56 protein-coding genes are annotated in these 56034 nt (G+C 66.4%); 32 read left to right on the top strand and 24 right to left on the bottom strand.

Translation table 11 applies throughout. The features are described from left to right. Positions 1-76: 76 nt before the first annotated feature. The 9 genes from flgJ to flgB all read right to left on the bottom strand — a co-directional run bounded on the left by flgJ (position 77) and on the right by flgB (position 7423). Complete coding sequence (gene flgJ, locus HUK68_RS17420; protein WP_434082446.1) at positions 77-1027, bottom strand: flagellar assembly peptidoglycan hydrolase FlgJ; 951 nt, start codon at positions 1025-1027, stop codon at positions 77-79. Then, on the bottom strand, positions 1024-2169 hold the full coding sequence (locus tag HUK68_RS17415; protein ID WP_175505326.1) for a flagellar basal body P-ring protein FlgI: 1146 nt from the start codon (positions 2167-2169) through the stop codon (positions 1024-1026). The genes flgJ and HUK68_RS17415 overlap by 4 nt, the downstream gene beginning before the upstream one ends. A 21-nt stretch (positions 2170-2190) precedes the next feature. After that, the gene (locus tag HUK68_RS17410) at positions 2191-2907 is read right to left on the bottom strand and encodes a flagellar basal body L-ring protein FlgH (protein WP_175505325.1); all 717 of its coding nucleotides are present in this window, start codon (positions 2905-2907) and stop codon (positions 2191-2193) included. Positions 2908-3071: 164 nt separating this feature from the next. Then, positions 3072-3854: a flagellar basal-body rod protein FlgG gene (flgG, locus tag HUK68_RS17405; protein ID WP_175505324.1), complete on the bottom strand. Its 783-nt coding sequence runs from the start codon at positions 3852-3854 to the stop codon at positions 3072-3074. A 10-nt stretch (positions 3855-3864) separates the two neighbouring features. After that, positions 3865-4605: a flagellar basal body rod protein FlgF gene (locus HUK68_RS17400; protein WP_175505323.1), complete on the bottom strand. Its 741-nt coding sequence runs from the start codon at positions 4603-4605 to the stop codon at positions 3865-3867. Between the two features lie 28 nt (positions 4606-4633). After that, positions 4634-5884, bottom strand: coding sequence for a flagellar hook protein FlgE (gene flgE / locus HUK68_RS17395; RefSeq protein ID WP_175505322.1), 1251 nt, complete (start codon positions 5882-5884; stop codon positions 4634-4636). A 33-nt stretch (positions 5885-5917) separates the two neighbouring features. Continuing rightward, positions 5918-6574, bottom strand: coding sequence for a flagellar hook assembly protein FlgD (locus HUK68_RS17390; RefSeq protein ID WP_175505321.1), 657 nt, complete (start codon positions 6572-6574; stop codon positions 5918-5920). 3 nt (positions 6575-6577) lie between these two features. Then, positions 6578-6982 carry a flagellar basal body rod protein FlgC gene (gene flgC / locus HUK68_RS17385; RefSeq protein ID WP_175505320.1) on the bottom strand — a complete coding sequence of 135 codons (405 nt, stop codon included), beginning with the start codon at positions 6980-6982 and terminating at the stop codon, positions 6578-6580. Between the two features lie 30 nt (positions 6983-7012). Next, entirely contained in the window at positions 7013-7423 is a 411-nt protein-coding gene (gene flgB / locus HUK68_RS17380; protein WP_175505319.1) for a flagellar basal body rod protein FlgB, read from the bottom strand. A 234-nt stretch (positions 7424-7657) separates the two neighbouring features. On the opposite strand from flgB, the gene flgA reads away from it, so the two are divergent. From flgA to HUK68_RS17365, 3 genes are all read left to right on the top strand, one after another. After that, positions 7658-8407 carry a flagellar basal body P-ring formation chaperone FlgA gene (flgA, locus tag HUK68_RS17375; RefSeq protein WP_390887841.1) on the top strand — a complete coding sequence of 250 codons (750 nt, stop codon included), beginning with the start codon at positions 7658-7660 and terminating at the stop codon, positions 8405-8407. A gap of 93 nt (positions 8408-8500) precedes the next feature. After that, on the top strand, positions 8501-8827 hold the full coding sequence (flgM, locus tag HUK68_RS17370; protein WP_175505317.1) for a flagellar biosynthesis anti-sigma factor FlgM: 327 nt from the start codon (positions 8501-8503) through the stop codon (positions 8825-8827). A gap of 11 nt (positions 8828-8838) precedes the next feature. Further along, entirely contained in the window at positions 8839-9210 is a 372-nt protein-coding gene (locus HUK68_RS17365) for a hypothetical protein (RefSeq protein ID WP_175505316.1), read from the top strand. A gap of 254 nt (positions 9211-9464) precedes the next feature. Here the strand turns inward: HUK68_RS17365 and HUK68_RS17360 are convergent, their stop codons facing one another. The 10 genes from HUK68_RS17360 to HUK68_RS23440 all read right to left on the bottom strand — a co-directional run bounded on the left by HUK68_RS17360 (position 9465) and on the right by HUK68_RS23440 (position 20693). Beyond that, a complete protein-coding gene (locus tag HUK68_RS17360; RefSeq protein ID WP_175505884.1) occupies positions 9465-10178 on the bottom strand; it encodes an RNA polymerase sigma factor FliA in 714 nt (237 codons plus the stop codon). Positions 10179-10183: 5 nt separating this feature from the next. Continuing rightward, positions 10184-10975 (bottom strand): hypothetical protein, encoded by a 792-nt coding sequence (locus HUK68_RS17355; RefSeq protein ID WP_175505315.1) that lies wholly within the window; start codon positions 10973-10975, stop codon positions 10184-10186. Beyond that, on the bottom strand, positions 10968-12521 hold the full coding sequence (gene flhF, locus HUK68_RS17350) for a flagellar biosynthesis GTPase FlhF (protein WP_175505314.1): 1554 nt from the start codon (positions 12519-12521) through the stop codon (positions 10968-10970). Before flhF ends, HUK68_RS17355 begins: the two co-directional genes overlap by 8 nt. Beyond that, entirely contained in the window at positions 12518-14620 is a 2103-nt protein-coding gene (gene flhA, locus HUK68_RS17345) for a flagellar biosynthesis protein FlhA (protein ID WP_175505313.1), read from the bottom strand. The genes flhF and flhA overlap by 4 nt, the downstream gene beginning before the upstream one ends. After that, positions 14617-15771, bottom strand: coding sequence for an EscU/YscU/HrcU family type III secretion system export apparatus switch protein (locus HUK68_RS17340; RefSeq protein ID WP_175505312.1), 1155 nt, complete (start codon positions 15769-15771; stop codon positions 14617-14619). Before HUK68_RS17340 ends, flhA begins: the two co-directional genes overlap by 4 nt. A gap of 294 nt (positions 15772-16065) precedes the next feature. Continuing rightward, positions 16066-16710 carry a protein phosphatase CheZ gene (locus HUK68_RS17335; RefSeq protein ID WP_175505311.1) on the bottom strand — a complete coding sequence of 215 codons (645 nt, stop codon included), beginning with the start codon at positions 16708-16710 and terminating at the stop codon, positions 16066-16068. Between the two features lie 3 nt (positions 16711-16713). After that, the gene (gene cheY / locus HUK68_RS17330; protein WP_175505310.1) at positions 16714-17100 is read right to left on the bottom strand and encodes a chemotaxis response regulator CheY; all 387 of its coding nucleotides are present in this window, start codon (positions 17098-17100) and stop codon (positions 16714-16716) included. A 71-nt stretch (positions 17101-17171) separates the two neighbouring features. Continuing rightward, the gene (gene motB, locus HUK68_RS17325) at positions 17172-18095 is read right to left on the bottom strand and encodes a flagellar motor protein MotB (RefSeq protein WP_175505309.1); all 924 of its coding nucleotides are present in this window, start codon (positions 18093-18095) and stop codon (positions 17172-17174) included. Between the two features lie 12 nt (positions 18096-18107). Next, the gene (gene motA / locus HUK68_RS17320; protein ID WP_175505308.1) at positions 18108-18968 is read right to left on the bottom strand and encodes a flagellar motor stator protein MotA; all 861 of its coding nucleotides are present in this window, start codon (positions 18966-18968) and stop codon (positions 18108-18110) included. 147 nt (positions 18969-19115) lie between these two features. After that, positions 19116-20693, bottom strand: coding sequence for a flagellin N-terminal helical domain-containing protein (locus HUK68_RS23440; protein ID WP_175505307.1), 1578 nt, complete (start codon positions 20691-20693; stop codon positions 19116-19118). Positions 20694-20999: 306 nt separating this feature from the next. Between HUK68_RS23440 and HUK68_RS17310 the strand changes: the two genes are divergently transcribed. The 9 genes from HUK68_RS17310 (at position 21000) to HUK68_RS17270 (ending at position 31555) form a co-directional block, all read left to right on the top strand. Then, complete coding sequence (locus HUK68_RS17310) at positions 21000-22181, top strand: flagellin (RefSeq protein ID WP_175505306.1); 1182 nt, start codon at positions 21000-21002, stop codon at positions 22179-22181. Between the two features lie 244 nt (positions 22182-22425). Further along, entirely contained in the window at positions 22426-23640 is a 1215-nt protein-coding gene (locus HUK68_RS17305) for a flagellin N-terminal helical domain-containing protein (protein WP_175505305.1), read from the top strand. Between the two features lie 265 nt (positions 23641-23905). Continuing rightward, positions 23906-25231, top strand: a complete 1326-nt coding sequence (locus HUK68_RS17300) for a flagellin N-terminal helical domain-containing protein (protein WP_175505304.1) — start codon at positions 23906-23908, stop codon at positions 25229-25231. A 91-nt stretch (positions 25232-25322) separates the two neighbouring features. Further along, positions 25323-26543 (top strand): flagellin N-terminal helical domain-containing protein, encoded by a 1221-nt coding sequence (locus tag HUK68_RS17295; protein ID WP_175505303.1) that lies wholly within the window; start codon positions 25323-25325, stop codon positions 26541-26543. A 66-nt stretch (positions 26544-26609) separates the two neighbouring features. Next, complete coding sequence (locus HUK68_RS17290) at positions 26610-27794, top strand: flagellin (protein WP_175505302.1); 1185 nt, start codon at positions 26610-26612, stop codon at positions 27792-27794. A gap of 65 nt (positions 27795-27859) precedes the next feature. Further along, positions 27860-29014 (top strand): flagellin, encoded by a 1155-nt coding sequence (locus tag HUK68_RS17285; RefSeq protein WP_175505301.1) that lies wholly within the window; start codon positions 27860-27862, stop codon positions 29012-29014. Between the two features lie 289 nt (positions 29015-29303). Beyond that, a complete protein-coding gene (fliD, locus tag HUK68_RS17280; protein ID WP_175505300.1) occupies positions 29304-30698 on the top strand; it encodes a flagellar filament capping protein FliD in 1395 nt (464 codons plus the stop codon). A 132-nt stretch (positions 30699-30830) separates the two neighbouring features. Further along, complete coding sequence (fliS, locus tag HUK68_RS17275) at positions 30831-31253, top strand: flagellar export chaperone FliS (RefSeq protein WP_175505299.1); 423 nt, start codon at positions 30831-30833, stop codon at positions 31251-31253. A 2-nt stretch (positions 31254-31255) separates the two neighbouring features. Next, positions 31256-31555 carry a flagellar protein FliT gene (locus tag HUK68_RS17270; RefSeq protein ID WP_175505298.1) on the top strand — a complete coding sequence of 100 codons (300 nt, stop codon included), beginning with the start codon at positions 31256-31258 and terminating at the stop codon, positions 31553-31555. Positions 31556-31791: 236 nt separating this feature from the next. Here HUK68_RS17270 and fliE read toward each other — a convergent pair whose 3' ends face one another. Beyond that, positions 31792-32109 carry a flagellar hook-basal body complex protein FliE gene (gene fliE / locus HUK68_RS17265; RefSeq protein WP_175505297.1) on the bottom strand — a complete coding sequence of 106 codons (318 nt, stop codon included), beginning with the start codon at positions 32107-32109 and terminating at the stop codon, positions 31792-31794. Between the two features lie 174 nt (positions 32110-32283). On the opposite strand from fliE, the gene fliF reads away from it, so the two are divergent. The 13 genes from fliF to fliR all read left to right on the top strand — a co-directional run bounded on the left by fliF (position 32284) and on the right by fliR (position 43458). Further along, positions 32284-33945 carry a flagellar basal-body MS-ring/collar protein FliF gene (fliF, locus tag HUK68_RS17260; protein ID WP_175505296.1) on the top strand — a complete coding sequence of 554 codons (1662 nt, stop codon included), beginning with the start codon at positions 32284-32286 and terminating at the stop codon, positions 33943-33945. A gap of 28 nt (positions 33946-33973) precedes the next feature. After that, positions 33974-34969: a flagellar motor switch protein FliG gene (fliG, locus tag HUK68_RS17255; RefSeq protein ID WP_175505295.1), complete on the top strand. Its 996-nt coding sequence runs from the start codon at positions 33974-33976 to the stop codon at positions 34967-34969. Continuing rightward, positions 34962-35726, top strand: a complete 765-nt coding sequence (locus tag HUK68_RS17250; RefSeq protein ID WP_175505294.1) for a FliH/SctL family protein — start codon at positions 34962-34964, stop codon at positions 35724-35726. Before fliG ends, HUK68_RS17250 begins: the two co-directional genes overlap by 8 nt. Next, complete coding sequence (gene fliI / locus HUK68_RS17245; protein ID WP_175505293.1) at positions 35716-37116, top strand: flagellar protein export ATPase FliI; 1401 nt, start codon at positions 35716-35718, stop codon at positions 37114-37116. The genes HUK68_RS17250 and fliI overlap by 11 nt, the downstream gene beginning before the upstream one ends. Before the next feature lie 15 nt (positions 37117-37131). Beyond that, positions 37132-37596, top strand: a complete 465-nt coding sequence (locus HUK68_RS17240; RefSeq protein WP_175505292.1) for a flagellar export protein FliJ — start codon at positions 37132-37134, stop codon at positions 37594-37596. A 2-nt stretch (positions 37597-37598) separates the two neighbouring features. Then, a complete protein-coding gene (locus HUK68_RS23310; RefSeq protein ID WP_244146197.1) occupies positions 37599-38822 on the top strand; it encodes a flagellar hook-length control protein FliK in 1224 nt (407 codons plus the stop codon). A gap of 467 nt (positions 38823-39289) precedes the next feature. After that, positions 39290-39856 carry a flagellar basal body-associated FliL family protein gene (locus HUK68_RS17230; RefSeq protein WP_175505291.1) on the top strand — a complete coding sequence of 189 codons (567 nt, stop codon included), beginning with the start codon at positions 39290-39292 and terminating at the stop codon, positions 39854-39856. A gap of 18 nt (positions 39857-39874) precedes the next feature. Continuing rightward, positions 39875-40867, top strand: coding sequence for a flagellar motor switch protein FliM (gene fliM, locus HUK68_RS17225; protein ID WP_175505290.1), 993 nt, complete (start codon positions 39875-39877; stop codon positions 40865-40867). A gap of 2 nt (positions 40868-40869) precedes the next feature. Beyond that, positions 40870-41289, top strand: coding sequence for a flagellar motor switch protein FliN (gene fliN / locus HUK68_RS17220; protein WP_175505289.1), 420 nt, complete (start codon positions 40870-40872; stop codon positions 41287-41289). Further along, positions 41282-41650 (top strand): FliO/MopB family protein, encoded by a 369-nt coding sequence (locus HUK68_RS17215; protein WP_244146196.1) that lies wholly within the window; start codon positions 41282-41284, stop codon positions 41648-41650. The genes fliN and HUK68_RS17215 overlap by 8 nt, the downstream gene beginning before the upstream one ends. After that, positions 41640-42386, top strand: coding sequence for a flagellar type III secretion system pore protein FliP (gene fliP / locus HUK68_RS17210; protein ID WP_175505288.1), 747 nt, complete (start codon positions 41640-41642; stop codon positions 42384-42386). Before HUK68_RS17215 ends, fliP begins: the two co-directional genes overlap by 11 nt. Before the next feature lie 9 nt (positions 42387-42395). Continuing rightward, a complete protein-coding gene (gene fliQ / locus HUK68_RS17205) occupies positions 42396-42665 on the top strand; it encodes a flagellar biosynthesis protein FliQ (protein ID WP_175505287.1) in 270 nt (89 codons plus the stop codon). A gap of 22 nt (positions 42666-42687) precedes the next feature. Next, positions 42688-43458, top strand: coding sequence for a flagellar biosynthetic protein FliR (gene fliR / locus HUK68_RS17200; RefSeq protein WP_175505286.1), 771 nt, complete (start codon positions 42688-42690; stop codon positions 43456-43458). Here fliR and HUK68_RS17195 read toward each other — a convergent pair. From HUK68_RS17195 to HUK68_RS17185, 3 genes are all read right to left on the bottom strand, one after another. Beyond that, entirely contained in the window at positions 43455-45506 is a 2052-nt protein-coding gene (locus tag HUK68_RS17195; protein ID WP_175505285.1) for an ankyrin repeat domain-containing protein, read from the bottom strand. The genes fliR and HUK68_RS17195 overlap by 4 nt on opposite strands. A gap of 104 nt (positions 45507-45610) precedes the next feature. Next, positions 45611-46240: a response regulator gene (locus HUK68_RS17190; protein ID WP_175505284.1), complete on the bottom strand. Its 630-nt coding sequence runs from the start codon at positions 46238-46240 to the stop codon at positions 45611-45613. A gap of 33 nt (positions 46241-46273) precedes the next feature. Next, positions 46274-47359, bottom strand: coding sequence for a hybrid sensor histidine kinase/response regulator (locus HUK68_RS17185; protein WP_175505283.1), 1086 nt, complete (start codon positions 47357-47359; stop codon positions 46274-46276). A gap of 198 nt (positions 47360-47557) precedes the next feature. On the opposite strand from HUK68_RS17185, the gene HUK68_RS17180 reads away from it, so the two are divergent. From HUK68_RS17180 to HUK68_RS17150, 7 genes are all read left to right on the top strand, one after another. Next, positions 47558-48004 (top strand): hypothetical protein, encoded by a 447-nt coding sequence (locus HUK68_RS17180; protein ID WP_175505282.1) that lies wholly within the window; start codon positions 47558-47560, stop codon positions 48002-48004. A gap of 38 nt (positions 48005-48042) precedes the next feature. Then, entirely contained in the window at positions 48043-48405 is a 363-nt protein-coding gene (locus HUK68_RS17175) for a response regulator (protein WP_175505281.1), read from the top strand. Positions 48406-48446: 41 nt separating this feature from the next. After that, on the top strand, positions 48447-50588 hold the full coding sequence (locus tag HUK68_RS17170; protein WP_175505280.1) for a chemotaxis protein CheW: 2142 nt from the start codon (positions 48447-48449) through the stop codon (positions 50586-50588). Positions 50589-50661: 73 nt separating this feature from the next. Further along, on the top strand, positions 50662-51141 hold the full coding sequence (locus tag HUK68_RS17165) for a chemotaxis protein CheW (RefSeq protein WP_175505279.1): 480 nt from the start codon (positions 50662-50664) through the stop codon (positions 51139-51141). 82 nt (positions 51142-51223) lie between these two features. Next, on the top strand, positions 51224-52066 hold the full coding sequence (locus HUK68_RS17160; protein WP_244146364.1) for a CheR family methyltransferase: 843 nt from the start codon (positions 51224-51226) through the stop codon (positions 52064-52066). Further along, positions 52053-52748: a chemoreceptor glutamine deamidase CheD gene (gene cheD, locus HUK68_RS17155; protein ID WP_175505277.1), complete on the top strand. Its 696-nt coding sequence runs from the start codon at positions 52053-52055 to the stop codon at positions 52746-52748. The genes HUK68_RS17160 and cheD overlap by 14 nt, the downstream gene beginning before the upstream one ends. A 14-nt stretch (positions 52749-52762) precedes the next feature. Then, positions 52763-53860: a protein-glutamate methylesterase/protein-glutamine glutaminase gene (locus tag HUK68_RS17150; RefSeq protein ID WP_175505276.1), complete on the top strand. Its 1098-nt coding sequence runs from the start codon at positions 52763-52765 to the stop codon at positions 53858-53860. A 127-nt stretch (positions 53861-53987) separates the two neighbouring features. Here HUK68_RS17150 and HUK68_RS17145 read toward each other — a convergent pair whose 3' ends face one another. Beyond that, positions 53988-55886: an ATP-binding cassette domain-containing protein gene (locus HUK68_RS17145; protein ID WP_175505275.1), complete on the bottom strand. Its 1899-nt coding sequence runs from the start codon at positions 55884-55886 to the stop codon at positions 53988-53990. Positions 55887-56034 lie beyond the last annotated feature (148 nt).

Raw genomic sequence — 56034 nt, 5'->3', positions numbered from 1 at the left:
GCACCGAGGCTGTCGTCCCCCTCCACCGAAGGATGAGAGGGGGAAGCGTCGAAGACGCTCAGGGGGTGCTTCATGTTTATGCTTGGGTATTCTGGACGCGCTGGGTGCTCTGGATGGCGCGGTTGAGCTTGTTGGCGTATTGCGGATCGGTGGCGTAGCCGGCCTTCTGCAGCTCGCTGGCATAGGCCAGCGCCGAGCCGGTGCTGGCGCGCGCCTTCTCGTAGCGCGGGTTGCCGTTGATCAGCTGGGCGTAGTCGCGAAACGATTCCTCGAAGGAGTTGTAGGCGCGGAACTTGGCCGTGACCTTGCGCGGCGCGCCGTCGATGTATTCGGTGGTGGTGATCTCGGCGACCTTGCCGGTCCAGCCCTTGCCGGCCTTGATGCCGAACAGGTTGAACGAGTTGCTGCCGTCGGCGTTGCGGATCTCGCTCTTGCCCCAGCCGGTCTCATGGCCGGCCTGGCCCAGCATGTAGGCCGCGGGAATGCCGCTGGCCTGGGCCACGCGCTCGGCGGCCTGCGCATGCGAGCGCACGAAATTGTCGAGGCCCTGGGGCGAGGGGGCATTGGCCGAGTAGGCCTCGGTGCGGCCCACGCCGCCCTTGGCGGCAAAGCCGCCGTAGCGCGCATAGCCGCCGGTGCGGCCGGCGAAGCTCAGCGTCGAGGGCATGGCGTCGTCGCCGGCGTCATCGCCATCGGCGACACCGCCCATGGCCTTGGACAGCTGGCGCGCGATCGCATCGGCCAGTCCGCCGGGCTGGCCCGACATGGTCACCGACAGCTGCTGATCGAGCAGGTCGGCGCCCAGGTCGCCCTGCGCACCGTCGAGCAGGCCCGACTTCATGGTGGCCTCGCGCATGCTCTTGATCATTTCGCGCATGAACAGCGACTCGAGCTGCTTGGCGGTCTCGCGCACGGCCTCGGGATTGTTCTGCCCGGCCTGGAACTTGAGCGAATTGAGCGCGCGCGCGTCGACCGCGAGCGCGTTGGACGTGCCCATGGACACGGTGGAGTTGAGCGACATGCTCATATCACCTCCAGTTCGGCATTGAGGGCGCCCGCGGCCTTTATGGCCTGCAGGATGGCCAGCAGGTCCTGCGGCGTCGCGCCCAGGGAGTTGAGTGCGCGCACCACGTCGGTGAGCTGCGGCGAGGAGGGCACCTGGATCACGTTGCCCGGTTCCTGGCGCACCTGGATGCTGGTGCGCTCGGCGACCACGGTCTGGCCCTGCGACAGCGGCGCGGGCTGGCTGATCACCGGCGTCGAGCTGATGGTGATCGACAGGTTGCCGTGCGCGATCGCGCAGTTGCCCAGCGTCACCGCCTGGTTGAGCACGATGGAGCCGGTGCGGGCGTTGATCACGACCTTGGCCGCGGGCGTCGATTTCTCGATCTGCAACTCCTCGAGCTGGGCGATGAAGCGCACGCGCGCGCCCGGGTTGCTGGGCGCATTGACCTGCACGGTGCGGCCGTCAAGCGCGGTCGCCGTGCCCTGGCCAAGGTTGCGGTTGATCGACTGAACGACCTTGTCGGCGGTCTGGAAATCGGTGGCATTGAGGCTCAGCTGGATGGTCTGGCCTTCGTGCAGCGGCGTTGGCACCGCGCGCTCGACCTGCGCGCCCTGGGGAATGCGCCCCGCGCTCAGGTGGTTGATCTGGACCTTGGAGCCGCCTTGCGAGGCTCCCGCGCCGCCGACCACGATGTTGCCCTGGGCCAGCGCGTAGATCTCGCCGTCGGCGCCACGCAGCGGCGTGGTCACCAGCGTGCCGCCCTTGAGCGACTTGGCGTTGCCCATCGAGGAGACATTGACGTCGATCATCTGCCCGGGCTGGGCGAACGCCGGCAGCTCGGCGGTGATGATCACCGCGGCCACGTTCTTGAGTTGCAGCTGGGCCGCATTGCCGGTCGCGGGCAGGGCGATGCCCATCTGCTGCAGGTAGTTGGCCAGTGCCTGCTTGGTATAGGGCATCTGCGTGGTCTGGTCGCCCGTGCCATCGAGGCCGACGATCAGGCCGTAGCCAGTGAGCTGGTTGCTGCGCACGCCCTGGACGGCGGCAACTTCCTTGATACGCGCGGCCTGCGCTGGCAGTGCCAGCACGGCCGCGCCCGTGGCGAGCGCCCAGAACGCAAGGTGGGCAGGGCGCAATTTGAGGAGCGTGGACAGTGCTTTCATAGCTGTCCATTCTCGGGAAAATCAGAACGGCATAACGTTCAAAAAGAAGCGTGACAACCATCCAATTGACTGGGCTTCGGCCTGCTGGCCACGGCCGCGCGACTCGACGCGCACGTTGGCCACCTGGGTCGAGCTCACAACGCTGCCGGGCTGCAGGTTGCGCGGATCGACGGTGCCCGAAAAGCGCAGCACATCGACGTTGTGGTTCACGCCGATCTGCTTTTCGCCCGTGACCACCAGGTGGCCGTTGGGCAGCACTTCCGCCACGGTGGTGGTGATCGAGCCGGTGAAGGTGTTGCTGTTGGCGGTCTGGCCCTTGCCCGAGAACCCGGTGTCGCTGCCGAAGCCGATGTTCGAGCGGCCGATGATGTTCGCGGCGTTGGCGGCCTTGAAGATCGGCAGCGCGGTGAGGCCGGCATTGAGTTCGTTCTCGCGGTCGATGCTCGACGAGGAGCTTTGCGTCGCCGTGACGCGCTCGACGATCATCACCGTGACCATGTCGCCGACCAGGCGCGCGCGCTGGTCCTCGAACATCGGGCGGTAGCGCGCCGCCTGGAACAGCCCGCCCGTGGGCGCGGCCGGCGCCATTGCCGCAGGTGCGGGCATGGGCAGCGGCGCCGTCGGCAGGATGTCGACCGGCGGCGGCGGGTTCAGCGTCGCGCAGCCGCTGAGAATCAGCGTGGCAAGCGTGACGCCGCCGAGGCCAAGGCGGGAGAGAAGGGGGGGAAGATGGGTCATGGCGGGGGTTCCTGGGAGGGTGCGCATCCGCGCACGGGGTTTGGGGGCATCCACACCCTTCGACAAGCTCAGGGTGAGCGGGTCCAAGCCGTTCGCCCTGAGCTTGTCGAAGGGTGACGGGCCAGCCCTCATGTTCTTGCCTGGAAGTCTCAGGCAGGCTTTGCTTACAACTGCGCCAGTTTCGCCAGCATCTGGTCCGAAGTCTGGATCGCCTTGGAATTCATCTCATAGGCGCGCTGGGTCTGGATCATGGTCACCAGCTCCTGCACCACGTTGACGTTCGAGGCTTCGAGGTAGCCTTGCTGGATCGTGCCCAGGCCGTTGGTGCCGGGCGTGCCCTGCTGGGGCTGGCCCGAGGCCGCGGTCTCGATGTAGAGGTTCTGCCCGCGCGGCTCGAGGCCGGCCGGGTTGATGAAGGACGACATCGGCAGGTTGCCGACCTGCTGGGGCGTGGCCGCGCCGGGCATGACCGCGCTCACCACGCCGTCGGCGCTGATGCTGACGCTGGTCGCGCCCGTGGGAATGGTGATGCCGCCGCCCACGGGCAGGCCGCTGGAGGTCACCAGCTGGCCCTGGGCGTTGACCTGGAACGAGCCGTCGCGCGTATAGGCCGTGGTGCCGTCGGGCTGCGTGACTTCGAAGAAGCCGTTGCCGTTGATGGCCACGTCCAGGGCGTTGTTCGATTGCTGCAGGCTGCCCTGCAGGAAGTTGCGGCTGGTCGCCGCGGCGCGCACGCCCAGGCCCAGGTGCAGGCCCGTGGGCAGCTGGTTTTCCTCGGTGGTCTGGGCACCGACCTGGCGCAGGTTCTGGTAGATCAGGTCTTCGAAAACCGCATTGGCGCGCTTGTAGCCCGTGGTCGAGACGTTGGCCAGGTTGTGCGAGATGACGTCCAGCTGGGTCTGCTGGGCTTCCATGCCGGTCTTGGAAATGAAAAGCGAATTGATCATGGCAAGGTCCTTATCCGTTCATGCTGAGCAGCTGCGCGGCGGTTTTATCGTTGGTTTCGGCCGTCTGCATCAGGCGCATCTGGGTCTCGAACTGGCGCGAGGCGGCAATCATTCCCACCATGCTTTCGACGGCGTTGACGTTCGAGCCCTCGATCGAGCCCGAGAGCAGGCGCGCATTCGGGTCCTGGGGCAGCGGGTCGCCGTTGGCGCCGCGAAACAGGCCGTCGTTGCCGCGCTTGACCGGGTTCTCGGCGTCGGGCGTGGCCAGCTTGACGCGGCCCGCGATCAGCGGCGGCTGGCCGGCGAGCTTGGCGGTCACGGTGCCGTCGGCGGCCAGCGAGACTTCGGCGCCTTGCGGCACTTCGAGCGGCGCGCCGCCGTCGGACAGCACGGGCAGGCCGCCGCTGGTCAGCAGCGCGCCTTCGGGCGAGACCTCGAACGCGCCACTGCGCGTATAGGCTTCAAGGCCGTCCAGGCCCTGCACGCCGAACCAGGCATTGCCCATGGCCATCGCGTCGAGCGCGCGGCCGGTGCGCTGGGCCGGGCCCGCGGTCTCGAGGTGGCCCGAGGTGGCTTCGAGCGCGAACACGCGGGTCGACGAGCCGCTGCCCTGCACGGGCACGGAGCGGAAGGTCGACATCTCGGCGCGGAAGCCGTTGGTGCCGGCGTTCGCCAGGTTGTTGGACAGCACCGACTGCCGCTGCGCGGCGGCGTTGGCGCCGGTCATGGCGGTGTAGATGATGCGGTCCATGGCGCGGTTCCTTGGCTAGTCGGTGGGCTCAGCGCAGGTTCACCAGGGTCGAGAACACCTGGTCTTGCGTCTTGATGGTCTGGGCATTGGCCTGGTAGGCGCGCTGGGCGGTCATCATGTTGACCAGCTCGGCCGTGAGGTCGACGTTGGAGCTCTCGAGCGCACCCGACACCAGCGAGCCGAAGCTGCCGCTCTTGGCGGTGCCGAACACCGGCGGGCCCGATTCGGAGGTCGCGACCCAGTTGTTGCCGCCCACGGCCGACAGGCCCTGGACGTTGCTGAACTTGGCCAGGGCCAACTGGCTCTCGGCGCGCGTCACGCCGTTCGAGTAGTTGGCCATGATGGTGCCGTCGTTGCCGATGGAGATGCCGGTCAGCTCGCCCGCGGCATAGCCGTTGTGGTTGAGCTTGGAGACCGCGAAGTCGCTGCCGAACTGCGTCACGCCGCTCAGGTCCAGCGTCAGGGCCAGGTCGCCCACGGGATTGGCGCCCGTGGCATTCGGGTTGGCCAGGTCTGCGGCGGCGATCGTCATGTTGATCGGGCTGCCCGAGACCAGCGTGCCGCTGCCGTCGAACACCAGCTGGCCGATGGAGGGCGCGTTCGCATCGAGCGAGTTGTAGACGTTCCAGGTATTGCCCGCGCCCTTCTCGAAGTACATCGTGACCGGCGTGGCCAGGCCCTGGCTGTCATAGACCTCGAGCGAGGTGCCGTAGGTGGCGCGCGGCGTGGCGGCCACGGGCGGCGTGGCCGTGGCATCGCCGGCGGCGTTGGTCGCGCGCGCATCCAGGTTCAGCAGCGCCGTGACCTGCGTGGTCTGCTTGGCGGGAATCGGCTGGCCGGTGGGGAACTTGAGCGCCTGCACGGTCGTGCTGTTGGTGAGGCCCGTGGCAGGGTCGATGGCGTAACCCATGACGCTCGCGCCATCGGTCGTGATCATGTTGCCGGCCTTGTCGAGCTGGAAGTTGCCCGAGCGGGTATAGGCCTGCGTGCCGTCGGGCAGGCTCACGCGGAAGAAGCCGTCGCCGTTGACCGCCAGGTCCAGGCTGTTGCCGGTGGAGTTGATCGCGCCCTGGGTGAACTGCTGCGAGACCGCGGCGATGTTCACGCCGATGCCCGAGTTCGCGCCGGTCGAGGTGACGATCGCGCTGGCGATGGCCTCGGCGAAGTCGGTGCGCGACGACTTGAAGCCGGTCGTGCTCGAGTTGGCAACGTTGTGGCCGATCACGTCGAGGTTCTTGCTCGCCGCGTTGAGGCCCGAAAGTCCTTGTTGGAATGACATGGTGTGCTCCTGTTCGGTGGGTGCCCGGCGGGCTTAGAAGACGGCCTTGACCTTGTTGTAGGCCAGGCTCTCGCCGTTTTCGAGTTCCAGCGTCAGCGCGCCGTCGGTGGTGGTGGTGGCCACGACCAGGCTCGGCGACAGCGGCGTGTTGGCGACCTTGGCCGTGCCGTTCGTCGATGCGACCTCGAAGCGCAGGCCGCTGACATCGCCCGTGTACTTGCTGCTGTCCCAGGCAAAGTAGTGCCGGCCGGCATCGAGCGAGCCCAGGGTCACGGTATCGACCACGGTGCCCGCGGCGGTCTTGATGTTGACCTTGACGTCGGCGGCGGTGCCGCTCAGGTCGAAGGCCGCGGTGCTGATCTTGTCGACCGGCGTGCCCAGGGTGTTGCCTTCGGACAGCACGGTGCGGCCGATCATCGACGTGCCTTGCAGCACCTGCATGGCGGTGAACTGCGAGGACATCGCGGCCATGGTGCTGTTGAGCTCGTTGATGCCGACCACGGTGTTGATCTGCGCCATCTGCGTGGTCATCTCGGCGTTGTCCATGGGATTCATCGGATCCTGGTTGTTCAGCTGGGCGACCAGCAGCTTCAGGAAACGGTCTTGCGCGGCCGCGGGATCGGTGGACGATGCCGAGTTCGTGGCGCCGTTGGCGGTGGCGCTGGTGGAGGTGACGTTGGTGGTGAGCATGGCTTACTGGCCCATCTGCAAGGTCTTGAGCAGCAGCGACTTCGCGGTGTTCATGACTTCGACGTTGTTCTGGTAGGAGCGCGAGGCCGAGATCATGTTGACCATCTCGTCCACGGCATTGACGTTGGAGTGGGTCACATAGCCCTGCTCGTCGGCCAGCGGGTGGTTCGGGTCCAGCACCTTGCGGCCCGGCGTCTGGTTCTCGTTGATCGCGCTGACGCGCACGCCCGACGCCGCTTCGGCGCCCAGCGGCGTGGTCTGGAACACGACCTGGCGCGCCTTGTAGGCCTGGCCGTCGGGCCCGGCCACGGCATCGACGTTGGCCAGGTTGCTGGCGACCACGTTGAGGCGCTGCGATTGCGCGCTCACGGCGCTGCCGGAGACGCTGAAGATGGAAAACATGGACATGGGGCTGCCTTTGTGATGCGGTGCGGGTGCTTACTGGCCCTGGATGGCGCTGAGCATTCCCTTGGCCTGGCCGTTGATGAAGCGCAGCGTGGCTTCGTAGCGCACGGAGTTGTCGACGAAGTTGGCGCGTTCGCGGTCGAGGTCGACGGTGTTGTTGTCGAGGCTGGGCTGGGACTGCACCGAGTAGCCCAGGCTCACGGTGCTGTGGCTGGTCTGCGCCGCGGGCAGCGGGATGTGGCCGGCCTGGGTCACGCCGGTGCCGGCCAGCGGGCTCTTGCCTTCGGTCGCGGCGCGCAGCGCCTGCGAGAAATTGAGGTCGCGTGCCACATAGCCCGGGGTGTCCGCATTGGCAATGTTGCTTGCCAGCAGGCGCTGGCGTTCGGCGCGCAGCAGCAGGGCGTTGCTATGGAAATCCAGGCGGCTGGTCATTTTGTCGAGCATGTGGGCCTCGCGCTTGTGGCTTCGGGAGATAACTGGGGACACGGTGCAGGACGCACCGCGACAGGCCCTGATTATGGAAATCGCCCGGTTTTCCTAAAGCGTGAAGAAAGCGTGGATTGCTGCGCAGTTTCGTGCTTTGCCGCCAGCCCGATGGCACTACAGTCTGGACCAGGCCATGCTGGCGGCCGCGCGCTGTGCGCCGCCGGCCGGCATGCCCCGAATGAGGAGTTTCACTTGACATCCAGCCCCCGGATCCTGGCCGCACCCGTTCCCGCCGCCCCGCGCCTGCGCGGCCTGGCAGGCGCCGTGCTGGCCGGCGTGGGCCTGTGGTTCGGTGGCGCGCAGGCTCAGACCAATGCCGACCTCGAGGCGCTGTCGCAGCGCTGGGCCGATGCCGCGCTGCAGGGCGACGCGCCGGCCGGCATGCCGCTGCGTCTGCAGGTGCAGGTGGGCAAGCTCGATGCGCGCCTGCAGCTCGCGGCCTGCGCCAAGGTCGAGCCTTACCTGCCGCCAGGCACACGCCTGTGGGGCCGCACCCGCATCGGCCTGCGCTGCGTGCAGGGCGGCAAGCCCTGGAATGTCTATCTCCCGGTCACCGTGCAGGCTTTCGGCCCGGCGTGGGTGCTGAACAACAACGTGCGCATGGGCGACGCGCTGAGCGCCGGCGATGCGTCGGTGGCCGAGGTCGACTGGGCCGAGAACGATTCGCCCGTGGTGGCAAGCCAGCCCGACTGGGTCGGCCAGGAAGCGGCGCGCCATCTGCAGGCCGGCCAGGCGCTGCGCCAGAACATGCTGCGCGCGCCGCAGCTGTTCGCGCTGGGCGCGCAGGTCAAGGTCGCGGTCACGGGCGGCGGCTTCACCATCATTTCCTCGGGCCGCGCCATGGCGGCCGGCGCCGAGGGTGCAAATATCCGCGTGCGCATGGATAATGGCCGGCTGGTTTCCGGCGTCGTCAATGCGCAAGGGGTGGTGGAAGTGAAGTAGCCACGGCCGCCCGAATAAATGACTAAAGTTTTTTGCGCCGGTGTCGAAACCAGTGTTACTGAGCCTCAGGCGAATGGGGCCGTGGAGAAATAAATGAAAGTTGGACAAAAACCGGAGCTGACCGCTGCCGCCCTGGCATCGGCCGCCAAGCAGGCCAAGACCAGTGGTCCCGCCGCTGAAGAAGCCGCCAAGGGCGCCCAGGTGGCGACCTCGTCCGCTGGCGTGTCCTTTTCGAACTCGGCCAAGGCACTGGATTCCGCCGGCCGGGCCCAGACCGACTTCAACGCCGACCAAGTCGAGGCCATGCGCAAGAAGATTGCCGACGGCACCTTCAGCTTCAACGCCGAAGCCATTGCCGACAAGCTGCTGGCCAACACCGGCGAAATCCTCGCGCATTCGATGGCAACGCGCTCGGCCTGAGGCTTGGCTCCATGCAACTGACCGATTCCCTGGCCCAGGCCGAGAACGCGCTGCTGGCGCTGTCGGCCGCGCTGACCGGCACCGATGCCAACGCGCTCGAGGCGCGCAGCACTGACCTGCGCGACGCTTTCATGTCGCTGGCCGTGCTGCGCCAGCAGCACAGCCGCAGCGGCCAGTTGCTCGACGAAGCGCTGCGCGCGCGCATCGAGGCCGTCGGCCGCCAGATCGGCCCCTTGCGCGAGCAACTCGCGCGCGCCAGCGCCCTGACCGGCACCAAGGTCGCCACGCTGCTGCCGGCGCAGGCCGCCACGCACACCTATGAATCCCTGTCCGGCCGCACGGCTCGCACGGGACCGGCACGCATCTACCGCAGCGCCAGTTGAGACCGATTTTTTCCCATTCGCACCAAAGAAAAAACGCAGCCCGAGGGCTGCGTTTTTCATTGGCCAACTTACTTCGACGTCTGACAGGCCTGGGGTAGGGTTAAGGCTGGCTTCGGCACAGTCCACAGCCTTTGCAACTGGCGTGCCCCAGCAAGGGGGCAGCGAGGAAGGGCCGCCCCGCACCGAGGCTGCCGTCCCCCTCCACCGAAGGATGAGAGGGGGAAGGCGCGAAGCGCCTCAGGGGGTGCTTCACATTAATGCGCGCGCATCTTGGTCCGCAGCCGCGCGATCGCCTGGCTGTGCAGCTGGCACACGCGCGACTCCGTCACGCCGAGCACGGCCGCGATTTCCTTGAGATTCATGTCATGCTCGTAGTACATGCCCATGATGTACTGCTCGCGCTCGGGCAGGACCTTGATGGCTTCGACCAGGGCGCTGCGCAGGCGCTGGTCGCGCAGCAGGGCCATGGGATCGGCGCTTTCATCGGCCACGTGGCGGTCGAGGAAACTGTCGCTGTCATCGCCGGGCGCGATGTCTTCGAGGTAGACCAGCTGGGTGCCGCGCACCTTGCCCAGCAGCGACTGGTACTCGTCGAGCGGCATGCCCAGTTCGTGGGCGATCTCCGACTCGAGCGGGCTGCGTCCGAGCTTCTGCTCGAGCCGGCGCAGCGCCTGTTCGATGTCTTTTTGGCTCTTGCGCGAGCTGCGCGACATCCAGTCGCCATCGCGCAGTTCATCCAGCATCGCGCCGCGGATGCGCTGCGAGGCAAAGGTCTCGAACTGCACGCCTTGCGCCGCTTCATAGCGCGACAGCGCGTCGGCCAGGCCGATCATGCCGACCTGGATCAGATCGTCGAGCGCCACGTTGGGCGGCAGCTTGGCGATCATGTGGTGCGCGATCCGCCGCACCAGGGGAACATGCTGACGGATCAGGGCGTTCCGTTCGAGCTGGCCGTTGGCGGTGTACATGGCGTTCATAGATTCCACGCAGGTTGGAAGAAGACGGGCGCCGGCGCGACACGGGCGGCCATGGCCGCCCCCGGCGTCAGCGTTGCGGCCGCGGCCAGGCCCGGTGTCAGCGTGGCGGAATGCGCCAGCAGCAGCAGTGCCAGGCGGCGCAGGTCCTGCGCCGAGCCCGGGTCGGTGCGCGTGCACAGCGGCTGCATGCGCAGGTGGCGTTCGGCGCATTGCGCCAGCGAGGCCATCAGCGTGTCGGCGTGGCGCCGCGCAAAGCTTTCATGCGGCGCCGCGGCGCCGGCCACGATGCACGACAGGCCGGCATGCAGCGCCAGGTGCTTGATCTGGCGGTAGCTGCGCACCATGCCGCGCGGCTGCATGTCCAGCGGCAGCAGCGGGCGCGTGGCATGGCCCTGCAGCAGCGGCGCGAGCTGTTCGACGGGCGCATGCAGGATCACCACCGCATAGCGGCGGGCATAGGTCAGCAATGATTCGAGTCCGTCCAGCTGCGACAGCCCCAGCGCCGCGGGCAGCGCGGCCACCGAGGCCTGCGCGGGGCGCGGGCCCAGGGACGTGGCTTGCCAGGCGGGCTCGGACAGCAGGTCGCGCAGGCCTGGCGCGTCCGCGCTTTCGGCCTGGCTTGCATCGAGCACCAGCACCGGATAACCGAGCTGCTGGAGCTGCGCGCTCAGCGGCCAGAGCAGCGGTGAGCCTGGCGCCGTCGCCGAGTAAGCAATCGCGCAGACCTGCAGTTCCTGCCAGGCGGCCGCCGATTGCAGCCCGCTGCCCTGGTTGGCGCTGTCAAGCATGCTCGAACTCCATGTCGACCTGGCTCGACTGGGTGAAGAAGAAGTCGAGTTCGATGGCCTTGGGATCGAAGGCCGAGCGCGATGCGGCGCGCATCGACGCGCCCACCAGCTGGTGCGCGTCGGCGGCTTCCCAATCCTCGGGCACGCGCTGGCCGTTGGTCACGCCGCACAGCTGCATCTGGTGGCGGATCAGCGTGTCGATCGAGGGGCCGAGCTTCACGGCTTCGTCGACCTTCGACAGGATCACCTGCTGGCAGCCTTCGGCCTTGAACGCATGCAGCACTTCATCGTTGGAATCGCCCTGGCTGCTGGCATTGAGCACCAGCATGCGCTGCACGCCGGGCAGGTCGAGCACCTCGAGGATGTCGTCCTTGCGCGGATCGCGCGGCGCGACGCCGGTGGTGTCGATCAGCACCATCTTCTTGTTCGCCAGCAGGCCCAGCAGGTCGTGCAGCGCGGCGCGGTCGTGCGCCTGGTGGGCGACGATACCCAGCATGCGGCCGTAGGCGCGCAGCTGTTCATGGGCGCCGACGCGGTAGGTGTCGAGCGTGATCAGGCCGACTTCGCGCGGACCGTGGATGCGCGCGGCCATGGCCGCGAGCTTGGCGGTGGTCGTGGTCTTGCCGACGCCGGTCGCGCCAACCAGCGCGAACACGCCGCCTTGTTCATAGATCGGGGCCGAATGCGCGTTGGTGCGCAGGTTGCGCTCGAGCACATCCATCAGCCAGCGCACGGCCTGGGCCGGCGAGCAGTTGCCGGGCAGGTTCTCGAGCAGCAGGCGCGACAGCGCGGGCGAGTAGCCGGCGCGGATCAGCTTGAGCATCAGGTTCGATTGCAGCGGGCTCTGGCGCGCCTGGCCCAGCCAGGCCAGGGTGTTGAAGCGGTCTTCGATCAGCGCCTTCATCGACTGCAGCTCGTCCATCATGACCTGCGGCGCGGCAGCGGGCGCGGCCTGCGCACGGGCGGCCGCGGGCTGGCTGCGCAGCGGATTGTGGCGCGCTACGCCGGCCGCGGGGGTCGGCGCGGGTTCGCGGCGCAGTTCATCGAGCTGGCGCGCGCGCTGTGCAAAGGTCGGCAGTTCCTGCTCGAGCGCGGCTTCGGGCGCGGCTGCGGGCTCGCCATGCAGGTTCTCGTGGCGGCGGCGCAGCATGCGTTCGCGCACATAGTCCTGGAACGACAGCGTGCTCATGGCCAGCTGGGTGGCGTCTTCCTCGACCGACTGGCGCAGCGGCGACCTGGCCAGGCTTTCGGCGGATGCGGCCGGCGCCGCGGCCGCGGCTTGCGTCACGGCGGCGGACAGCGTGCGCGGCCGCGCGGGCAGTCCACGCACCTCGTCGGCGGCGCGCTTCTCGATCGCGGCCTGCAGCGGCGAGCTGGTGGCGACGCCGGCATCGAGCTGCTCGAGCGAGTCCTCGGCGGTGGCCGTGACCTCGACGCCCTCGGGCGTGGCGCGGTTCGACAGGATCAGCGTGCCATCGCCAAAGGCCATGCGCGCCTTGGCCAGGGCCTCGCGCGAGGTGGGGGCGGTAAAGCGGCGGATGTTCATGCGGATGCACCTTTAAGAATGGGGCCAATGCGGATGGTGTGCGTCTCGGGGATCTCGCTATGGGAGAGCACCTGGAGACGCGGCGCCACGCGCTTCAACAGCCGGGCAATTGCGTTGCGGATCGAGTCGGGCACCAGCAGGCATGCGGGCATTCCGAGCTCTTCCTGTTTCTGCGCCACGTCGGCGGCTTTTTGCGTGAGGATCTCGGCCACGCCCGGGTCCAGCGACGGCGCCGCGGGATTGCCCAGGGCCTGCACCAGCAGGCGCTCGAGGCCGGGTTCGATGGCGATCACGTTAAGCTCGCGCGTCGGGCCGTAGATCTGCTGGACGATGGCCGGCGACAGCGCAATGCGCACGCGGCGGGCCAGTTCCACCGGATCCTGGGTCTGCGGTGCATGCTCGGCCAGGGTTTCAATGATGGTGCGGATGTCGCGGATATGCACCGCATCCTCCAGCAACAGCTGGAGCACTTTCTGGAAGGTTGAGATCGACACCATTTTCGGAACCACTTCTTCAATCAGCTTGGGAGCCTGGCGCGCGACATGTTCGACGAGCTGCTGGGTCTCCGTGCGGCTCAGGAGCTTGGCCGCATGCACTTGCATCAAGTGTGACAAATGCGTGGCCATCACGGTTTCGGAATCAACGACGGTAAAACCCGCCATTTGTGCCGCTTCCTTCTGGCGTTCGTCGATCCAGTGCGCGGGCAGGCCGAACGCCGGGTCGGTGGTCGGGGTGCCGATCAGCGGCGTGCTGATGCCGCCGGGGTTGATGGCGAGGAACATGCCGGGAAAGGCCTCGCCTTCGGCGATGCTCACGCCGCGCAGCGTTACGCGGTAGGCGCTGGGCTTGAGTTCGAGGTTGTCGCGCACATGCACGGCCGGCGGCAGGAAGCCGACTTCCTGCGCGAACTTGCGGCGCACGCCCTTGATGCGTGTCAGCAGGTCGCCCTGGCGCTTCTTGTCGACCAGCGCGATCAGGCGGTAGCCCAGCTCCAGGCCCAGCAGGTCCACGGGCTGCAGGTCGTCCCAGCTGGCTTCGCCGGAGTCGCCGGCCGGCGCCTGCTGCTGCTGCGCGGGCGCGGCGGCCTTGGCGGCCTTCTCGGCCTGCTGGCGGCGCGCCAGCACCCAGGCCGCATAGATCAGCGCGCTGCCCATGCCCAGGAACACGATGTGGGGCATGCCGGGAATCAGGCCCAGCACGGCGAGCACGCCACCGGTCACGGCCAGCACGCGCGGCGACATGAACAGCTGATCGATGATCTGGCGCCCCATGTCCTCGCCCTTGCCCACGCGCGAGACCACCATGGCCGCGGCCACCGAGATCAGCAGGCCGGGAATCTGCGCCACCAGCGCGTCGCCGACGGCCAGCAGAACATAGTTGTCGGCGGCCTGGCCGGCCGACAGGCCGTGCTGGGCCATGCCGATGATGAAGCCGCCGACGATGTTCAGCAGCAGGATCAGAATGCCGGCGATCGCATCGCCGCGCACGAACTTCGAGGCGCCGTCCATCGAGCCGAAGAAGTTGGCTTCCTCGCCGACTTCGGCGCGGCGGCGCTTGGCTTCGTCCTCGTTGATCAGGCCCGCGTTCAGGTCGGCGTCGACGGCCATCTGCTTGCCCGGCATCGCGTCCAGCGTGAAGCGCGCCGAGACCTCGGCAATGCGCTCCGCGCCCTTGGTGATGACCACGAAGTTGATCACCACCAGGATCGCGAACACGATCAGGCCGACGGCGAAGTTGCCGCCGATCAGGAAGTGGCCGAAGGCCTCGATCACCGCGCCGGCCGCGCCCGGGCCGGTGTGGCCCTCGAGCAGCACCACGCGCGTCGAGGCGACGTTGAGCGACAGGCGCATCAGCGTCGTCAGCAGCAGCACCGTCGGGAACGCTGCGAAATCCAGCGGGCGGATCATGTAGGCCGCGACCATCATCACCATCAGCGCGACGGCGATGTTCAGCGTGAAGAAGGTGTCGAGCAGCCAGGGCGGGATAGGCAGCACCATCAGCGCCAGGATCGCCACCACCAGCAGCGGGGCCGACAGGCCCTGCGCCGCGGCGCCGTATTTGCCGCCCAGGGCCTGCAGGGATTTCATCGAGGAGTTCATGTCGCGCTGCCTTGTGGGGCCGACCGCTGGTGCGGGTCGAGTTCAGGGGGAACGGGGACTTCGTCGAGGGCCTGGGGCATCTGGCCTTCGCCGCGCAGCGCGGCCTTGAGGCGATAGACGTAGGCCAGCACCTGGGCGACCGCGGTGAACAGCGGCGCGGGAATCGACTGGTCAAGCTCGGCGTGCGCATACAGCGCGCGCGCCAGCATCGGGGATTGCAGCACCGGCACATCGTGCGCCGTGGCCACTTCGCGGATCTTCTGCGCCAGCAGGTCGGTGCCCTTGGCGATGACCTGGGGCGCATCCATGCTGGCTTCGTCGTAGCGCAGCGCCACGGCGTAGTGGGTCGGGTTCATGACCACGAAATCGGCCTTGGGCACGGCCTGGATGCTGGCGCGGTTGGCGATCTCGCGCTGCTTCTGGCGCAGCTTGCCCTTGATCTCGGGGTTGCCTTCGGATTCCTTGTGTTCCTGCTTGACTTCCTGGTGCGACATCTTCAGCCGCGACTTGAACAGGAAGGCCTGCAGCGGCACGTCGACCAGCGCCACCAGGAACACCACCAGCAGCATGATGCCGACGCCGCCGGCCAGCCACTCGCCGACCATGGCCAGCGCCATCGGCGACGGCTGGCTGCCCACGCGCGCCATGTCCTCCAGGCCGCTCGACAGGTACTTCCAGCCGATGAACGACAGCACGATGGTCATGAGCACCATCTTCACGACGGTGACCATCTGCTGCTTGGAAAAGAGATTCGCCACGCCCGACAGCGGGTTGAGCCGGCTGAACTTGGGCATGACCGGCGTGAAGCTGAAGATCCAGCCGCCGGCCAGGATGCCGCTGACCAGCGCCGCGGCGATCGTGGCCAGCGCGAACACCACGCAGGCCACCAGGCCGACGCTGCCCATCTGCAGCAGGCGCTCGAGCATCAGCGCCGGCGTCTGCACGGTCTGGGCGTTGAACGAGAACTGGTGGATGAAGGCCAGCTTCAGGTGATTGATCAGCGGCTGCGCGCCGATCAGCATGGCGACCGCACCCATCCCCAGGATCGCGAGATGCGACAGGTCGCGCGAGCGCGCACCTTGGCCATCCTTGCGCGTTTTCTGCAACTTGCGCTCGGTGGCGGGGAGATTCTTGTCTTGGCTGGAGTCCATGGCGGGTATGACGGAAGGTCACCGCCATTGTCGCCAGGGGCTGTTTTTGCTAAAGGGGGAAAAGAAGCGGCGAAACGCCGCTGTTCAGCCGTGCCGGGGGCGTGGCGCAGCCATTTGACTCGCGTTCTGGCCCTTCATCCTTCGACGCAGCTCAGGCCCTTCGACAAGCGCAGGGTGCTCGGGCGCCCTTCGACACGCTCAGGGCGAGCGGTAAAAATTTACCCGTTCGTCCTGAGCTTGCCTGCGCGGCCCGGTCGAAGGATGAACGTCCTGTCCTAGGATGAAAGACGCAGCTTAGAACCCCAGGCTCGCCAGCAGATCATCCACCTGCGACTGCGAAGTCACCACATCCTGTGCCTTGCTGGGATCGACCACCGGTCCGGCCAGCGATTCAGTGGCGACGGCGGCCGCGGCCACGGCCACGGGGGCGGCGGCGATGGCGGTCGGCACGCCGCCCGGCGGCGCGGTCTGGATCAGCATCTGCACCAGCTGGTCCTCGAGATTGGCCGCGAGATTCACCACGCGGCCGATCACCTGGCCGGTCAGGTCGTGGAAGTCCTGGGCCATCATGATCTCGGTCAGGTGCTCGTCGGCCTTCTGCGTCACCGCTTCCATGTCGGTCAGGAAGTTCATGATGTCGCCCTTGGCGACGGCGGCCACCGGATCCTTGATCAACGCGGCCACCATGCGCCGCGTTTCCTCGGCGATGTAGGCCTGCTGCGCCTTGGCCTGCTCGACGCGGTTGAGCACCTTCTCGGCGGCCTCGCCCGTGAGCCGGGCGATATAGGACAGCCGGCTCTGCGCGTCGGGCAGTTCGTCCATGGAGCCACGCAGCCGGTCGGCAAAGCCCAACTCATTGAGGGAATCGTGCAGCTGACGCGTCAGCACACCAATCTTGTAATGCAGTTCGCCGGGCTCGGCAGGCGTGTTGCTGTCCATGGTTTACAGCCCCAGCTTCTTCAGGATCAGGCCGACCTTTTCTTCCAGCGTGGCCTTGGTGAACGGCTTGACGATATAGCCCGCCGCGCCGTTTTGCGCCGCGGCCACGATGTCTTCCTTGCGCGCTTCGGCCGTGACCATCAGCACTGGAAGATGCTTGAGCTTCTCGTCCGACTTGATTTCGGCGAGCAGCTGGAAGCCGTTCATGTTGGGCATGTTGATGTCGGTGACGACGAAATCGAACTTGCTGTTGCGCAGCTTGTGCAGCGCAACGACGCCATCCTCCGCCTCATCCGCCTCGGGGAAACCGCTTTCCTTGAGAAGGTTGCGCACGATGCGGCGCATGGTGGAGAAGTCGTCGACGATCAAAAAACGCAAGGCATTAGCCACGTGAGACCCTTTCGGTCGTGATGTGCTCTGGGGAGAAAGACATATTCGGCAGCAAGCGAGACCAGTGGATGCTATTGCGTGCCAGCGGGGGGATTGTCGTGCTTTTCCGCGACGGGCAAAGGCTTGTGCTCTTTACCCAGCAGCCGCTCTTCGGCTTCGCGGGTCAGGACGGTGATGGTAATGCGCCGGTTTTGCGGCGCGCGCGGGTTGTCCGGCTCGAGCAGATCGCTTTCGGCCATGCCGACCACGCGCGCCAGCTTGGCGGCCGGCATCCCGGCGCCGATCAGTTCGCGGCGCGAGGCATTGGCGCGGTCGCCCGAAAGCTCCCAGTTGCTGTAGCCCCGGTCGCCGTTGCCATAGGGCGCGGCATCGGTGTGGCCGGCCAGGCTGATGCGGTTCTCGGTCTCGCCCAGCGCGGCGCCGACGGCGCGCAGGATGTCCTGCATGTAGGGTTTGACGATGGCGCTGCCGCTGTCGAACATCGGCCGGTTCTGCTCGTCGACGATCTGGATCTGCAGGCCGTCGGGCGTGACCTGCACGCGGATCTGGGCGCGGTATTCGGCCAGCTTGGGGTTGCCCGAGATCAGGTTGTCGACCTTGACCTGCAGCGCCTTGATGCGTGCCGCATCCTGGCGCGCGCGCTCGGCACGCGACGCGTCCAGGCTCTGCTTGCGGTCGGCGGTCTCGCTCGACTCCGAGCGCCGCACCTGGCCGTGCACCTTGGACAGGTCGTTGCCGCCGCCGGGAATGATGCTCGAGCTGTTGCCCGAGCCGTCGCCGCCCTGCATCGACACCTTGAGCGGCGCGTTGAAATAGTTGGCAATGCCCTGCAGGTCGCCCTTGGCGGTCGAGCCCAGCAGCCACATCAACAGGAAAAACGCCATCATCGCCGTCATGAAGTCGGCATAGGCAATCTTCCAGGCGCCGCCATGCGGGGCATGGCTGGCCTTCTTGATGCGCTTGATGATGATGGGTTGGAGTTTCTTGTCGGCCATGATGGGGAGGGCTTACTTCTTGCCCTTGACGTGGGTTTCCAGCTCCAGGAAGCCTGGACGCTCGGTGGAGAACAGCACCTTGCGGCCGAATTCAATCGCCGTCGCGGGGTTGTAGCCCTGCATGCTGGCCAGCAGCGTGGTCTTGATGCACTCGAATTCCTTGGCCGCGTCCTGCGTCTGCTGCTCGATCAGGCCCGCGATCGGCTCGACCACGGCATAGGCCAGCAAGATCCCGAGGAAGGTACCGACCAGTGCCGAACCGATCATCGCGCCCAGGATCGCCGGCGGCTGGCCCACCGAGCCCATGGTGTTCACCACGCCCAGCACCGCCGCCACGATCCCGAACGCCGGCAGGCCGCCGGCCATGCGGCCCAGCGCCGCGACCGGGGCATGCGCCTCCTGGTGATGGGCCTCGATCTCGCTGTCCATCAGCGACTCGATCTCGTGCGCATTCAGGTTGCCCGAGACCATCATGCGCAGGTAGTCGGTGAGGAACTCCATCACATGCACATCGGCCAGCACGTTCGGGTACTTGGCGAAGATCGGCGACTCGAGCGGCGCCTCGACATCGGATTCCACCGACATCAGGCCTTCCTTGCGCGCCTTCTGCAGGATTTCATACAGCAGCGCCATCAGCTCGAGAAAGCGCTCCTTGTTGTATTTGGACGATTTGAACGCCGCCGGCAGCGCGCGCAGCGTGGCCTTGATCACCTTGGGCTGGTTGGCCACGATGAACGCCCCGAGCGCCGCCCCGCCGATGGTGAGCATTTCAAAGGGTAGGGCCTTCGCGACCACGCCGATATTGCCGCCGTGCAGCACATAGGTGCCGAAAACGCAGGCAAAGGCAATGATGAAACCAAGAATGACAAGCATGGGAGGATTGTGTCAAAGGGGACGTCGTGTCCAACATCCGAAAAACGCCGGGAAAGCTGCGCTGTTCGCTGGAACCGGCGGGCGCCCGCGCCACGTAAAAAGGCGCGCAGCCCCGCGGCGCGCGCCTTGGCGGGAAGCCCGGGCGTATCAGCTCTGCAGCAGTTGCAGCACCTGCTGGGGCAGCTGGTTGGCCTGGGCCACCATGGCCGTGCCGGCTTGCTGCAGGATCTGCGTGCGCGACAGGTTGGCGGTCTCCTGGGCGAAGTCGGCATCGACGATGCGTCCGCGCGCGGCCGAGAGGTTCTCCACCTGGATGTCGATATTGGTCACCGCGGTCTCGAAGCGGCTTTGCATCGCGCCCAGCGTGGCGCGCGCGCCGTTGATCTGGTCGATCGCGCTGTCGATCTTCTTCAGCGCGACCCAGGCGCCTTCCTGGGTCGTGATGTCGATGTTGTCCAGGCCGCGCTCGTTGGTGATGGTTTGCGCGCTGCCAATGCCCAGGCCGTCGTTGGTCACGACGTTGAGATCCTGGATGTTGGTTGCATACGCGCTCTGCAGCGTGGCCAACGCCTTGTTGGCGGCGGCGATGTCCAGCGTTGCCGGCGTGGTGCCGTTGTCGATCGCAGCTGCCAACGCGGCGTTGTAGGCCGTCAGCGCCGAAGCCAGGGGCTCTACCGTCTTGCTGACCTTGGGGGTGGTGGTGGCCGCCGGGTCGCCCATGGCCGTGGCCACGTCGCTGTACTTGGCGGTGTCCGCCGCCAAGCCGCCCGCACCCGCGGTGGCCGTGGCCGGCAATGCGGCCAGCGCCGTGGTGACGCCGGCTTCGGTCGACAGGATGGTGCGGGTGCTGCCCGTTGGCTGGCCGATGCCGGTGGTGGCTTCATTGAAGCCGACGAAGGCCACGGCGCGCGGCTGGTTGTCGCCATCCACCTGGTCCGAGACGAGATGGATCTCGTACTCGCTGGTGCCTGGCTTGAGGCTCATATAGGCGGTCACGCCCGAGTCCGCCGACTTGTTGTTGATGGCGGTGACGGTCTGGCCCAGGCGCTCCAGGCTGCTGGTGGCCGCGGGCAGGGCTTCGAGGTCGATGACCTGGCTGCCGACCTGGATCTTCAGCGCGCCGGCGGCGACATCCTGGTTGTAGTTGGCAATCGCCGGCGTGGGCGTGTCGCTGACATTGAAGGTCAATGCGGTGGCGCCGTAGTTGACCGTCGAGATCTTGCTCGAGCGGGTATCGGCCAGCGCGCCCAGCGTGACGTTGTCGCCCGAGTTCGCGCCGACCTGGAACACCGCGCCGGCAAACGAGCCGTCGAGGATCTTCTGGCCGTTGAAATTGGTCTGCTTGGCCACGCGGTCGATTTCCGCGCCCAGCTGGGTCATTTCGGCTTGCAGCGCGGTGCGGTCGCTCTTGCTGTTGGTGGCATTGCTGGCTTGCACCGCCAGTTCACGCATGCGCTGCAGCATGTCGCCGACCTTGCCCAGCGCGCCTTCGGCGGTCTGCGCCAGCGAAATGCCGTCGTTGGCATTGCGCGCGGCCACCGTCAGGCCCTTGACCTGGGTGTTCATGCGTTCGGAAATGGCCAGGCCGGCCGCATCGTCCTTCGCGCTGTTGACGCGCAGGCCCGAAGACAGACGTTGCATGGACGTTGCCAGCGAGCTGGCCGAGAGGCTCAGGTTGCGCTGCGCATTGATGGAGGCAATGTTGGTATTGATGGTTGCGGCCATGACGGGGTCCCTTCAGAAAGGCAAGGTTGCATCGCTACAAAAGCCTTACGGACTCGGTTGCGCGACAGGCAGCCCTAGCGATGAAAGGATTCTTCCCGCTTCTCCCCTTGGCCAGCACGGGGATAAAAACCCGGAAAACCGGCCTTCTCGCCGCTTCGCAGGGCGCGCAAGCCCGGGCCGGCGAAAAAATTGCAATAAAGCCCTCAAGCTTTTTGCGGGACCTCCGATAACCAAAGCATGGACAGCAAGCGGCCACGATGCCGGTGCTGAGGAATCAACGGCAGGCTCGGTTAAAGGACAGACACCATGGCAATGACCATCAACACCAACGTCGCATCGATCAACGCGCAGCGCAACCTGAGCCTGTCGGGCAACTCCCTCAGCACCTCCATGCAGCGCCTGTCGTCGGGCCTGCGCGTCAACAGCGCCAAGGACGACGCCGCCGGCCTCGCCATCTCCGAGCGCATGAAGGCGCAAAGCGGCGGCCTGACGGTGGCGGCCCGCAACGCCAACGACGGCATCTCGCTGGCGCAGACCGCCGAAGGCGCGCTGGGCAAGGTCGGCGACATGCTGCAGCGCATGCGTGAACTGGCCGTGCAATCGAGCAACGCCACCAACAGCAAGACCGACCGCGAAGCCCTGCAGGCCGAAGTCAGCCAGCTGAGCAGCGAAATCGACCGCGTGGCCAAGACCACCACCTTCAACGGCACCAAGATCCTCGACGGCTCGTTTGCCGGCGGCGTGTTCCAGGTCGGCGCGAATGCCGGCGACAACATCACCGTGGGCGGCATTGCCAACGCCAAGGTGGACAGCATGGGCAAGGTCGACTACTTCGAAGCCACGCTGGCCATCGACACCGACAAGCTCGACTTCAGCGTGGCCGTGACCGGCCTGAAGATCGGCACCACCGATCTCGACGAGCTGGCAGCCGCGGGCAGCGCCTCGGAGCGCGCCGGTCAACTGGTTTCGGCGATCAACGCCAAGACCGCCGACACCGGCGTGACCGCCTTCCTGACGGAAACCGCGACCGGCTACAGCGTCAAGCTGCTGTCGGACAAGGATGCGGCGCAAGCCCTGGCCGGCACCGCCCTGACCACCGCCGGCACCACTGCCGCCAAGACCGGCCTGGGCCTGGCCACCGCCGTGACCACGACCGCCGCCAGCACCGACACCAAGGGCCTGGACCAGCTCGATATCTCGACCCAGGCCGGTGCCTGGGTGGCGCTGGAAAAGATCGACGAGTCGATCAACCAGGTGAACTCGGCGCGTGCCGACCTGGGCGCACTGCAGACGCGCTTCGAGAAATCGGTGGAAAACATCGACATCCAGAACGAGAACATCAAGGCCGCCAGCGGCCGCATCACCGACGCCGACTTCGCCGTGGAAACCGCCAACCTGTCCAAGGCGCAGATCCTGCAGCAGGCCGGCACCGCGATGGTGGCCCAGGCCAACCAGCTGCCGCAAAGCGTGCTGTCGCTGCTGAAGTAAACCGGGCGGCCTTCGGGTCCGCCTTGCAAAAAGCCTTGCAGGCCTGGTGCTGCAAGGCTTTTTTGCATTGGCGCCGCAAATTCTTGCCGCAGAGCGCAAAAAAGTCCTCAAGCCCGGACGCAATCGTCCGAAAAAACATTCAGCGGCAGGAAACGATCCTGCCAACGAGTACAGCGCCAGGCCCGGCATGCAAGAGGCCCACCGTGCTGAATGTTGAACGCAACCGCATCCAGGAGCAGACACCATGGCAATGACCATCAACACCAACGTCGCATCGATCAACGCGCAGCGCAACCTGAGCCTGTCGGGCAGCTCGCTGAGCACCTCGATGCAGCGCCTGTCGTCGGGCCTGCGCGTCAACAGCGCCAAGGACGATGCCGCCGGCCTGGCCATCTCCGAGCGCATGAAGGCGCAAAGCGGCGGCCTGACGGTGGCGGCCCGCAACGCCAACGACGGCATCTCGCTGGCGCAGACCGCCGAAGGCGCGCTGGGCAAGGTGGGCGACATGCTGCAGCGCGTGCGCGAACTGGCCGTTCAGTCGAGCAACGCCACCAACAGCAAGACCGACCGCGAAGCGCTGCAGGCCGAAGTCACGCAGCTGGTCTCGGAAATCGACCGCGTGGCCAAGACCACGACCTTCAACGGCACCAAGATCCTCGACGGCTCGTTCTCGGGCGGCGTGTTCCAGGTCGGCGCCAATGCCGGCGACAACATCACCGTGGGCGGCATCGCCAATGCCAAGGCGGCGGATCTGGCCAACGTGAAGTACTACCAGACGGCGGGCGATGTCGCGGATATCGCCGCCGCCGTCGGCGCGACGCCCGGCCCTGCCGCCGACGGCTACGACACCGCCTATGACAGCGGCGATCTGACCGTCAACGGCGTTGATCTTGGTGCGATCGTCGCCGCCGGCAGCGGCAAGGAACGCGCCGGCCAGATCGTCGCCGCGATCAACGCTAAGACCGCCGACACCGGCGTCACGGCCTTCCTCGAGGACGACAAGATCCAGCTGCGCAGCGACAACGCCGACGAGGCGATCACGCTGACCGGTTTCACGGCCGCTGCCACGGGGCTGGATGACACCGCCAACACGGTGGCCAACACCGCGTTCGAGGCCGGCAATGCGGCCGGCACGCTGGCCGCGAAGGGCATCAACAGCATCTCCGTGTCCACCCAGTCCGATGCCTGGCTGGCGCTGAAGAAGGTCGACAGCGCGATCGACAGCGTCAACTCGGCGCGTGCCGATCTCGGCGCGCTGCAGACCCGCTTCGAGAAGTCGGTCGAGAACATCGACATCCAGAACGAGAACATCAAGGCTGCGAGCGGCCGCATCACCGACGCCGACTTCGCCGTGGAAACCGCCAACCTGTCGAAGGCGCAGATCCTGCAGCAGGCCGGCACCGCCATGGTCGCCCAGGCCAACCAGCTGCCGCAAAGCGTGCTGTCGCTGCTGAAATAAGCCGCGCGGTCCACTGGCCGCCACCGCCCCGAAAAGCCTTGCTGCGCTGCGTGCGCGCAAGGCTTTTCTTGCGTTCGGGCCCGGCATTCGCGAGCGCCGCGAAGGCTCACGGAAATCAGGGGGTCGACATGCAAATAAGCCTCAAGCGCCCCAGCAGACAACCGATATAGAAGTCAGTGGTCGCAACCAGCGCCGCAAGGAAAACAGGCATGTCGCCGGCGCAGATAGGCGCTGATAGCAATCGCATCTTAGGAGTAGTACCAGCATGGCAATGACCATCAATACCAACGTGGCGTCGATCAACGCCCAGCGCAATCTGAGCCTGTCGGGCAGCTCGCTGAGCACGTCCATGCAGCGCCTGTCCTCGGGCCTGCGCGTCAACAGCGCCAAGGACGATGCCGCGGGCCTCGCCATCTCCGAGCGCATGAAGGCGCAAAGCGGCGGTCTCACCGTGGCCGCGCGCAATGCCAACGACGGCATCTCGCTGGCGCAGACCGCCGAAGGCGCGCTGGGCAAGGTGGGCGACATGCTGCAGCGCGTGCGCGAACTGGCGGTGCAATCGAGCAACGCCACCAACAGCACGTCCGACCGCGAAGCGCTGCAATCCGAAGTCACGCAGCTGGTCTCCGAAATCGACCGCGTGGCCAAGACCACGAGCTTCAACGGCACCAAGATCCTCGATGGCTCGTTTGCGGGCGCGATGTTCCAGGTCGGCGCGAATGCCGGCGACAACATCACCGTGGGCGGCATCACCAATGCCGCGGCCGGCAGCCTGTCGAGCGTGAATTACAACCAGGCCGACGTCACCTTTGCCGGCCTGACGGACTTCGACAAGCCGATGCTGAACCAGGCCGACCTGGACAGCGCCAAGACCGCGGCAGATGCCGCACTGGCCGCCCACATCGCCGGCGGCGGTACCAACTCGGATGCCGGCGGCACTCCGCTGCAGGCAGCGGCGACCGCCGCCGCGGCCGCCGCGACCGCCGGCCCGCTGTCGATCACCGTCGGCTCCGGCAGCAAGATCGAGCTCGACAGCATGCCCGCCGCTTCGTCCGCCAAGGAACGCATGGGCCAGCTGGCCGCCGCCATCAATGCCAAGACCGCCGATACCGGCGTCACGGCTTTCGTCGACGCCGAGAAGGGCACGATGACGCTGCTGTCCGAAAAACTCACCGCGGCGGGCGTGCCCGAGGCCGTGGTGTTCGGCGGCAATGAGCCCGCCAAGACCGGCATGGCGGCTTCCCCGACCTTCACCGCCGTGGCGGCCGCCGACCAGAAGGGTATCGCCAAGCTGAGCGTTGCCACCCAGGCCGGTGCCTGGGATGCGCTCAAGCGCGTCGACAGCGCCATCGATCAGGTCAATTCCGCCCGTGCCGACCTGGGCGCGCTGCAGACGCGTTTCGAGAAGTCGGTGGAAAACATCGATATCCAGAACGAAAACATCAAGGCCGCGAGCGGCCGCATCACCGACGCCGACTTCGCCGTGGAAACCGCCAACCTGTCGAAGGCGCAGATCCTGCAGCAGGCCGGCACCGCCATGGTCGCCCAGGCCAACCAGCTGCCGCAAAGCGTGCTGTCGCTGCTGCGCTAAAGGCTTTTCGTCTCCCCTGTACTCGTTTGCTGCGGCCCGGGGTCGACGGGCGCGTACAGGGGCGTCTCTGTTTCTTTGAGAGGTAGTTCCCATGGCAATGACCATCAATACCAATGTGGCGTCGATCAACGCCCAGCGCAACCTGGGCCTGTCGGGCAGCTCGCTGAGCACGTCCATGCAGCGCCTGTCGTCGGGCCTGCGCGTCAACAGCGCCAAGGACGATGCCGCCGGCCTGGCGATCTCCGAGCGCATGGCCGCCCAGACCAAGGGCCTCACGGTCGCCGCGCGCAATGCCAACGACGGCATTTCGCTGGCGCAGACCGCGGAAGGCGCGCTGGGCAAGGTCGGCGACATGCTGCAGCGCGTGCGCGAACTGGCCGTGCAGTCGAGCAACGCCACCAACAGCAAGAGCGACCGCGAAGCGATGCAATCCGAAGTCAACCAGCTGGTCTCGGAAATCGACCGCGTGGCCAAGACCACCGAATTCAACGGCAAGAAGCTGCTCGACGGTTCGTTCTCGGGCGCGATGTTCCAGGTCGGCGCGAATGCCGGCGACAACATCACGCTGGGCAGCCTGTCCAATGCCTCGGCCAAGGGCCTGAGCAGCATCTCGTATGCCACGAAAAGCCAGTCGGTGACCGCAGGTACGGGCGTTCTCGATTCGTTGGGCGCGGTTGCGGACAACACCTTGACCATTGCCGTCAACGGCGGCACGGCCGTCAATCTCGGTGCGCTGGATGCTGCCAGTTCGGCAGAAGAGCGCATGGGTCAGGTGGTTGCAGCCATCAATGCCAAGACTGCAGATACGGGCGTCACGGCGTTCCTGAAGCAGGACGAAAGCACCAAGGCGTTCACGGTCGAGATCATGTCGGACAACGTCAAGGCCGACGGCTCGTCGCAATCCCTGGTGTTTGGCGCAGGCTTCACGGCTGCAGCCACGGGCGTGACGGTGGCTGGCCTGGCGGTAGCCGCCGACGTCACGACCAACGCCAACCAAAAGGGCATCGAGGGCATCGACGTGAGCACGCAGTCGGGTGCCTGGAAGGCGCTCAAGCAGGTCGACAGCGCGATCGACCAGGTCAACTCCGCGCGTGGCGACCTGGGTGCATTGCAGACCCGTTTCGAGAAGACCGTCGAGAACATCGACATCCAGAACGAAAACATCTCCGCCGCCAAGGGCCGCATCACCGACGCCGATTTCGCCGTTGAAACCGCGAATCTGTCCAAGGCCCAGATCCTGCAGCAAGCCGGCACGGCCATGGTGGCGCAAGCCAACCAGCTGCCCCAGGGCGTGCTGTCGCTGCTGCGCTAAGCGCTTTTGTCTCCGGCGCCCGCAAGGGCGCCGGGGATCTGTCCGTTTTTCATGAGGTAGATCACTATGGCAATGACCATCAATACCAATGTGGCGTCGATCAACGCCCAGCGCAATCTGGGCCTGTCGGGCAGCTCGCTGAGCACGTCCATGCAGCGCCTGTCGTCGGGCCTGCGCGTCAACAGCGCCAAGGACGATGCCGCCGGCCTGGCGATTTCCGAGCGCATGGGCGCCCAGACCAAGGGCCTCACGGTCGCCGCGCGCAATGCCAACGACGGCATCTCGCTGGCGCAGACCGCCGAAGGCGCGCTGGGCAAGGTTGGCGACATGCTGCAGCGCGTGCGCGAACTCGCCGTGCAGTCGAGCAACGCCACCAACAGCCAGAGCGACCGCGACGCCATGCAGGCCGAAGTCTCGCAGCTGGTGTCGGAAATCGACCGCGTGGCCAAGACCACCGAATTCAACGGCAAGAAGCTGCTCGACGGCTCGTTCTCGGGCGCGATGTTCCAGGTCGGCGCCAATGCCGGCGACAACATCACCGTGGGCGCGATCACCAAGGCCACGGCCGCGGGCATGGGCGAGGTGACCTTCTCGAAGTCGGCCAACTCCGGCGCGATCACGACCGCAGGCGCGGCCATTGAAGTGACCGGCCTGACCGTGACCATGGCCGGCGGCTCGGCCATTGCACTGGGCGACATCGCCGCCGCGTCGAGCACCGAAGAGCGTACCGGCCAGGTGATCGCGGCCATCAACGCCAAGACCGCCGACACCGGCTTGACCGCGTTCAAGAACGACGACGGCAGCATCGCGCTGTACTCGGAAGCCAACAAGAGCGGCGCGGCGGTGGCGACGGCGACCTTCGCGGCCACCGCCGGCGGCACCGTGGCGTCGATGGGCTTCGCGGCAGGCGCCGTGGCGCTGACCGCCGGCTCGGGCGATACGCTGAGCAACCTGTCGGTGTCCTCGCAGGCCGGCGCCTGGAAGGCGCTGCAGCAGGTCGACAATGCCATCGACCAGGTGAACTCGGCACGTGGCGACCTGGGCGCGCTGCAGACGCGCTTCGAGAAGACCGTCGAGAACATCGATATCCAGAACGAGAACATCTCGGCCGCCAAGGGCCGCATCACCGACGCCGACTTCGCCGTGGAAACCGCCAACCTGTCCAAGGCGCAGATCCTGCAGCAGGCCGGCACCGCGATGGTGGCCCAGGCCAACCAGCTGCCGCAAAGCGTGCTGTCGCTGCTGCGCTAAGGCCCTTGCCCCCGCGTGCCGCACGGCACCGGGGGCATTCCCTTTTCTTAGAGAGGTAGATCCCCATGGCAATGACCATCAATACCAATGTGGCGTCGATCAACGCCCAGCGCAACCTGGGCCTGTCGGGCAGTTCGCTGAGCACGTCCATGCAGCGCCTGTCGTCGGGCCTGCGCGTCAACAGCGCCAAGGACGATGCCGCCGGCCTCGCCATTTCCGAGCGCATGAATGCCCAGACCAAGGGCCTCACGGTGGCCGCGCGCAATGCCAACGACGGCATCTCGCTGGCGCAGACCGCCGAAGGCGCGCTGGGCAAGGTCGGCGACATGCTGCAGCGCGTGCGCGAACTCGCCGTGCAATCGAGCAACGCCACCAACAGCACCAGCGACCGCGAAGCCATGCAGGCCGAAGTCACGCAGCTGGTCTCGGAAATCGACCGCGTCGCCAAGACCACCGAATTCAACGGCAAGAAGCTGCTCGATGGTTCGTTCTCGGGCGCGATGTTCCAGGTCGGCGCCAATGCCGGCAACAACATCACCGTCGGTGCCTTGACCAAGGCCACGGCCGATGGCCTGGGCGCGGCCAAGTTCGCCGTCGCCAGCGGCGGCATCTCCGCAGCGACCGTGCTGACCGCGGCCACCAACGTCGTGACCGTCACCGGCAAAAGCGGTGCGGTGAACATTTCCGTGGACGCAGCGGATACCGCTGACGAGCGCCTGGGCCAGACGGTCGCGGCGATCAACGCCAAGACCGCGGATACCGGCGTGACCGCTTTCCTGGAAAAGGACGCCGCCGGTGTCCAGACCCTGAAGTTCAAGAGCGAAGGCGATTTCACGGTCACGGTGAACACCGCGACGGCGGCCGGCATCACCGGCGCGGCGGCGACGACGGCGGCCGTGCAGACCGGCGGCATCTCCACGCTGTCGGTGGCAACGCAGTCCGGCGCCTGGGAAGCCCTGGAGCGCGTCGACAGCGCCATCGACCAGGTCAACTCCGCGCGTGGCGACCTGGGCGCGCTGCAGACGCGTTTCGAGAAGACCGTCGAGAACATCGACATCCAGAACGAGAACGTCTCCGCCGCCAAGGGCCGCATCACCGATGCCGACTTCGCCGTCGAAACCGCCAACCTGTCCAAGGCGCAGATCCTGCAGCAGGCCGGCACCGCAATGGTCGCCCAGGCCAACCAGCTGCCGCAGAACGTGCTGTCGCTGCTGCGGTAAGCAACAGGAGAGCGGCGTCGAGACCGTTCGTCCTGAGCCCGTCGAAGGATGGACGGCCAGCCCTCGACGCAAAACCCTGGACTCCCCTGAGCCCAGGGTTTTTCGCATTTCCAAACCCTCAAGAATCCCCGGCCCCGGCCGATATTCCTGCCAAGCCCCGCTTCAAGCTTGTTACAAGGCGGACGGGACCGCTCTTTTCACGCTTTCAAGAATTGCGTTCTTTGCAAGAATGGCTGCAATGAAATTTTTGTGAAAGCCCGATGACGGGTTTTCGCGCAGGAGTGTTGTGATGGCTGTTACATCCGTAGGACTGGGCAGTGGCCTGGAGGTCGACAAGATCGTCTCGCAGCTGGTCGAGCTGGAAAAGGCGCCGCTGAAGACGCTCGAGGTCAAGGCGGATGCCATTTCCTCGAAGATCTCGACCTATGCCGAGATCAAGTCGCTGGCCGACACGCTGAACACCGCGACCGCCAAGCTGTCGCGCGACAGTGCCTGGAACGGCGTCAACATCGCCTCGAGCAGCAGTTCGGTGGTGGGCGCCATGACCGGAATTGCCCAGCCGGGTTCGTACAGCGTCGAAGTGGTGCAGCTGGCGCAATCGCAGACTTCGGTGATCGGCAACGGCGACGGCGCCACGGGCTTTGCCAAGGATGCCAAGATCGGCGCCGGCACGTTCAAGCTGACCGTGGGCGCCAAGTCCTATGACATCGAAGTCACCGCGTCGGACACCCTGACCACGCTGGCCACCGCCATCAACAACAAGGACAGCGGCGTGCAGGCCACGGTGATCACCAACGCCGACGGCACGCAGCGCCTGATGATGCGCTCGAAGAATACCGGCACCGATGCCGCGTTCTCGATTTCGGCGACGGCCGTCGATGCCGATCCGCCGAGCATCCTCGCCAACATCGGCGACACCAGCAAAAGCTATTACAGCGTCTCGCAGAACGCGCAGAACGCCAAGATCAAGCTCAACAACGTGGCGGTCGAATCGACCAGCAACACCTTTGCCGATGCGCTGCCCGGCATGTCGCTCACGGTGTCGACGGTGTCGACCTCGCCGGCGCTGGTCACCGTGACGGCCGATACCGCCTCGATGAAGGAAGGCATCCAGGCTTTCGTCGATGCCTACAACGCGCTCAACGACAAGCTCAGCGAATTGACCAAGTACAACGCGGACAGCAAGACGGCTGGCCTGCTGCAGGGCGACGGCACCACCGTGAGCATGCAGAACGCGCTGCGCATGCTGACCATGGGGGTCGTCAAGAGCGGCACGGCGTTCACGCGCCTGTCGGACATCGGCATCCAGATGCAGCAGGGCGGCAATCTGTCCGTCAACGAAACCGACCTGACCAAGGCGCTGACCGATCTGCCTGCGCTCAAGAGCGTTTTTGCCACCAAGGCCGACAGCCTGGGCGCGGGCGGCGGCATTGGCGTGAACTTCAAGTCGTTCACCGATGGCCTGCTGGCCTATGAAGGCACGCTCAATGCCAAGACCGATTCGCTCGAGGGCTCGCTCAAGCGCAACGGCGAGCAGCAGGACAAGGTCAACACGCGCGCCTCGACGCTCGAGGCGCGGCTGCTGGCCCAGTATTCGGCGCTGGACGTGAAGATGGCCTCGCTGAATGCGCTGGACACCTATGTGACGCAGCAGATCGCGTCCTGGAACAAGTCCACCAGTTGATGGTGCGGGGCCGCGCGTCCCGTGTGGGGTTTGGGTGTACAGGCAGGCACACGCAAATTTTTTTGAAATTTCGCTTGATTTTGGAGGACACCTGCCGAAAACAAAGGCAAGTAGTTCACAAGGATGCCAGTCATGTATACCCCCGTTAGTTCCCGTGCTGCCAATGCATACCGGCAAGTTGGCGTGCAATCCGGCATCGATGGCGCAACACCCCATCAGCTGGTGCAGATGCTGTTCGACGGCCTGCAGCAGTCGCTGCATGCGGCGCGCGGCGCGCTGCAGCGCGGGGAAACGGAAAACAAGGGAGTGCACATCGGCAAGGCGGTGCGCATCCTGGAAGAGGGGCTCAAGGGCGGGCTCAACCCGGTGCAGGGCGGCGAACTCGCCGCCAACCTGGGCACGCTCTATGACTATTGCATTGCTCGGCTGACGCTGGCCAATCTGCGCAGTGACCTGGCTCTGGTCGAAGAGGTGGTGGCTCTGATCGAGCCCGTCGCCCAGGGCTGGAAGGAAATGGGCCAGGCGCAGGTGGCTGCAGGCGGCGGAGGTTACTGAAAATGGGGACGCAATTGATCGATTACTACAAGGCTATAGAAGACAGCAGTCTCAAGATGCTCGAAGCCGCGCGCGGCAAGGACTGGGAAGGCGTGGCCCGCTACGAAGGCGCCTGTGCCGTGTTGATCGAGCAGTTGCGCTTCCAGTCGCAGGAGCAGGAACTGCTGCCCGAGCAACGCCGCGAGAAGGCGCGCATCATGCAGCGCATCCTGCGCAACGATGCGCTGATCCGCACGCTGGCCGAACCCTGGCTGGCCCAGGTCGAGCACATGTTCGACGGCCAGCCCCAGGTGCTGCACTGAAAAGCCCGGCCGCTGCGCGCGGCCGCCAGGCAAAAAGGAACCCGCGCTCGCAAGACCGCGGGTTTTTTCATGGACTCATGGCCGCTCACCCCGAGCCCGGTTGATCACCGCTCACCCCGAGCCCGCCTGCGCGGCCCGGTCGAAGGGTGCCTCCCGAGCCGCGCCCAGACGCAAAAAAGCCGCCAGCGCAATGCGGGCGGCCGATGGACTGGACAACGCGCCGGTGCGCGCCGCCTTCAAACCTGCATGTTCATCACATCCGTATAGGCCTGCACCAGGCGGTTGCGCACATGCAGCGAGGCCTGGAAGCCGATCTGCGCCTTCTGCATCGCCACCATCGTCTCTTCCAGGCTCACGGCCGGATTTTCCAGCTGCACTTCGCGTTGCAGATTGCCCGAATGCTCCTGCGCCGCGCTCACGGATTGCAGCGCACCCCTGAGGGCCTGGGTGAAGCCGCCGTCGACCTCCTTGGTGGAGGCGGGCGTGGTGGCAACGCGGCGGAGCAGGTCGTTGCCGGAGAGGGAAGGAATCGAAGTATTGATGCGCAGGTCCATGACAAATCCCAGGGGAGTTTGTGAGATGGGCTGAATCGTAGGCGCCCGCGGCGTTTCCATCGCGGCAAATAGATGCCCAAAGGCGCGCCTTATCGGCGGAACGTCGCGGCCCGATTTCCGAATAATCGGCCCCACGTCAGGCTCCCTGTGGGGCCTCGCCAAATTGGAACCAAGATGTCAGCAGTCGCCGAAATCCCCGCCGCAATCCCCGCCGCCAGCCCTTCGTGGTCGCAGCGGCTGTCCTCGCTCGACCGAGGCCAGCGCCTGCGCCTGGGTGCCGTTGCCGCCCTGGTGGTGGTCGGCCTGGTGGCGGCGGTCATGTTCAACCGCCAGCCCGACTACCGGGTGCTGTTCTCGAACCTGAGCGACAAGGACGGCGGCGCGATCGTCGCGCAGCTGACCACGCTCAACGTGCCCTACAAGTACGCCGAAGGCGGCGGCGCGATCCTGATCCCGGCCGACCGCGTGCATGACGTGCGCCTCAAGCTCGCGACGCAGGGCCTGCCCAAGGGTTCGGTGACCGGTTTCGAACTGATGGAAACCAGCCGCTTCGGCATCACCCAGTTCCAGGAACGGCTCAACTTCCAGCGCGGCCTCGAAGGCGAGCTCACGCGCTCGATCCAGGCGCTCGCCTCGGTGCAGAACGCGCGCGTGCATCTCGCGCTGCCCAACCAGAACGGCTTCTTCCGCGAACAGCAAAAGCCCTCGGCTTCGGTGCTGGTGACGCTGCACCCGGGCCGTTTCCTCGACCGCGCGCAGATCGCCGGCATCGTGCATCTCGTGGCCTCGAGCGTGCCCGAACTCCAGCCCTCGGCGGTGAGCATCCTCGACGACACCGGCAAGCTGCTGTCGCAGTCGCCCGACGGCAGCGGCAACGCCGTCGATGTGCAAAAGCTGATGTACACCCAGCAGATCGAGCAGCAGTACACGCGCCGCATCCTGGACATCCTCGAGCCCGTGGTCGGCAAGGACAACGTGCGCGCCCAGGTCACGGCCGACATGGATTTCAGCCAGACCGAATCGACCTCCGAGCAGCACCGCCCCAACCAGGGCGCCGACACCGGCGCGATCCGCAGCCAGCAGGTCGTGGAAAGCAGCGGCGCGCAGCAGCCGCCCCAGCCCACGGGCGTGCCCGGTGCGACCAGCAACCAGCCCGGCGTGGCCGCGGCCGCGCCCGTCAACGGCGCCAATCCCGCGCCCGTGGCGGCCAACGGCCAGCAAGGCGCTGCGCCCGGCGGCAAGCGCGAATCGCTGACGAATTACGAAGTCGACAAGACCGTGAGCGTGACCCGCGGCAGCAACAGCGCGATCAAGCGCCTCACGGCGGCCGTGGTCGTCAACTACCAGCCCGTGGTGTCCGAGCCTGGCCAAGCGCCGGTGCAGCAGGCGCTGAGCGCCGCCCAGCAGGCCAGCATGCTGGCACTGGTGCGCGAGACCATCGGCTTCAACCAGGAGCGCGGCGACTCGGTGAACCTGATGAACGCCCAGTTCCGCGACGACAGCACCCCCCTGGTCGAGCTGCCGCTGTGGAAGCAGCCCGAAACCATCGAGCTGGTGCGCACGCTGGCTTGGCCTCTGGGCCTGGCGCTGTTCGGCGCGATCCTGATCCTGGGCCTGCTGCGGCCGCTGGTCAAGAGCCGCACATCCGAGCGCGACGGCCCGCAGTTCGAGGCGCTCGAAGACGGCGACCTCGAGCGCCCGGCACTGGCCGCTCCGGTCGAGGATCTGCAGCCCACCGACGGCCAGCTGCGCCTGGAGCAGGCCCGCCAGCTGACCAAGCAGAACCCGATTGCCGTGGCAAACATTGTGAAAACCTGGGTCAACGGCGAAAGCTGATCCCGCATTTGGACGGACGAGTATCCCCATGGATGAACGAGGCCTGAACGACGCCGCCATCTTGCTGATGTCGCTTGGCGAGGAAGAAGCCGCCGAGGTGTTCAAGCACCTCACGCCCAAGGAAGTGCAAAAGCTCGGCGAAACGATTGCGCGCATGCGCGGCGTCTCGCGCGAGAAGGTCGACTTCGTGATCAACCGCTTCCATGACGATGCCGGCGCGCAGAGCCTGCTGGTCAACGACGCCAGCGACTATGTGCGCTCGGTGCTCAAGCGCGCGCTGGGCGAGGACAAGGCCTCGCTGCTGATCGACCGCATCCTGCAGGGCGGCGACGTCTCGGGCATCGAAAGCCTCAAGTGGATGGACCCGCTGTCGGTGGCCGAGCTGCTGCGCAACGAGCACCCGCAGATCGTGGCCGCGATCCTGGTGCATCTGGAATACGAGCAGGCCGCGGCCGTGCTGATGCAGCTGCCCGAGCGCTTTCGCTGCGAGGTCGTGCTGCGCGTGGCCACGCTCGAAGGCATCCAGCCGACCGCGCTCAAGGACCTCAACGAAGTGCTGTTCAAGGTGCTGGCCGGCGGCGACAAGGTGCGCAAGACCTCGCTGGGCGGCGTCAAGACGGCGGCGGAAATGATCAACCAGCTCGGCGGCAATGCCGACGCCGCGGTGCTGGAAACCATCCGCAACTACGACGTCGACCTGGCGCAGAAGATCATGGACAAGATGTTCGTGTTCGACGACCTGGTCAAGCTCGACGACCGCTCGCTGCAGCTGGTGCTGCGCGAAACCGCGTCCGAGACGCTCATCGTCGCGCTCAAGGGCGGCACGATGGAAGTGCGCGACAAGATCCTCGCCAACATGTCGATGCGCGCCTCCGAGGCGCTGCGCGAAGACCTCGAATCGCGCGGCCCGATGCGCCTGTCCGAAGTCGAGGCGCAGCAGCGCGAGATCCTCAAGGTGGTGCGCCGCCTCGCGGAAGAAGGCCAGATCACCATAGGCGGCGCCGCCGAGGACAGCTATGTCTAACGGCAGCCACTCGCGCTTCATTCCCAGCGAGGAAATCGACAGCGGCCGCGTCGTGCAGTGGCGCTTTGGCGCCGTGGGCAGCGCCGGCCCGGTGCCGGCCCTGCCGCACGCGCCCGCCGAGCCGCCGCAGGAAGCGGAAGTCGTCGACGCGCCCGCGGCCGCGCCGCAGGCCGACAGCGCCCAGATCGAACAGTTGCTGCAGCAGGCGCGCGAGCAGGCGCTGGCCGAAGGCCGCGCCCAGGGCCTGGCCCAGGGCCGTGCCGAAGCCACCAACGAATGGCAGCAGCGCATGGACAGCTACACCTCGGGCGCAGGCCGCGAGACCGCCGCGCGCCTGCAGGGCCTGGTGGAAAAATGTGAAGACAGCCTGCTGGCGCTCGAACAGAACATGGCCTCCGAAGTGCTGCAACTGGCCTGCGACATCGCGCGCCAGGTGGTGCGCCAGGAGCTGGCCTGCAAGCCCGAGGCGCTGCTGCCCGTGGTGCGCGAGGCCCTGGACATGCTGGTCACCGAAGGCCGCGCCGTGACCGTGCGTCTCAATCCCGTCGACTGGGAAGTGCTGGACGCGCCGCTGCGCGCCGAGCATGGCGCCGCAGGCAAGGTGCAGTGGCTGGCCGACGCCGCGGTGCCCGCGGGCGACGTGCGCGTCGACTCGGGCGGCGCGGTGATCGAGGCCGGCCTCGACAGCCGCTGGCGCCGTGCCGTGGCCGCGCTGGGCCTGGTGTCTTCCTGGTACGAGGGCGGCCATGCCGAATGAACCCGCACTCGCCCCGTGGCGTGATTTCCTGGCGGGTGCGCGCGCGCGCTACGCCCAGCCCGTGGCGCTGGAGAGCCGCGGCACGCTGAGCCGCCTCACCGGCCTGGTGCTCGAGGCCTCGGGCCTGCGCGTGCCCGTGGGCGCGCAATGCCATGTGCAGATGCCGCACCAGGAACCGGTGCTGGCCGAGGTCGTGGGCTTCGCCGGCGAGAAGGCGTTTCTGATGCCTGCGGGCGATATCCAGGGCCTGTCGAGCGGCGCCGTGGTCACGCCCGCGCCGGCCTTCGTGCCCGCGCCGCGCTTTGGCGAACCCGTGGCCGAAGTCTCGCTGGCCACCGGCATGCTGCGCCTGCCCATGGGCGACGGCCTGCTGGGCCGCGTCGTCGATTCGCAAGGCATACCGCTGGACCATGCGGGCCCGGTGACCGATGTCACGGCCGAGCCCATGGACCGGCGCCAGATCAACGCCATGGACCGCGACCCGGTGCGCGAACCGCTCGACACCGGCGTGCGCGCGCTGAACGCGCTGCTGAGCGTGGGCCGCGGCCAGCGCCTGGGCCTGTTCGCGGGCTCGGGCGTGGGCAAGAGCGTGCTGCTGGGCATGATGGCGCGCTACACCAAGGCCGACGTGATCGTCGTCGGCCTGATTGGCGAGCGCGGCCGCGAAGTCAAGGAATTCGTCGAGGACATCCTGGGCGCCGAGGACCGCGGCCGCGCCGTGGTCGTGGCCGCGCCCGCCGATGCGCCGCCGCTCCTGCGCATGCAGGGCGCGGCCTATGCCACGGCCATTGCCGAGCATTTCCGCGACAAGGGCCAGCATGTGCTGCTGCTCATGGACTCGCTCACGCGCTACGCGATGGCCCAGCGCGAGATCGCGCTGGCGATCGGCGAGCCGCCGGCCACCAAGGGCTACCCGCCCTCGTGCTTCGCCAAGCTGCCGCAGCTCGTCGAGCGCAGCGGCAACGGCTTGAACGGCGTCGGCTCGATCACCGCCTTCTACACCGTGCTGTCCGAAGGCGACGACCAGCAGGACCCGATTGCCGACGCGGCGCGCGCGATTCTCGACGGCCACATCGTGCTGTCGCGCGCGCTGGCCGAAACCGGCCACTTCCCCGCGATCGACATCGAACAGTCCGCATCGCGCGTGATGCACAACGTCGTGACGCGCGAGCACTTCGACCTGGCGCGGCGTTTCCGCGCGGTCTATTCGCGCTACCAGAAGAGCCGCGACCTGATCCAGGTCGGCGCCTACGTTGCGGGCTCCGACCCGCAGATCGATGAAGCCGTGAAGCTGCAGCCGGTGATGGCCAGCTTCCTGCAACAGAACATGTTCGAAGCCGCCAGCATGGACGAGAGTGTCTCGGGCATGGCGGCACTGCTTGGCCAATAACCCGGGAACCGCGGAATGTCGTCCTTGAATGCTCTCATGGTGGCTATCGATGCAGCAATGCGCAAGCGCGACGAGGCGCGCCAGGCGTTGCAGGCACGCGCGCAGGCCGCCCAGTCCGCGCAGGCCCAGATGGACCAGTTGCAGGACTATGCGGCGCAGATGCAGCAGCGCTGGGGCGCCCAGGAAAACCTCGCGGTGCAGCCCGAGGTGATGTACCACCAGTACCAGTTCATGGAGCGGCTCAGCCACGCCATGGGCCTGCAGACCAAGGCCATTGCCGACCATGCGATCCGCGTGGAGACCGCGCAGAAGGCGCTGATGGCCTGTGAATTGCGCGTCACCAGCCTGCAGAAGGTCGTGGCCGCGCGCCGCCGCGACATCTCGCTGGCACAGATGCGCCGCGAACAGAAACAGACCGACGAACGCGCCGCGCTGCAGTTCATCGGCCGCACCTTCGGCCTGCAGTTCCAGGAGGCATGAGCATGGAAAAAGCCGCGATCCGTCCCGCACAGAGCGCCGCATCCAGCAACCCGGTGGCGCGCAACGCCCACGCGCGCCAAGCCGCGGGCCAGGAAGCCGGGGGCACCGCCGCTGGTTTTTCCCAGGGCAACTTCTCGCTGCTGCTGTCCGATATGGCCGCGTCCGGCGCGCCGGGCGCCACCGGCATGGGCGGCGTCGCCGGCGAGGAACTGCTGGCCGGCACCGATCTTCCCCTGGCCGCGCTGGGCGGCCTGGCTCCGGTCGAGGCGCTTGCCGAAGCCGGCATTCTTGCGCTCTCCAGCCTGGTGGGCCAGACCGCGCGCATGGACGCAGCCGCCGATACCGCGCAGCGCGACGGCCGCGACCTGCCCGCAGGCGAAGGCCTGCGCCGCAGCGTGGCCCTGTCCATGGGCGCGGGCCAGCCTGCGGGCGCGGCGCAACTGCCGACGCTGGCCGCGGCCGGCGCGCACGGCAAGGGCAAGGGCGCAGCCGATGCCGTCGATGCCACGTCGGCGCAGGATCTGGCCGAGGCCGCCGGCACCGCCGATGCTTGCGGCAGCACCTTGTCGCTGACGCCCTCCGAACGCGGCGCCCAGCCCCATGCGCTGGCCGCGCTGCTGGCGCAGATGGAGCCCGAGCCCCAGCCGCTGCCCAGCGCGTTTGCCGCGCCCGGCATGCCAGGCCCGGCCAGCGCCGCGGCACAGGCCAACGGCAGCAGCCCCGCCACCGGCCCGGGTGGCGCGGACAGCGCGGCGCCGCTGGGGGCCGCCGATGCGCCTGCCACGGATATAGCCGCCGATGCCGTGCTGGCGCAGCCCGACGATGCCTTTGTCGACCAGCTTTCCGAGCAGGTCGCATTCTGGGTGCAGCAAAAGACCCAGCGCGCCGAGATGACCATCGACCGCCAGGGCCAGCCGGTCCAGGTGCAGGTGGCGATCACCGGCAACGAGGCCCATGTGACCTTCCGCAGCAACGAGCAGCAGACGCGCGACATGCTGGACGCGAGCATGGCGCAGCTGCGCGAGATGCTCGAGCAGCAGGGGTTGAATCTGGCCGGCGTCACGGTGCAGAGCGGCGATGCGGGCGGGCAGGGCGCCCCTTCGGGCCGCGATCCTTCGGACCGCCCTGTGGCGGAGGGCCGCGCAGGCATCCCGCAGACGGCCCAGGTCACGGTAGACCTGCGCGCACGGCCTGATGCCACGCGCAGCGTGGATCTGTTTGTTTAGGCTTGCATCCGGCCGCCAACTTGGTGGCAAAGTGCCCGTCATGGTTCGACAAGCTCACCACGAACGGAAAACACCATTCGTTCCGAGCTTGTGCCCACCGTTCGCCCTGAGCCATCACCACCGTTCGCCCTGAGCCTCCCCCCCACCGTTCGTCCTGAGCCCGTCGAAGGATGAACGTCCTGCCCTCAAGCCTTGGGCCTTCCCACCCTTCGACAAGCTCAGGGTGAGCGGGGCAGTTGAGGCCGTCCGCCCGCCGTTCGTCCTGAGCCTCCCCCCACCGTTCGTCCTGAGCCCGTCGAAGGATGAACGTCCTGCCCTCAAGCAATGGATGTCCTCCCTAGCCGAGCCCCCCAAGCCCCAGTAAAGCCCCGGTTTCGCTTGTCTATTCGGCATTATGAACAGCCGCTGGCCGCTCAATAATAGGCGCCATCGGTAAGCCGAACCTGTCTATAGCAAGGAAACCCAACGTGTCCGCCAAACCCCCCGCCGCCGCAGCCCCCGCCAAGGAACCCGCCAAGAGCAAGCTGGTCCTGATCGGCGCCATTGTCGTGGTGCTGGTCGTTGTGGCCGCGGCTGCCTTCCTGTTTCTCAATTCGCGCAATCACGAGGGCGACGAGGAGCACGAAAGCGCCTCCACAGCCGCCGTGGTTCCGACCTTCCTGCCGCTGGAAAACATGGTGGTCAACCTGGCCGACCCCGGCGGCGACCGCTTCGTGCAGTTGGGCATCACGCTCGAGCTGCAAGACGACAAGACTGCCACCCTGGTCAAGCAATACCTGCCCAGCATCCGCAGCGGCGTGCTGCTCTTGGTGTCGCAGCGCTCCTCGGAAGAGCTGCTGCTGCGCGAAGGCAAGGAAAAGCTCGCGGCCGAGATCCGTGACGAAGTCAGCCGTCCGCTGGGCCTCGGCGCCGGCAAGGCGCGCGCCCAGGCCGGCGACGAAGCGGCCGACGAGGACGACCGCCCGCGCCGCCGCCAGCAGCAGCCGCAAGGCGCCGTGCGCCGCGTGCTGTTCTCCAGCTTCATCATCCAGTGAACCACCAGGGGATTTGCCATGAGTGATTCATTTCTCTCCCAGGAAGAAGTCGATGCCCTGTTGGAGGGCGTGACCGGAGAGAGCCAGAAGTCGGTGGTCGAAGAGGTCGAGGCCGGTACGGTCCGCAACTACGACATCTCGAGCCAGGAGCGCATCGTGCGCGGCCGCATGCCGACGATGGAAATCGTCAACGAGCGGTTCGCGCGCAACTTCCGCATCGGCCTGTTCAACTTCATCCGCCGCAGCCCCGAGGTCTCGGTGGGCACGGTGCATGTGCAGCGCTACAGCGCCTTCCTGCGCGACCTCGCGGTGCCGACCAATTTCAACATCGTGGCGATCCGACCGCTGCGCGGCAACGGCCTCGTGGTCTGCGATCCGTCGCTGGTGTTTGGCGTCATCGACACGCTCTACGGCGGCACCGGCCGGCTGCAGACGCGCATCGAGGGCCGCGACTTCTCGCACACCGAGCAGCGCGTCATCAACCGCCTGGTCGAAGTCATCTGCGACGAATACCGCAAGGCCTGGCAAGGCATCTATCCGCTCGAGCTGGGCTACCAGCGCTCGGAAATGCAGCCGCAGTTCGCCAACATCGCCACGCCCAGCGAAATCGTCGTCTCCACGGCCTTCCAGCTGGAGATCGGCGACATCTCGGGCGCGATCCATATCTGCATGCCCTATGCGACGCTCGAGCCGATCCGCGACGTGCTGTACTCGTCGACGCAGGGCGACTCGATCGAAGTCGACCGCCGCTGGGTCAAGGTGCTGACGCGCGAGATCCAGGCCGCCGAAGTGACGCTGGTCGCCGAGCTCGCGCGCGCCGACGCCACCGTGGAGCAGCTGCTGGCCATGAAGGCCGGCGATTTCATCGAACTCGACCGCGAGCCGCGCATCCGCGCCTCGATCGGCGGGGTTCCGGTCTTCGAGTGCCAATACGGCACGCACAACGACAAATACGCAATCCGCATCGAGCAGTGCCTGCGCGGCACGGATTCGAACTGGACGGGAGAGTAACTATGGCAAACGACAACAACAGCGCAGATGACGCGTTCTCCGGCTGGGCCGAGGCCTTGCAGGAGCAGGGCGCGTCCAAGTCGGTCGATCCCGAACAGGGCGGCCCGCTGAGCGGCGACTCCTCCGCGCGCGCGTTCGCGGGCGGCGACGTGCCGGTCAACGACATCAACATGGTGCTGGACATCCCGGTGCAGCTGTCGGTGGAACTGGGCCGCACCAAGGTGCCGATCAAGTACATCCTGCAGCTGGCCCAGGGCTCGGTGGTCGAACTCGACGCGCTCGCCGGCGAACCCATGGACGTGCTGGTCAACGGCTACCTGATTGCCCAGGGCGAGGTGGTGGTGGTGAACGACAAGTTCGGTATCCGCCTGACCGACGTGGTGACCCCTTCGGAACGCCTGCGGCGGGTGAGCCGTGGATAGCGGCAGCCTGACCCAGACGCTGCTCGCGGTGCTGGCCTTCGTGGCCGTCATCGCGGCGCTGCCCTGGCTGGTGCGGCGCATGCAGCAGCGCCAGGCCATAGCCCGCGGCAGCGACGTGAGCACGCGCGTGCTGTCGGCGGTGGCGGTCGGCGCGCACCAGCGCGTGGTCACCGTCGAAGTCGGCGAAGGCGCGCACAAGACCCGGCTGGTGCTGGGCGTGACCGCGCAGCAGATCAACTGCCTGCATGTGCTCGGCAGCCAGGCACCCACTCCGGCCGCGGCCGCCGATGTCGCGACGTTTTCCCAGGCCATGGCCAGCGCCAAGAGCGGCGCCGCAGACAAGACTTCCCATGTCGAATAAATTCCTGAGCGCTGCGGCGCTGTCCGCCGCGGCCCTGCTGCCGGGCGCGGCGCTGGCCCAGTCCGCGGGCACGCTGCCGCTGCTGGTCGGCTCCGGCGGCGGCACGAGCTTCTCCGTGCCCATCCAGACGCTGCTGTTCTTCACCGCGCTGTCGTTCCTGCCGGCCATCTTGCTGATGATGACCGGCTTCACGCGCATCGTCATCGTGCTGTCGCTGCTGCGCCAGGCGCTGGGCACGCAGTCGGCGCCGCCGAACCAGGTCATCGTCGGCCTGTCGCTGTTCCTCACGCTGTTCGTGATGGGTCCGACGCTCGACCGCGTCTACAAGGAAGCCTACGTACCTTACACCACCAATGCCATGGGCTTCGAGGAAGCGGTGGGCAAGGCCGAGGCGCCGATGCGCGAATTCATGCTCAAGCAGACGCGCCAGTCCGACTTCGCGCTGTTTGCGCGCCTGGCCAAGCTCGAAGCCGGCGTCACGGCCGAGAACGCGCCGCTGCGCGTGCTGGTGCCGGCCTTCGTCACCAGCGAGCTCAAGACCGCCTTCCAGATCGGCTTCATGATCTTCATCCCGTTCCTGGTCATCGACATGGTGGTGTCGAGCATCCTGATGTCGCTGGGCATGATGATGCTGTCGCCGGTGCTCGTGGCGCTGCCGTTCAAGATGATGCTGTTCGTGCTGGCCGATGGCTGGAACCTGCTGATCGGCTCGCTGGCCGCGAGCTTTGCCACCTAGGAGTCCGCCATGAATTCGCAAATGGTTCTGACCTTCGGCCGCGATGCGCTGATGCTGCTGCTGACGATTTCCCTGCCGGTGCTCGGCGTGGTGCTGGCCGTCGGCCTGCTGGTGAGCATCTTCCAGGCCGTGACCCAGGTGCATGAAGCCACGCTGGCGTTCGTGCCCAAGCTGCTGGCCGCGGTCGCGGTGTTTGCCATTGCCGGCCCCTGGATGCTGAGCACGCTGGTGGACTTCATCCGCCGCACGATTGAATCCATTCCCGCGGCGCTGGGCTGACGTCCCGCGCCCTCTTGCTCCCGTGATTACCTTCAGCGAAGCGCAGCTGGTCGCCTGGCTCTCGCCTGTCCTGTGGCCGTTCGTGCGCGTGCTGGCGCTGTTCACCGCCGCGCCGGTGTTCTCCCAGCGTGCGATCCCGATGCGCGCCAAGGTCGGCCTGGCGTTCCTGGTGGCGGTGTGCGCCCAGGCCACGCTGGTCGGCCAGTCCGTGGTCAGCATCAATTCGCCGCAGGCGCTGGGCACGCTGGTCCAGCAGGTCGTGGTCGGCCTGGCGATCGGCTTCGCCGTGCGCCTGGTGTTTGCCGCGCTGGAAATCGCCGGCGAACTCATCGGCCTGCAGATGGGCCTGAACTTCGCCTCGTTCTTCGACCCGTCCAGCAATGCGCAGATCAGCGCGATCTCGCGCTTCTTCATGCAGATCGGCACGCTGGTGTTCATCGTGATCAATGGCCACCTGCTGCTGCTGATGGCTGTGGTCAAGAGCTTCGATGCGTTTCCGGTGGACGGCAATTTCATGCAGGCGCTGGCGCAGATGCGCATCCATGAAATGGGCAGCGCGGTGTTTGCCAGCGCGTTCTGGATTGCGCTGCCGATGATCGCGATGCTGCTGTTCGTCAACCTGGCGCTGGGCATCATCTCGCGCGTCGCGCCGCAGATGAACATCTATGCCGTGGGCTTTCCCGTCACGCTCACCGTGGGCCTGATCGGCATCGTCGCCACGCTGCCGATGCTCGAGCAGCCGCTGATGGCGCTGCTGCAACGCGCCATGGACATCTTCGGCGTGCAGATCTAGCGGCCTTCGCGCCGGTAGAGCCATGACAGGATGCGGTTCGACTTTTCTCTCAGGAACTGGGCGATTTCCGTTTCTCCGCAGCGCAGCGCGATGCTGCGCGCAGTCTCGCCTTCCAGGTTTTGCAGCAGCAGATGTTTGCGTCCGGACAGGTCGATGATGGCCTTGGCGGCCTCGATCTCCCCATAGACCAAGGCCACCATCAGCGCCGTCTGGCCCTGGGCATTCTGTGCATTGAGCATCTTGGCGTCGAGCTTGCTGATGATCGCCGCGGCGGCCTCGGGCTGCCGGGTGATCAGCGCACCCATCAGCGCGTTGTTGCCATCGGTCTCCTGGATACTGATTTGCTGCGCGCTCATCTTTTCGATGAGCAGCTGCGTGGCCTCTGGCTGTTCGTTCTCCAGCGCATGCATCAGCAGCGTATAGCCGCTCTCGTCCTGATGGCCGAGCATGGCCAGGTCCATCTCCTTGATCAGTTGCCGGGCAAACCCGGGGTGGCCGTTCCTCAGCGCAAACAGCAGCACGGCATAGGCATTGGCGCCGTCCGTGGCCAGTTGGCTGAGGTTCAGCTGCGCGAACACCAGCTGCTGGAGCTGCCGCTGGCTGCCCAACCGGGCCTGCTCCAGTATTTGTAGCGCAAAACGGTGCCTGGCGGGCATTGAATCGAGTAGCGACAGGGTTTGCTGGAATATCGCGGCCGACTCCTGCGGGCCGGGCGCGTCTTTCATTTCCCGATAGAGCGATCGCGGCATCTTGCGCCAGAAGTCGTCGCGTACCGCCTGGGCATCCTGGTCCAGTTGATCGAGCAATTGCCGGCCGCGTTGCATGTCTTGCAGCACGAACTGGTCCAGCGTCTGGTGAACGTGCAGGTTTTTCGGCTGCGGGCGCCCCGAGTCCACAGGTTCGGCTTGGAAGGTCTCGCTGACATAGAACAGGCTTTCGGCAAGTTGCTTGAGCTTGAGGCCGTCGCCGGGCGCGCCGACCACATAAGCCGGCTTGAAGTGGATGACACCGGCCAGGCGCAGATTGCGCGCAATGGTCCGCGCGACCAGCGTCACGTCGCTGGTGACCCAGTAGCGCTCCATCTCACTGCTGTTGCTGACGTGGAAGAAAATGCCCTTTTCGACGGGGCCATACAGCTTGTCGAGTTCGGGCTGTAGTTCGCTCGCGAACCTGTTGTACATCGCGTCGACGGTCGGCGCATCCAGTGAATTGGCGTGCACGTCGTGCTGGTTTGCGGCATAGAACTCCGCGATGCGCGCCAGGTATTCCTGCGCCATTTGGGCGGTGACCCGCTCCGTGGGGTCCGCATCGAGTACATGCTGCGCACCCGCATCCAGCACCTTCCGGTCAAGCGTGGGCATGAATGAATCGGTGCGTTCGGACAGGCCGAAATGTCCGGCCACCTGGTTGAAGAACGCCGCGACATAATGGATTTCGTTGCCCGGATACATGCACAGTTGATGGGCGTGGATGTAATTGCGAGCCTGCTCCTCGATGGCGCCGATCAGCCGGTGCATGAAATTCGGTGCCATGCCCGTGAGGGCCTGCAGCTCGCGTGCCGCGGTTTCCATGTGCTGGGCCACGGCCGGTCCGCAGACTTCGGTCCCTGCGAGAAAGTTCAGGATCGCCTGCCGTCGGGCCTTCTCGGGTAGATCGGACTTCTGGGCAAGTTCGCAGAACTGCCCGAAATCCCGCAGGGCCCGGGTCATGAACTGGTCGTGCAACTGCTTGTCGAAAGCGCCCAGGATGCCGGTGGCCACGAAGTTTCCCAATGCATCCAGCTGCACGCTAGCCCTTTCATGCACATCCAGCGGCTCCTCGCGCTGCAATTTCAGCATCGCAGCCTGTAAGGTCCCGGGCTTGAGGTCCAAGACCTGGAGCAGGATCTCGATGCCCGTGCGATAGGCCGCGAGGGATTGCTGCTGGGTGGGCGCAGCGTATTGCGCCTCTTCGGTGCTGGGCTCGGCTGCGGCTTGCACCGGTGCAGGGTTCTGCTGAAAAGCACGCTGGATGACGAGCGAATGGCTGGGCGTGGGGGCAATGGGCATGGCGCTTCGAGCTCCGGCGAAACCCGTGAGTGCCCGCGTTTGCTCAGATAGTTCCATGCGCGCCGTGCCGCGCCGCGCTGCCGCCCGAATGCGCCGCCGCCTGCTTAAACCAGCTGGTTGCGGATGGCGTAAACCGTCAGTTCGGCGTTGTTGCTCAGTTGCAGCTTCTCCAGCACGCGCGCGCGATAGACGCTCACCGTCTTGGGGCTGAGCATCAGTTCCTCGGCAATGTCAGTGAGGCGCTTGCCCGAGGCGATCTTCAGCAGCGTCTGCAGCTCGCGCTCCGACAGGCTCTCGTGCGGCACCTCGACCACGGGCGCGGACAGGCTCTCGGCCAGCATCTGCGCCACTTCGGCGGTGAGGTATTTGCGGCCCTGCATGACCACGCGCACCGCTTCGACCAGCAGGACCGGATCGCCAGCCTTGTTGGCATAGCCGTGGGCCCCGGCCTTGAGGCAGCGCAGCGCGTACTGGTCCTCGGGGTACATCGATACCACCAGCACCTTGATGTGCGAATGGGTCTCGCGCAGGCTGGCCAGCACTTCCAGGCCGCTGCGCCCCGGCATGTTGAGGTCGAGCAGCAGCACATCGCAGGCGGCGGTGCGCAGCACCTCGCGCAGTTCGGAATAGCCCGAAGCCTCGGCGGTGACGGTGATGTCTGGCGCCTCCGTCAGCGTATCTCGGATGCCCCGGCGCAAGATCGCATGGTCATCGCAAATCACCACGTGGATCAATGGAGCTCTCCCAAAATGAATTCAGCCGCCATGTTAGTGGTCGGGCAAAGGCACGGACACAATGATGGACGTTCCATTGCCCGGCTGGCTGCTCACGTCGAGCCAGCCGTCGACGGTACGCGCACGCTCGTGCAGTCCGCGCAAGCCGAAGGAGCGCGGCTTCTCGCGCTGTGCCGGTGTCATGCCGACGCCGTTGTCGCTGACCTCGAGCGTGAGAAAGCCCTCGCGGTCGGACAGGTCGATCTCCACCCGGCTGGCCTCGGCGTACTTGCCGATATTGGTCAGGGCCTCCTGGGCGCAGCGGTAGGCAACGAGCTGGACCTCGGGCGAAGCCGCGATGCGCTCGCTGCTCGTGCGCATCTGCACCGCCACGCCGGTACGCCGCTCGAAGCTTTCGGCCAGCCACTGCACCGCGGCGACCAGCCCCTGGTCGAGCACCGGCGGGCGCAAATTCATCATGATGCGCTGGCTTGCGCCCAGCGCATGCTGGAGCATCTCCAGCGCGGCCACCGCATGCGCATGCAGCGGCTGGTCGGCGGGGGCATTGCGCGTGATCCAGGCCAGATCGAACTTGACCGAAGTCAGCGAGCCGCCGATGTCGTCATGGATCTCCCGCGCAATGGCGGCACGCTCCTTCTCGATCGAAGACTGCAGATGCTCGGCCAGCTCGGCCAGCCGGCGTTCGGACTGCGCCAGCTCGGCCACCGCCTGCTCCCGCGCGCGGTACGCCTCATGCATCTCCAGCGCGTGCTTGATCACGGTCGGCAGGCGCGCGATGTCTTCCTTGCGCAGGAAGTCGGTCATGCCCAGGCGCATGATGTCCACGGCCGCGGCCTCGCCGATGGCGCCCGACAGCAGCACGAACGGCGGACGCGTATCCAGCGGCGCGACCAGCGCCAGCGCATCGACGGCAGTGAATCCGGGAAGGTGGTAATCGGCGAGGATCAGGTCGAACGACTGGTCCAGCAGCGCCTTTTGCAAGGCCTCGAGCGTGTCCACGGGGTGGATCTGGCAGGCCATTCCGGCGCGGCGAAGGATGATGCGTGTCAGGCCCTGGTCGGCGGGTGAATCCTCGATATGCAGGATTTGCAGGGCTTGTTCTGCGCTTTCAATGGCCATAGGGACGCTATCATAGGATACATCTTGGAACACACGGGGTAAGCATTTGTTGCTGGCCGAGGGGGGCGCGGAACACATCGCGCCACGCTGACGGCGTACCGCAAGCCGTGTGCTCCAGCATGAAGAAAGTATGTGCACTCTGGCGCGACCAGCGTGGTTTGTGGAGCATGTGCGTCCGGACAGGATGCTGGAAGAACGATGCAATCAACGCTAACTGGGTCGGGGCAGCCTGCGGTCCAACTGCCAGTCATGGTGGCGGCCGAGCTACAGGACTCGCTGCTGGTGGTGATGCACGACCTGCAGCGCCTCGAAGGCCTTTTGAACCATGCCACCGGCAACCTGCTGGCCCGTTTCGACGAGGCCAATGCGCTGCTTGCGCCCAGCGATGCGCTGCCTTGCGGCGAGTTCCTGGCGGCGCGCCAGGTGCTGCGGGCTGCCGTCACCGAATTGCAGTTCCATGACCTTGCGACCCAGTTGCTCAGCCACACCACGCGGGTGCTGCAGGCCTGTGCATTCCGCCTGGCCAATGAAACCATGGGACATGAAGAAGGCGAAGTCGATGCTCCGCCCGCCGCCTTTGCGCCGCAGCGCCCCAACCCCGTGACCCAGAGCGAGATGGATGCCGGTTCGGTCGAACTGTTCTGACATCTCCTGCCTCACGCTTCTCTTTGAAAGTTCGTTACATGCGCTCGATTCTGGCTGTAGATGATTCCCCTTCCATGCGCAAGATGGTGGCCTTCACCCTGTCTGGGGCCGGTTACCACGTCGTGGAAGCGGTGGATGGTCTCGATGCACTGGCCAAGGCCCAGTCGCAGCAGATTGACCTGGTGCTCGCCGACCAGAACATGCCCAATCTCGACGGCATCGGTCTCACGCGCCAGTTGCGCGGGCTGCCGCGTTTCAAGAACACGCCGATCCTGATTCTCACCACCGAATCCAGCGACCAGATGAAGCAGGCCGGCCGCGCCGCAGGCGCCACCGGCTGGCTGGTCAAGCCTTTCGATCCCAATCGTTTGATCGAAGTCATACAGAAAGTCATCCGCTGAGCACGGTTGGCGCGGAAGATCCACGGAATACAGGAAACCAGATGGCGGATACACAGCACGATACAGGCGCGGATTTCGACCTGACCCAGTTCTATCAGATCTTCTTCGAAGAAGCCGCTGAGAACCTCGACCAGATGGAGCAGATGCTGCTCGATCTCGACCTGACGGCGGCCGATGAAGAAGAGCTCAACGGTATTTTCCGTTGCGCGCACTCGATCAAGGGCGGCTCGGCCACCTTTGGTTTCGCCGATGTGGCGGAACTGACGCACAAGATGGAGTCGCTGCTCGACCGCCTGCGCCGCCACGAGATCACCCCCATCCCGCAGATGGTCGACGTGCTGCTGGAATCGGCGGATGCCTCGCGCAGCCTGCTGGCGCGCCACCAGGCCGGCGGCGTCGGCGAGGCCATCTCGACGCTGGACCTGGTGCGGCGCATCAGCGAGCTGGCTGCGGGCGCGAGCCCTGCGGCCGCAGCGCCGGCGCCCGAACCCGCGTTCGTGGCCCCGGCCCCCGTGGCTGCGCCACCCGCACCGGCTCCCGCGCCGCAAGCCGCTGCCGCGCCTGCCGCCGCGCTGGCGCCGGGCGAGCGCGCCCTGCATATCCGCATCGGTCCTCTGGAGCGCGTCGAGCTCGCCGATTCGATCAAGGAACTGTTCCGCGACATTCCCGGCCTGGGCAGCATCGACGATCTGCCCTGCACCGATGCGGGCTGCCGCCTGTTCAACGTGCATACGACCTCGACGGACGAAGACCTGCTCGACCTGTTTGCCTTCCATGTCTCCAAGGAGCAGGTGCAGATTTCCGTGGCCGCTGGCGCTGCCGGCGCCGCGCAGGCGCCAGCCCCTGTGGCGGCGCCCGCGCCTGCTGCCGAAGCCGAGGAGCCGGCTGCGCCGGCCCCGGTCTATCCGCCGGCGCACGAAGCCTATGGATTCTTCAGCGGCGCGCCCGGCGAGCCGCTGCACCTCGACCCCTCCGCTGCGCCCAAGCCCGCCGCCAAGGCCGCCACGCCGGCGCAGATGGAATCGACCAGCATCCGCGTCGCGGTCAACAAGGTCGACCAGCTGATCAACCTGGTGGGCGAACTGGTGATCACGCAGGCCATGCTCGCGCAGACCAGCCGCGGCCTGGAGGCCTCGGCCAACCAGCAGCTGCTGGCCGGGCTGGCCGATCTGGACCGCAACACCCGCGACCTGCAGGAATCGGTCATGTCGATCCGCATGATTCCGATGTCGACGGTGTTCAGCCGCTTCCCGCGCATGCTGCGCGACCTGGCCGGCAAGCTCGACAAGAAACTCGAACTGCAGACCCTGGGCGAAGCCACCGAACTCGACAAGGGACTGGTGGAGAAGATCACCGATCCGCTGACGCACCTGGTGCGCAACAGCGTGGACCATGGCATCGAGACGCCGGCCGAGCGCCTGGCCGCAGGCAAGAGCGAGCACGGCACGCTGACGCTGGCCGCCTCGCACCAGGGCAGTTCCATCGTGATCGAAGTGCGCGATGACGGCCGCGGCATGAACCGCGAGAAGATCCTCGCCAAGGCGCGCGAGCGCGGGCTGGACGTCTCCGACCAGATGCCCGACGCCGATGTCTGGCAGCTGATCTTCGCGCCCGGTTTCTCCACCGCCGAGGTCGTGACCGACGTCTCGGGCCGCGGCGTGGGCATGGACGTGGTCAAGCGCAACATTGCCGCGCTCAACGGCTCGGTGGAAATCGAATCCGTGCAAGGCGTGGGCATGCGCGTTGCCGTGCGCCTGCCGCTGACGCTGGCCATCATGGACGGCATGTCGGTGGGCGTGGGCGACGAGGTCTACATCCTGCCGCTGTCCTCGGTGGTCGAGTCCTTCCAGGTCAAGGCCGAGGACATCAACACCGTGGCCCAGGGCTCGCAGCTGGTGAAGGTGCGCGACGAATACATGCCGGTGATCGCGCTCGAGCGCATCTTCGAGGTGCCGCGCGCGCCGGACAGCACGCCCACCGCGATCATGGTCGTGGTCGAGTCGGACGGCAACCGCGTGGCGCTGCTGGTCGACGAACTGCTGGGCCAGCAGCAGGTGGTGGTGAAGAACCTCGAATCCAACTACCGCAAGGTGCCGAACGTGTCGGGCGCAACCATCCTGGGCGACGGCACGGTGGCGCTGATCCTGGACACCGGCAGCCTGGTGCGGCGCGTGCGCCACTGAGCGTGCGCAACGGCAATCTGCGAAACCGGGCCCCGCGAGGACCGGCAGCTATCCAAAGAGAAAGAGATCAATCATGAGCGTGATGGGCAAGATGGCCGAGGGTACGGCCGCGCGTGAATACCTGACGTTCCGCCTGGACCAGGAGGAATACGGCATCGACATCCTCAAGGTGCAGGAGATCCGCGGCTACGAGCCGCCGACGCGCATTGCCAACGCGCCCGCGTTCATCAAGGGCGTGGTCAACCTGCGCGGCACCATCGTGCCGATCGTCGACATGCGGCTGAAGTTCCACTGCGCGCAGGCTGAATACAACAGCTTCACCGTGGTGATCATCCTGAACCTGCACCAGCGCGTGGTCGGCATCGTCGTCGACTCGGTCAGCGATGTGATGGAGCTGCCACCCGACGCGGTGCGCGCCGCGCCCGATATCGACAGCGCCATCGACAGCGGCAGCATCACCGGCCTGGGCTCGGTGGGCGAACGCATGCTGATCCTGCTGGACATCGAAAAGCTCATGTCCGGCGAAGACATGGGGCTGGTGTCGGCCGAATGAACCGTCCGCGCCTGCGGACCCGTACGTTTTCATGACCATGCTCATGCGCCAGACCCCCTCCCTCGCAGCCGGCAAGCCCGGCATGGAGCCGCCGGAACCTGCCGGCAGCCCGCTGCTGCAAGGCCGCGAGTTCGTCTGGGAAGACGCCGACTTCGCGCGCGTGCAGGCGCTGATCTACCAGCGCGCGGGCATCAGCCTGCATGACGGCAAGCACGCCATGGTGTACAGCCGCCTGTCGCGGCGCCTGCGCGAAACCGGCTACAACAGCTTTCGCGACTACCTTTCCTGGCTCGAGAAGCATGACGGCCCGGAATGGCAGGAGTTCGTCAACGCGCTGACCACCAACCTCACGGCCTTCTTTCGCGAGCCGCACCACTTCGAGATCCTGTCCTCGCACCTGCGCAGCAAGCCGGGCGCGTCCTGGCGTGTCTGGTGCAATGCCGCATCGACCGGCGAGGAACCCTATTCGATCGTGATGACGGCGCTCGAGGCGCTGGGCGCCAAGGCCGCGTTCAAGCTCTGGGCCAGCGACATCGACTCGCGCGTGCTGGCCACGGCTGCGACCGGGGTCTACCGCACCGAGAACCTCAAGGGCCTGTCGCCCGAGCGGCTGCAGCGCTTTTTCCTCAAGGGCAAGGGCGCCAATGCCGGCATGGCCCGGGTCAAGCCCGAACTGCAACAGCTGATCGAGTTCCTCAGCGTGAATCTGATCCGCGATGACTGGCCATTCCGCGAGCCTTTCGACGTGGTGTTCTGCCGCAACGTGATGATTTATTTCGACGCCGCCACGCAGCGCCGCGTGCTCGAGCGCATCCACCGCGTCATGAAGCCGGGCGGCATGCTGTTTGTCGGCCACGCCGAGAACTTCAGCGAGTCGCGCGACCTGTTCACGCTGCGCGGAAAGACCGTCTATGAGCGACGTTGAGCGACGCCGCGCACCGCGCATCGCGCCGCTGCGTGCCGACCTGGCGCCGCCGCCGGCGCAGCCCGCATCGCTGGCCGCGCTGCGCGCGCGCCCGCGCCGCCCCGGCCAGGCCAGCTTCTTCTATTTCGATCCGCATTTCCAGTACAACGCGGTCAAGGTGCTGCCGGGCGAGTATTTCGTCTCCAACGAGAACATGTCCATCGTCACGGTGCTTGGCTCGTGCATTGCCGCCTGCCTCTGGGACAGCCGCATGCAGGTCGGCGGCATGAACCACTTCATGCTGCCCGACAGCGATTCCAGCGACACTTCGGGCCGCTACGGCTCGTATGCGATGGAACTTCTGATCAACGAGATGCTCAAGCTCGGAGCACGGCGCGAAACCATGCAGGCCAAGATCTTCGGCGGCGGCCAGGTCATGCACAATTTCACGACGATGAACGTCGGCGAACGCAACACCGACTTCGTCAAGCAATATCTGCAGACGGAGCGCATTCCTCTGGTGTCGGAGGACGTGCTCGATATCTATCCCCGCAAGGTGGTGTACTTTCCTGCCACGGGCAAGGCCATGGTCAAGCGCCTGGCCCATGCGCACCCGGATTCCCTGGTGGCGCAGGAAGCCCAGCGCGGCAATGCCGCCACCTTGGCGCGGGCCACGGCAGGCGGCTCCGTCGACCTGTTTTAAAGAGGCCATAGCGAATGAACCGGAAAACACGGGTGATTGTGGTGGACGACTCGGCGCTGGTGCGCAGCCTGCTGTCGGAAATCATCAATCGTCAGACCGATATGGAGTGCATAGGCACGGCCAACGATCCCCTGATCGCGCGCGAGATGATCCGCGAGATGAATCCCGACGTGATCACGCTGGACGTGGAGATGCCGCGCATGGACGGCATCGACTTCCTGGGCCGGCTGATGCGCCTGCGTCCGATGCCGGTGCTGATGATCTCCACGCTGACCGAGCGCGGCGCAGAAGTCACGATGAAGGCGCTGGAACTCGGCGCCGTCGACTTCGTCGCCAAGCCCCGCGTCGGCGTGGCCAACGGGCTCAACGACCTGGCCTCGGAGATCGTGGACAAGATCCGCGTGGCCGCGGTGGCGCGGGTGCACCGCACGCTGGCCGCGCCGGCGCCTGCTGGCAGCGCCGCGGCCAAGCCCAGCCAGAGCGCCCCGGCCGCGCCGGCGCCTATGCTGGGACGCCTGTCGACCGAAAAAATCATTGCCATCGGCGCCTCCACGGGCGGCACCGAGGCCATCCGCGAAGTGCTCACGCACCTGCCGGCCGACTGCCCGGCCATCGTCATCACCCAGCACATGCCGCCCGGTTTCACCACCAGCTTTGCGGCGCGCCTCAACAGCCTGTGCCAGATGAAGGTCAAGGAAGCGGAGAACGGCGAGCGCATCCTGCCCGGCCATGCCTACATCGCCCCCGGCGGCAAGCATTTCTCGATCAATCGCAGCGGCGCCAATTACGTGGCGGTCGTCGACGACGCCCCGCCCGTCAACCGCCACCGGCCTTCGGTCGAAGTGCTGTTCCGTTCGGTCGCCCTGTGCGCGGGCCGCAATGCCGTGGGCGTCATGCTGACCGGCATGGGCGCGGACGGCGCCATCGCCATGCGCGAGATGAAGCAGGCGGGCAGCTACAACTACGTGCAGGACGAAGCCAGCTGCATCGTCTTCGGCATGCCGCGCGAAGCCATTGCCCATGGCGCGGCCGACGAGGTGCTGCCTCTGACGCAGATCGCACCGGCGCTGCTGACACGGCTGCGTACCAGCCAGTCGCATTACCGCATATAGCCCCCGTTCGCCCTGGGCGGGCCCCCCTGAGCCTGTCGAAGGGTCGCCCTGAGTCCCGAGCCTGTCGAAGGATCGAAGGGTGCAGGCCAAAAAAAAGGAGCCGCGGCTCCTTTTTTGCATTCCGGGCTCAGGCCCCCAGTTCCGACCAGCGTTCCAGCGCCGCCATCAACAGTTCGTCGATCTCGGCATCGCGGGCGGCCAGTTGCGCGGCGCGCACCCCGTCCTTGGCATAGAGGCTGCCATCGGCCAGCTCGCCCTGGATCGACTTCTGCTCGGCCTCGAGCGCGGCAATCTGTGCCGGCAATTGCTCCAGCTCGCGTTGCTCCTTGTAGCTGAGCTTGCGCTTGGCAGCTGCAGCCGCCGGGGCAGGCGCAGCAACCGCTGCTGCCACAGGGGCGGCGACCGGTTGCTTTGCCGCCTGCTTGGCCTGTGACGCGGCCAGCGCCTTGCTGCGGCGCGACTGCTCGAGCCAGTCCTGCACGCCGCCTTCGTACTCGCGCCACAGGCCGTCGCCTTCATAGGCAATGGTGCTGGTCACCACGTTGTCGAGAAAGGTGCGGTCATGGCTCACCAGGAAGACCGTGCCGTCATAGTTGGCCAGCAGGTCTTCGAGCAGGTCGAGCGTGTCGATATCCAGATCGTTGGTGGGCTCGTCAAGCACCAGCACATTGGCCGGGCGCGCAAACAGGCGTGCCAGCAGCAGGCGGTTGCGCTCGCCGCCCGACAGCGAGCGCACCGGCGAGTGTGCGCGTGCCGGCGAGAACAGGAAGTCGCTCAGATAGCTCTTGACATGCTTGCGCTGGTTGCCGATCTCGATCCACTCGCTGCCCGGGCTGATGAAGTCCTCGAGCGTGGCATCGAGGTTGACCGCATGGCGCATCTGGTCGAAGTAGGCAATCTGCAGGTTGCCGCCCTGGCGGATGGTGCCGCTGTCGGGTGCCAGGCTGCCCAGGATCATGCGCAGCAGCGTGGTCTTGCCGGCGCCGTTCGGGCCGATCAGGCCGACCTTGTCGCCGCGCAGGATGGTGCCGCTGAAATCCTTCACGATCAGCTTGTCGCCAAACGACTTGCTGACGTCGTGCAGTTCGGCCACGATCTTGCCCTGGTAGCCATCGCCACGGCCCGAGGCAATGTCCATGTTCACGCTGCCCAGCTTCTCGCGCCGGTTGCTGCGGGTCTCGCGCAGCGCCTCGAGGCGGCCGATGCGGCTCTGGCTGCGCGTGCGGCGTGCTTCCACGCCCTTGCGGATCCAGATTTCCTCCTGGGCCAGCAGCTTGTCGGCCTTGGCGTTGATCACCGCCTCCTGGGCCAGCTGCTCTTCCTTCTGCAGCACATACTGCGCGAAATTGCCGGGATAGGAGCGCAGCACGCCACGGTCGAGCTCCACGATGCGCGTGGCAATGGCGTCAAGAAAGCTGCGGTCGTGGGTGATGGTGACCACGCTGCCCTTGAAATCGACCAGCAGGCCTTCAAGCCATTCGATCGAATCCAGGTCCAGGTGGTTGGTCGGTTCATCGAGCAGCAGCACATCGGGGCGGGTCACCAGCGCCTGGGCGAGTGCCACGCGCTTTTTCGTGCCGCCCGACAGCGTGCCGACCACGGCCTCGGGGTCCAGGTGCAGGCGCTGCAGGGTTTCCTCGACCCGCTGCTCCCAGTTCCAGGCGTCGTAGGCTTCGATCTCGGACTGCAGCGCATCGAGGTCTTCGTTTTCGTCGCCAGACAGATAGCGGTCGCGCAAGGTGATCACATGCGCGATGCCGGCCGAGGCGGCTTCGAAGATGGTGTGTTCGGACTGCAGCTCGGGTTCCTGCGCCACATAGGAGATGCGCACGCCGGACTGCACCTGCAACTGGCCGTCATCGGCCTTGGCCAGGCCGCCGAGAATCTTCAGCAGGGAGGACTTGCCGGCGCCGTTGCGGCCGATCAGCCCGATGCGTTCCCCGGTTTCCAGTGAGAACTGCGCGTGGTCCAGCAAGGCCACATGGCCAAAGGCCAGTTGCGCGTCGATGAGGGTAATAAGTGCCATGGTGCGCGCATTATGGACGGCCGCCTTAAAACCTACAGCCGGGCAGCGACGGGCCGGCGCCCGCCAGGGCGCCGGCCGTTTGCCCGCCGCAGGCGGCGGGCAAACGCAGCGGCAATCCTGACAAAAAGTTGAAAAGTACTGCTTTAGT

Origin of the sequence: Comamonas antarctica (assembly GCF_013363755.1) — a bacterium.
GTDB classification, from domain to species: domain Bacteria; phylum Pseudomonadota; class Gammaproteobacteria; order Burkholderiales; family Burkholderiaceae_C; genus Comamonas; species Comamonas antarctica.
Note: the sequence above shows the minus strand (reverse complement) of the source record. Positions and strands in the feature narration are given on the sequence as shown.

Coding starts and splice junctions, on each gene's coding strand:
- fliP (WP_175505288.1), top strand. CDS start 41,640: ATGTCGAATAAATTCCTGAGCGCTGCGGCGCTGTCCGCCGCGGCCCTG.
- HUK68_RS17360 (WP_175505884.1), bottom strand. CDS start 10,178: ATGTACACCGCCAACGGCCAGCTCGAACGGAACGCCCTGATCCGTCAG.
- HUK68_RS17180 (WP_175505282.1), top strand. CDS start 47,558: ATGCAATCAACGCTAACTGGGTCGGGGCAGCCTGCGGTCCAACTGCCA.
- flgB (WP_175505319.1), bottom strand. CDS start 7,423: ATGCTCGACAAAATGACCAGCCGCCTGGATTTCCATAGCAACGCCCTG.
- cheD (WP_175505277.1), top strand. CDS start 52,053: ATGAGCGACGTTGAGCGACGCCGCGCACCGCGCATCGCGCCGCTGCGT.
- HUK68_RS17175 (WP_175505281.1), top strand. CDS start 48,043: ATGCGCTCGATTCTGGCTGTAGATGATTCCCCTTCCATGCGCAAGATG.
- flgE (WP_175505322.1), bottom strand. CDS start 5,884: ATGTCATTCCAACAAGGACTTTCGGGCCTCAACGCGGCGAGCAAGAAC.
- HUK68_RS17170 (WP_175505280.1), top strand. CDS start 48,447: ATGGCGGATACACAGCACGATACAGGCGCGGATTTCGACCTGACCCAG.
- fliI (WP_175505293.1), top strand. CDS start 35,716: ATGCCGAATGAACCCGCACTCGCCCCGTGGCGTGATTTCCTGGCGGGT.
- HUK68_RS17285 (WP_175505301.1), top strand. CDS start 27,860: ATGGCAATGACCATCAATACCAATGTGGCGTCGATCAACGCCCAGCGC.
- motB (WP_175505309.1), bottom strand. CDS start 18,095: ATGGCCGACAAGAAACTCCAACCCATCATCATCAAGCGCATCAAGAAG.
- fliS (WP_175505299.1), top strand. CDS start 30,831: ATGTATACCCCCGTTAGTTCCCGTGCTGCCAATGCATACCGGCAAGTT.
- HUK68_RS17185 (WP_175505283.1), bottom strand. CDS start 47,359: ATGGCCATTGAAAGCGCAGAACAAGCCCTGCAAATCCTGCATATCGAG.
- HUK68_RS17355 (WP_175505315.1), bottom strand. CDS start 10,975: ATGCTTGACAGCGCCAACCAGGGCAGCGGGCTGCAATCGGCGGCCGCC.
- flgJ (WP_434082446.1), bottom strand. CDS start 1,027: ATGAGCATGTCGCTCAACTCCACCGTGTCCATGGGCACGTCCAACGCG.
- fliQ (WP_175505287.1), top strand. CDS start 42,396: ATGAATTCGCAAATGGTTCTGACCTTCGGCCGCGATGCGCTGATGCTG.
- flhF (WP_175505314.1), bottom strand. CDS start 12,521: ATGAACATCCGCCGCTTTACCGCCCCCACCTCGCGCGAGGCCCTGGCC.
- HUK68_RS17195 (WP_175505285.1), bottom strand. CDS start 45,506: ATGCCCATTGCCCCCACGCCCAGCCATTCGCTCGTCATCCAGCGTGCT.
- HUK68_RS17305 (WP_175505305.1), top strand. CDS start 22,426: ATGGCAATGACCATCAACACCAACGTCGCATCGATCAACGCGCAGCGC.
- fliE (WP_175505297.1), bottom strand. CDS start 32,109: ATGGACCTGCGCATCAATACTTCGATTCCTTCCCTCTCCGGCAACGAC.
- HUK68_RS17250 (WP_175505294.1), top strand. CDS start 34,962: ATGTCTAACGGCAGCCACTCGCGCTTCATTCCCAGCGAGGAAATCGAC.
- HUK68_RS17240 (WP_175505292.1), top strand. CDS start 37,132: ATGTCGTCCTTGAATGCTCTCATGGTGGCTATCGATGCAGCAATGCGC.
- motA (WP_175505308.1), bottom strand. CDS start 18,968: ATGCTTGTCATTCTTGGTTTCATCATTGCCTTTGCCTGCGTTTTCGGC.
- HUK68_RS17150 (WP_175505276.1), top strand. CDS start 52,763: ATGAACCGGAAAACACGGGTGATTGTGGTGGACGACTCGGCGCTGGTG.
- HUK68_RS23310 (WP_244146197.1), top strand. CDS start 37,599: ATGGAAAAAGCCGCGATCCGTCCCGCACAGAGCGCCGCATCCAGCAAC.
- HUK68_RS17290 (WP_175505302.1), top strand. CDS start 26,610: ATGGCAATGACCATCAATACCAATGTGGCGTCGATCAACGCCCAGCGC.
- HUK68_RS17160 (WP_244146364.1), top strand. CDS start 51,224: ATGGAGCCGCCGGAACCTGCCGGCAGCCCGCTGCTGCAAGGCCGCGAG.
- flgM (WP_175505317.1), top strand. CDS start 8,501: ATGAAAGTTGGACAAAAACCGGAGCTGACCGCTGCCGCCCTGGCATCG.
- fliF (WP_175505296.1), top strand. CDS start 32,284: ATGTCAGCAGTCGCCGAAATCCCCGCCGCAATCCCCGCCGCCAGCCCT.
- flgG (WP_175505324.1), bottom strand. CDS start 3,854: ATGATCAATTCGCTTTTCATTTCCAAGACCGGCATGGAAGCCCAGCAG.
- HUK68_RS23440 (WP_175505307.1), bottom strand. CDS start 20,693: ATGGCCGCAACCATCAATACCAACATTGCCTCCATCAATGCGCAGCGC.
- flgC (WP_175505320.1), bottom strand. CDS start 6,982: ATGTCCATGTTTTCCATCTTCAGCGTCTCCGGCAGCGCCGTGAGCGCG.
- HUK68_RS17310 (WP_175505306.1), top strand. CDS start 21,000: ATGGCAATGACCATCAACACCAACGTCGCATCGATCAACGCGCAGCGC.
- HUK68_RS17340 (WP_175505312.1), bottom strand. CDS start 15,771: ATGGACTCCAGCCAAGACAAGAATCTCCCCGCCACCGAGCGCAAGTTG.
- HUK68_RS17390 (WP_175505321.1), bottom strand. CDS start 6,574: ATGCTCACCACCAACGTCACCTCCACCAGCGCCACCGCCAACGGCGCC.
- HUK68_RS17415 (WP_175505326.1), bottom strand. CDS start 2,169: ATGAAAGCACTGTCCACGCTCCTCAAATTGCGCCCTGCCCACCTTGCG.
- fliM (WP_175505290.1), top strand. CDS start 39,875: ATGAGTGATTCATTTCTCTCCCAGGAAGAAGTCGATGCCCTGTTGGAG.
- HUK68_RS17410 (WP_175505325.1), bottom strand. CDS start 2,907: ATGACCCATCTTCCCCCCCTTCTCTCCCGCCTTGGCCTCGGCGGCGTC.
- HUK68_RS17165 (WP_175505279.1), top strand. CDS start 50,662: ATGAGCGTGATGGGCAAGATGGCCGAGGGTACGGCCGCGCGTGAATAC.
- fliD (WP_175505300.1), top strand. CDS start 29,304: ATGGCTGTTACATCCGTAGGACTGGGCAGTGGCCTGGAGGTCGACAAG.
- fliG (WP_175505295.1), top strand. CDS start 33,974: ATGGATGAACGAGGCCTGAACGACGCCGCCATCTTGCTGATGTCGCTT.
- HUK68_RS17400 (WP_175505323.1), bottom strand. CDS start 4,605: ATGGACCGCATCATCTACACCGCCATGACCGGCGCCAACGCCGCCGCG.
- HUK68_RS17300 (WP_175505304.1), top strand. CDS start 23,906: ATGGCAATGACCATCAATACCAACGTGGCGTCGATCAACGCCCAGCGC.
- HUK68_RS17365 (WP_175505316.1), top strand. CDS start 8,839: ATGCAACTGACCGATTCCCTGGCCCAGGCCGAGAACGCGCTGCTGGCG.
- HUK68_RS17335 (WP_175505311.1), bottom strand. CDS start 16,710: ATGGACAGCAACACGCCTGCCGAGCCCGGCGAACTGCATTACAAGATT.
- flhA (WP_175505313.1), bottom strand. CDS start 14,620: ATGAACTCCTCGATGAAATCCCTGCAGGCCCTGGGCGGCAAATACGGC.
- fliN (WP_175505289.1), top strand. CDS start 40,870: ATGGCAAACGACAACAACAGCGCAGATGACGCGTTCTCCGGCTGGGCC.
- HUK68_RS17145 (WP_175505275.1), bottom strand. CDS start 55,886: ATGGCACTTATTACCCTCATCGACGCGCAACTGGCCTTTGGCCATGTG.
- HUK68_RS17295 (WP_175505303.1), top strand. CDS start 25,323: ATGGCAATGACCATCAATACCAATGTGGCGTCGATCAACGCCCAGCGC.
- HUK68_RS17270 (WP_175505298.1), top strand. CDS start 31,256: ATGGGGACGCAATTGATCGATTACTACAAGGCTATAGAAGACAGCAGT.